Here is a 54450-nt window from a genome sequence, read left to right as displayed (position 1 = left end):
GCCAGAATGGGGTCTTTCCGTCCGGCATCTTTGCCGTTTCGAGAGGACCCGATGAAGACATTTCGCCTTGCCCTCGTTTCCTTCCTGTTCGGCCTGAACCTGGTGCTGGGCGGCTGCGCCGCACCCGGCGGACAGGTCAGCCTGCAGGAGGTGCGCGAATTCGCGGACGCCTCGGCCAAGCTCGGCGGCTATGGCGAGCTGTCGCGCCGCTACCGCGACACCTATGACCGCGAACAGCCCTATCTCCCTGCCTCGGCCGACAGGCTGGCACGCGAGAACGACGCCAAGCGCCGCGCCGTGTATGAAGACTTCGTCAGCGTGCAAAAGGCCGTCGTGCTCTACATGCAGACGCTGAGCCTGCTGGCCGGGGACACGCGCTACGACTTGACGGAGCGCATCGACGACCTCGGAAACGGCCTCAAAGCCAATGCCGAATCGGGCTTGCAGCAGCGCCATATCGCCGCCTATACCGGCCTGACCCGCCTGCTGACCCGGGTGATCGCCTCGGGATACCAGAACCGCAGCGTCGAGACCATGGTGCGCGACGGCGACGCCGACGTGCAGGTGCTGTTGGAAGCGATGATCTCGCTCACCCGCCTCTACTACAAGACCAACGAGAATGAGAAGAAGACCGTCCTCGGCATCTTCGACGTCGAGCTGCCTTTCGCCAAGGGCCGCGACGACCGCATGCTGGTGACCCTGGCCAAGGTCCATTACCTGAACAAGGCCAGCGAGTACAAGCTGATCGACCGCCGCTACGACCTGGCCCTGCAAGGCCTGACCAAGGTGGCGCTCGGGCACCAGAAGCTGCGCGAAAACCTGCACAAGCTGACGCAGGAAGACGTCAAGCGCATGCTCGGCAATTACGGACGCGACCTGCGGATGATCCGCGAAGGCCTCGCAAGCGAATGAACTTTTCAAGGGGGCAGCATGGCGAACGAAGCGAAGAATAAGGTCGATCCGCTGGATGCGGCAACCGACGTGGTGGCCGGCGCCCTGGCCGGTGCGGTCGTGACGACGGACGAGCAAACCCCGGCGCCGGCCGCCGCCGCCGCGGGCGCCGCATCCAAGGCATCTGCCGCCAAGGGTGGCCTGGCGAGCGTGCCGCAGATCGTCGAGCTGGCCGACCAGCTTTCGGCCTGCGCCGACCAGCTGCACGAGCGCATCATGCGCGACATCAAGGCCTACGATGGCCGCGCCGTGCCGGCCCATGTGCAGGCCACGGCCAGGGCCCTGCTGGAAGACGAGCTGTTGCTGCGCCAGCGCGCCAACGGCCTGTATGCCGACGCCGCGACCTTCATCGTCAAGTCGCTCGGCAAGTCGCAGCAGAACGTGGTGGCGCTGACGAGCGCGGCGGCCGAAAAGATCCGCAAGATCGCCCTGATCGGCGACATCACCGGCCTGGTCGCCGGCCTGCTCGGACTGGCGGGCGCGGCCGCCACCGGACAGGCGGCGCCGATCATCCTGGCGCTCGAGAAGATCCAGACCCATGTGAAGGACATCAAGACGCATCAGGCCCCCGCAAGCAAGCCTGCTTAAGCATTTGTGCGCCCATGTTCAATGGGCGAGCATCGCGCTACACTGGTCCCACACCAGTTCATGTGGGAGCAAGCAATGAACGGCTTTTCTTCGCTCCGGGCCTGCGCGCGGCTTGCCGCCGCGCGGCCCCGGCACACGCACCTCTTCCCATGAACGCGCTCGATCAAGGCCAGCTGGCCCAGTTGCGCGCCGCGCTCGAGGCGCAGCTGGCTGCGCTCAGCCGCACGGACGAGCCGCAGACGGTGGGCGGCGCGCGCGACCTGCCCGTCTCCGAAGTCGAAACCTCGCCCGCCGACAAGGCCACCGTGCGCCTCCTGAACGATCTTGCGCTGGAAGCGGCGGGCCACCACGCGGCCCGGATGCAGGTGCTGCGCCAGGCGCTGGCGAAATTCGAGGATGGCAGTTACGGGCTGTGCGAGGAATGCGGCGCGGACATCGGCTTTTCGCGCCTGCAGGCACGGCCCGAAGCGCGCCTGTGCATTGCCTGCCAGACGCGCTACGAGAAGCAGCGCTAGCGCCCGCCGCGTGAGCTGTCTTTAGTGAACGATCTCGGGAGGAATCGAGGGATCGAAATCGGCCCAGTCGCCGTCCACGATATTCCCGCGGGCGCGTTCGATCTGAACCGCGCCCAGACGGCGAAATACATCCACGGCGCGCGACTCGTCACCCGCATCGTCGAAGGCAACGGCCACCAGCATGCCGGCCACCCGCTGCTCGATCGGGGCGCGGCCGCCCTCCTCGCCTTCGCCCGCCTCCTTCATCTTGCTGAAGCTGAACAGCGAGCCGACGTGGGCGCCGACCAGGCCGCCGACGATGGGTCCGGCCGGTCCGGTGACCGGGGCCGTGGCCGCACCAAGGACGGCGCCGACCGCGCCGCCGGTGGCGCCGCCCTGGACCACGCCCTTCGGCGTTTCCTTGGCGCCCGGGGAATGAAGGTTGTCGCCGCCGATCGGGGTCATGTCATGCTGGCCCGCCTGGCTCAGGTAGAAGGTGCTGAGGCGCTCTTGGGTGAAGCCGGCCTGGGCCAGCGCCGCCGACGCTGCGGCGGCCTCGTCCTGGGTCTGGAAATGCCCTGCAATAATGGTGGACATGGAAGTCTCCTGCATTGTTGGTTAGCCGAAGCATGCTCCTGCTGGGCTAAGGCCTCTGTACGCAAACGCACACGGTTTATCGCCACTGTCCATAGGCAAATTCATCAAACTGGGGTTCCGGCGGCGCGGCCTGCCACTGCCGCGGGTCGACGCGGTAATACTTGAGGAATTCCTCGTACAAGGCGGGGTGGCGGGAAGCCAGGCGATGCGGCTGCTCGAAGAAGGCTTCGGTGGCGACCGCGAAGAACTCGGCCGGATTGGTCGCGCCGTAATGGTCGAGCACATCCTCGTGGCCGAACCAAGCGTCGTGGCGCAGGGCGGCGAAGTCGCGCGACAGCACTTCCGACCAGCTGCGGTAACGCTCCGCGCTGCCGAGATAAGGCGCGCCATTGGTCGTGCCGGATTCGCTGTCGAGCTGGTGGGCGAACTCGTGCAATACCACGTTGTGCGAAGGCGGCGCCTCCATGCTTGGGCGGCGCACGTGGTCCCAGGACAGGATCACCCGGCCGTCGCCCCAGGATTCGCCCAGCAAGTCCTGGCGTTCCTCGGTGACCACGCCCGCCGCGTCGACCTGGCGCCGCGGCACCAAGAAGGCGCCCGGATAGACCAGCACCGCATTCAGGGTCGGGTACACGGCCTCCCCGCGCGCGCCCAGCAGCAAGAGGCAGGCCTGGCCGGCGATCGTCAGGCGCATCTCTTCGGTGATCTCGAGGCCGGCGCAACCCACGAAGGTCTTTTCATGCAGGAAGCGCCGCACCAGGCGTTCGAGCCGGGTACGCTGCGCCGCGTCCATCGCCCGGTAGGGTTCGACATTGCGTTCGAGGATGGCAAGCTCGCCGCCCGAGAGCGGTCGGGCCAGGGCGCGGCGCAGGCGCCAGCGTGGCACTGCCCAGGCCAGCAAGCCAATTGCCACCAGGATCGATATCGTCAACAAGGCTTCCATCAGAGCACCTTCGTCCAGCTTGTGCCGTTCATGCGCCCGCCAGGTGCGCGTCGAGCTCGTCGGCCCCGCCGATCAGGCGCCCGCCGATGAATACTTGCGGCCAGGTCATGCGGCCGGTAATGGCGCGCAGCACCCCGCTGGTGATTTTCTGGTCTTGCGAAATATCGGTATACCGCAGGCGCCGCTCCTTCAGCGCCGCCTTGGCGCGCGCGCAGAACGGGCAGCCGGGGCGCGAGAACATGACGATCGGCTCCGGAGCGCGCGCCTCGGGATTGATATAACGGAGCATGGTATCGGCATCCGAGACCTTGAACGGGTCGTCCTCGCCCTCTTCCTCGATGAACATTTTTTCGATGACGCCGTCGCGCACCAGCATCGAGTAGCGCCAGGAGCGCATGCCGAAGCCGAGATCGCGTTTGTCGACCAGCATGCCCATGCCGCGCGCAAAGTCGCCGTTGCCGTCGGGGACGAAGGTGATGCCCTCCGCTTCCTGGCCCGTTTTCCACTCGTTCATCACGAAGGCATCGTTCACCGACAAGCACAGGATGTCGTCGACGCCGTTCTCGCGCAAGACCTGCGCCAGTTCGTTATAACGCGGCAAATGAGTCGAGGAACAGGTGGGCGTGTAGGCGCCCGGCAGGGAAAACACGACGACGGTCTTGCCCTTGAACAGCTCGTCGCTCGTCAGGTCGCGCCACTGGTTGTCGGGGCGCGCCTTGAACGTGACCTGGGGTACGGGTTTTCCTTCCAGCGATTCGGCGCTTGGCAGCATGGAGCCTCCTTGTGGGTGAGTGATGCGGCATGGTGACCGCTTCGCCCGCAGGTGGGGCTTGTTGCCGGGTTTTCAATGTTGTGGGTGTAAACGACAAACGCCGCGCAAAATGCGCGGCGTTTGCATGACGACAGCGATCGTCGGTTACGGAAGCGGGCCCCGGGTCTCCACCGTGGACCGTTCCGGCAGGGTGACTTACTTGCCGATCTGGCTAGGTGCCGGACCGAACAGGGCGGCGACGAGCGGATCGCGGGTGACCGGGCTGCGGTTCACGCGGATCGCGTAGTGGGTGTCGTCGGCCAGGATGTGGAAGTGGCGGCCGCTGCCGGCCATGCTCTGCTCGCGCAGGCCAGGACGCTCCTTGCGCGGGGCGGCGCCTTCGCGCTTCGGCTGGCAGATGGCGGCGAGGAAGGCCTTGACACGCTCCTGGTCGGGGCAGATCTGGTAGACGGCCTTGCCCAGGTAGGTGGCGGTGCCTTCGATGTAGCGCGCCAGTTCGATCACGCCGGCTTCGCGCAGGTCGCGGATGTACTTGCGGGCGCCCGACGGCGAGAATTTCAGGAACCAGGCGATCTCGTCGGCCAGCATTTCGTGGGTCGACAGTTCGTTGATCAGCTTTTGCATGTTCTCGATCCGACGCTGCGTGGCAGAAGTCGACCGCACACGCTCGATCGGCGCCAGGGAGATAGGGGCGCGTTCGGTCGGCTGTGGCGGGACGCGTTCGATCAGCGCTGAATTGCTGGAAGTGTGCACTGCGCCTACGTCGCCTTGCACCGCGTTGTGATGGGTCGTTGCATGCATGTTGGTGTACTCCAATAGAGAGAGAGACTGGGAGGTCCGGGTCGCTGTGTGTGGTCTGACACTCTGACAACACCTCGGGTTCCGCTTAACTGGCCTCAAGATTGCCTGCGTCAGCCCGGCCGGTCTGTGCGCCAGCCCACATTGGCAAAATTCCTCCAAGCATTTTTGAAATTTCTTCTTTGCACAGAATCAACACCGCTGTGCGCACGCTTGCTTGTCGCAAAAATACAACGCTTTTAAGAAATTTTTTCTTTTTGAAATCTTTAATAAATTTACATCAAAATCGACATGCCTTCTATATAGAGGCCGATTTTTCGGCGGCGACATAGATGTTGCAGATCTGCCACTCATCAGTATGAGTAGGTGCGCTAGCGCACCGAGGTTCCGGAACCCCAGCCCTTATTATTCGTCCAACATCACTGTTTCAAGCACGCGATGTCACCCTACCTTTCAACTTATGGGAGTTTCCTGTGAACAATACGAAGAAGATCGCCCTGGCCGTGGCCATGCTCTGCGCCGCTGGCTCCGCGCTGGCCCAAGAAATCAATCCGTCCTGGTACATCCAGCCGAGCGTCGTCGGCATGAAGCCGGACGCCGATTTTGGCACCAATAGCGAAAAAGACTGGGGCGGTGGCCTGAAGTTCGGTAAGCCGGTGAACCAGTACTGGGACGTCCAGATCGGCGGTTCGCACGTTCGCACCGAAAATGGTCCGGCTCGTTACAACCAGACCCTGCTGGGTGTGGACGGGCTGCTGATGCTGTCGCGTAACCGTATTCGCCCATACGTCCTGCTCGGCCTCGGCGTCGAGCGCGACAAGGTGCAGAACCCGCTGCGTAACGTGAGCCACAACTCCCCATACTGGACCGGCGGTATCGGTGTCCAGGCAACCCTGACTCCGCAGTGGTCGCTGCAGGCCGACATCCGTTCGGTCAAGAGCAACCTGCGCCACGACGAGGAGTTCGGCTTTAACAAGCCTAACAACAAGTACATCACCGTCGGCCTGAACTACGCCTTCAACCCGCCGCCAGCACCACCGGCACCGGCTCCAGCCCCGGTCGTCGAGGCACCGGCTCCAGCACCGGCACCAGCACCGGCACCGGTCGCTCCGCCGCCGGCACGCTTCGAGAAGGTCACCCTGTCGGCAACCGAACTGTTCGCGTTCGACAGCGCCAACCTGAACATGCCGCAGCCTAAGCTGGACGAGATCGCCGCCGCCCTGCAAGCCGACCCGAGCATCACCGACGTCGACATCAGCGGCTACGCCGACCGCCTGGGTTCGGAAAAGTACAACCTGAAGCTGTCGCAGCGCCGTGCCGACGCCGTGCGTGAATACCTGGTCGGCAAGGGTGTCGACGGTGGCCGCCTGAAGGCCTACGGCAAGGGTGAAGCCAACCCGGTCGTGACCTGCACCGAGAAGAACCGTGCAGCCCTGATCAAGTGCCTGGAACCGAACCGCCGCGTCGAAGTCGAGCAGATCACGATCGAAAAGCGCGTTCAGTAATCGGCATCTCAGCCGCCGCTCCGCCCATGAGGCGGAGTCGTGCGACGCCGCGCCGGAATGCGCGGCCTGAGGGGTACTGGTCCGGTCAACCAACGTCTCGCGACGACAGGTTGAACAGGGGTCCGGTACCCCTTTTCCATTTCACGGAGAATCGGTATGGACAAGGACGACAAAGACAAAAAGCAGTGGATTCCCTCCCCGCGCCAGGTGTTCCATATCATGAAGTGCGCGGTGACCGAGTGGCTGGCCCACCGCGCCGCCAGCAAGGGTGCCGCCCTGGCGTTCTATACGCTGTTCTCGATGGCGCCGATCCTGGTGCTGGTGATCGCGGTCGCCGGCTTCTTCTACGGCGCCGAAGCCGCGCAGGGTCAGCTGCTCAACGAATTGCGCGGACTGGTCGGCAAGGAAGGCGCGGAAACCATCCAGGCGATCCTGGCGGGTGCCCGTGACAAGGAAAGCGGCATGATGGCAACCATCATCGCCGGTGTGCTGCTGCTGGTTGGCGCCACCAGCATGTTCGCCGAGCTGAAGGACAGCTTGGACGAGATCTGGGACGTGCCGGCACCGAAGGACGCCGGCATGTGGGACACGATCCGCACCCGCGTGCTGTCCTTCGGCCTGATCCTGGTGCTGGGCTTCCTGCTGCTGGTGTCGCTGGTGATCAGCGCGGCGATGGCCGTGGTCGAAAACTATATCGGCGGCATGTGGAAGGATTCCGCCGTGATCCTCGGCTGGATCTCCTCCTGCATCGGCTTCCTGGTGATCTCGACCATGTTCGGCGTGATCTACAAGCTGCTGCCGCGCATCAAGCTGTCCTGGCACGACGTGATCGTCGGGGCGCTGGGTACCGCGGCCATGTTCACGCTGGGCAAATTCGCGATCGGCCTGTACATCGGCAACAGCGGCGCTGCGAGCAGCTTCGGGGCCGCCGGCTCGCTGATCGCCCTGCTGCTCTGGGTGTATTACTCGGCACAGATCTTTTTCCTCGGCGCCGAGTTCGCCCGCCAGTACGCGCTGCAGCTGGGCAGCCTGAAGCACAAGCCGGACCACGAGACCGGTGGCAAGAACGTCAAGCGAATGACTTGGCCGGAGCGTAATTAAGCGTAGTCAAGCGAAAACGGCGCGGATCCGGTTGGGTCCGCGCCGTTTTTTTAACGTACGAATGATCGAAGGTCCGACAGCGTGCGCATGAATGCGCACCCTTCGGTAGGGTGCGCATTCATGCGCACGCGTTTTTACGTGTCCTTGAGCACCCGGCCACTACTCGCCCAGCAGCTCCGCCACGAACTCCATCCCTTCGACCCGCTCGGCCACCGTCTTGAGGATCATGACGACCGGCACACCGAGCAACAAGCCCCACATACCCCACAGCCAGCCCCAGAACAGCAGGCTGACGAACACGGCCGCCGGGTTCATCTTGGCGATCTTGCCCGTCATCCAGGTAGCGACCACCATGCCGACCAAGGTGGCGATGCCCATCGAGGCGCCGGCCACGAGGATCACCATGCGCAGGGATTCGAACTGCAGGAAGGCGACTAGGCCGGTGGCGGTGGTGATCAGGAGCGGCCCGAAGTACGGCATGATGTGGGTCACCCCGGCGAAGATGGCCCAGGCGCCCGCGTTTTCCAGGCCGATCGCGCGCAACGCCACCCACATCATCAGCGCCAGCAGGATGTTCGTCACCAGCAGCATGAACATGTAGTTCTGGACCGTGGTGTTGATGTCGTCCAGGATGTGGACCGTCACTTTCTTGCGTGTCAGCGAAGGGCCGGTCAGCTTGACCAGTTTGCGCTTGAAGGTATCCCCCGCCAGCAGCAGGAAGAACACGAGAAACAGGACCATAGTGGCCTGGGTGATGAAGGAGGCCAGCCCGACGGAGCCCGCGAGCAGCCAGTCGGTGATGCGAAACGCCGACGAATGCGGTTGCGACAGCGTCGGACGGCGTTGGATCAGGCGCGCGTCCTTGTTCTGGCCGACGTTGGCCGTGGCCTGTTCGATCTCGGCGGCGGCCTTTTGCACCTGCTGGAAAGTCGAGCCGCCGCTGGCCGCGCTGGTGAGCAGCTTGGTCACCTTGTGGGTGAGCGTCGGCAGCTCGTCGATGATGTTGAAGAATTCGTCCTGCAGCCGATACAGGGTCGCACCCAGTCCGCCGATCAGGATGGCGGTGACGAGGGTGGCGCCGATGACGCGCTTGATGTGGATACGTTCGAGCCAGCGCACGAGGGGGCTGAGCGTATAGGCGATGAAGATGCCGAGCAGGAGCGGCACGAAGAATTTCTGGGCCCATTGCAGGGCGAACACGAAGGCCACGGTGGCCAGGATGCCGAGCGAGAGTCCGCGGGCATTGACATGGATGGGCAGGCGCAGGCCGCCGGAATGCAGGGTCAGGTCATCGCCCGGGCCGGAGTGGATCTCCGGCTGGACGATGTCGGCCGTAGCAAGTGTAGCGGCCGAGGGTGCCTCTGGGGCGGCGGGCTTGTTCGGCTCGGCTTGAGCCGAACCTGGACTGGCGAGATGCATGTGTTTGCCGATTAAAAGTTGCCGGACCGCCGCCCAGCGGCTGGGATTACTTCACGCGGATGTCGTTCTTGACCGATGTTACACCCTTCACGCCACGTGCAACCTCGACGGCTTTCTGTGCGTCGGCAGGCTGGGCCACGAAGCCCGACAGCTGGACGTCGCCCTTGAAGGTTTCGACGTTGATCTCGGTTGCCTTGACTTGTGGGTCGGCGGCGAAGGCGGCCTTCACCTTGGCGGTGATGACGCTGTCGTCGACGAACTCACCGGCGCTTTCCTTCTGTGGGCCCGAAGCGCAGCCGACCATGGTGAAGGCGAGCGCGCCGGTGAAGATGGCGGTAGCAAGGCGTTGGGTGATTTTCATGATGTATCCCTTTCTGTCTATGGTCAAAGTCAATGCTCAGGTGAGCGATTCCGGTACGTCACTTGCCGTACGCGGTTTTTGCGGCGTCGACGCACTGGTCTTTCGCCGCGCCGGCAAACGCGTCGCACTTTTCGAGTGCGACCCGGTATTCCGCCGTCAGTTTGTCTTCACGCGCATTGCTGCGCGCTTCGATCATCTTGCGATCCGCCGTGGCATCGGCCTGGGCGGCAATCAAGGTCGCCTTGGCCTGCTTGATGCACACGTCGCGGTCATTGCCCGTCACCGCGCCGCAGCGCGCCTTGTCGCGGTCGTAGTTCGCGTCGGCGATGCGCATGCGCGCCTGGGTATAGGCCTTCAGGGTGTTCTTGTAGGCGGCGCCCGCCTCTTCCTCGACGCGCACGCGCTCGGCCTTGGCCTCGGCCAGGCAGACGTCGCGCGGATTGCCGGTGACCAGCTCGCAGCGGGCACGGGCCGCCTTGTAGTTGGTGGCCGCCGTGTCGCGCGCCGTGTTGTAGGCGGTCTTGGCGTCCGGAACAGTCTGGGCGCGGCCGTGGGTGGACCACAGCAAAGCGGCGCCGATAATCAACAGTGCGTGGACGTTTTTCAGTTTGGTGGTCATGTTCTTGTTCTCCTTGTTCTGTGCAGTGCGTGGACCTTGGATGATGTTTTACGCCCATCCAGCCGCGTTCTCTGTTCGCTGTCGAACACAACAGAACATGTTGTTTAGCCAATATTAATTTAGCAATTGATCGTGCGTGAGCGCACAGACCTTGGGCAAGTGGATTCGTATTCTTGACTCACACTTTTTGCCAGGAGAACAATATGAAAGCACCACGCACCCTCGCCGCCGCTGCCGTCGCCGCCGTCGCCCTGCTTTCGGGCTGCGCCAGCTCGCCTTCGTATAGCAACGGTGGTTATGCCAACAACGGCTACGACCGCGGCTATGCCAACCCTTCATCGATGGGCTACGGCGTGATCGAATCGATCCAGGTGACCCAGGCCGAGAACCGCACGAGCGGCGGCGGCGCCGTCGTCGGCGCCCTGGTCGGCGCGCTGGCCGGCAACCAGATCGGCAGCGGCAGCGGCCGTACCGCGGCGACCGTGGCCGGCGGTGTCGGCGGCGCCATGGTCGGCAACAACATCGAAAAGAACCGCAACGCAGGCGGCGGCCAGGAGATGTACCAGGTCAACGTGCGCATGGACAACGGCGAATACCGCACCGTGGTCCAGGACAGCGTCTACGACCTGCGCGTGGGTAACCGCGTGCGCCTGGTCGACGGCCGCGTCTACCGCTACTGATCCCGGCGTGGGCACTGCGGCCGTACGCATGGACAGGCTGGAGGTCCTGGCATATTGCCGGGAATCGGCCGGCACGTCCTGCCGCAGCGCCTGACAGACCCGACGGGCCGGCATTGCCGGCCCGTTGTTTTTTTCGGAGGTGAAGAATGAATGCACAGACCCTGACGCGGCGCCTGCTGCTGGCCTGCCTGCTGGCAGGTACGGGCGGCATGGCAGGCGCCCAGAGCAGCAACGACGCCATGGTCGCGCCGGCGGCCGCCAGCAAGCAGGCCCAGGAAATTGCTCGTGGTGATCCGGCGCGCTGGTACCGCGAGGACGCGACCGCCCAGCAGCAGTGGCACACGCACCAGAAGGAAATCGGCGCGGCGCTGGACGAAGCCAAGCGCGCCTGCGCCCAGGGCCCGGCGGCGGAGCGTGTCGGATGCCTGAAGGCGGCACAGGAGACCTACAAGCAAGAAATGGCTGCGGCACGGGCCGAAGCCGGGACGCAGACGCGCTGAGAGCACGCACCGCGTTTGCTGCCGGCAAAAAAAGACGGCGTCCAATCAATGATTGCGACGCCGCTCAAGCCCCACCATATTCTGTGTCCGTCAAAAACATTCGGCAGCGGAAGCCTTGAAGCCACCGCTACCGGTATTCGCCCAATGGCGGCCGGATGACGGCCGGAGCCGCCATGCCGGCTCCGTTAATATCCCTGCTGCGCGCGACGCTTCTTCATGTACCAGCCGGCAACGCCTGCCAGCACGGCGCCTGCCAGGGCCTGCTTGCCCATGCGGCGCTGGCGCACGAAATTGAAGGCGGTCATCGCGTACGGCAGCAGCACCGAGACGCTGGTGCCCGTGGGTTTCAGCAGAGCATCAGCCCGTGCCCGCAAAGCCCACGTCGCGTGGTCTAGAGCAGAATGTAACATGACTTCGGGCCGCGCGCCGTGCTTTACCTGCGCTTTAGCGTAGGCAACACCGGCACGGTAGAACTCGCCTTCGCGCAGCAGCTCGGCCTTGCGCGTGACCGGATCGCGGCTGTGCTTGTGGCCCGCCAGTCCGGTCGGCTCGTCCTTTTTGAGATCGTGCTTGTGATTGTGGTTGTCGTGCTTGTCCATGTTCCCTCCCCTGTTGGTGGCTGCTCAGAGCAGCGCGTCGCGGTCGTGACGAAGTTCGTTCATCGTTTCCGGGAAGGCGAGCTTGCCTTGCTTGAGCATGGCCAATCCCTTCATCACGAGTACGACCGTGATCACCAAAAACACCAGGAACATCACCAGCAGAATCTTCCAGCCCCAGCTGTCCCAGGCCAGCATCACGATCGTCGCGGTGCCGTAGGCCAGCGCGAACCACACGGCGAGCACGGCGCCGGCGAAAATCGCCAGCAGCTCGATCACGTGGTTCCGCACTTCCGACATCTCGAGCGCCGCCAACTCCACGCGGGACACGATGAGGCCGAACAGGTTCTTTGCCAGGCCGGAGATGCCGCCCATGAGTCCGGGACCATGCACGACGGTTTCGGTCTTTTCCATGGCGTTCTCCGGCGTGAATTATTTACGACCCAGGAAGATGCCGACCAGCAGGCCGACGCTTGCTGCTGCGACGACGGTACGCCATGGATTGTCCTTAACGTAGACATCGGCGCTCTCTGCCAGTTCCTTGCTCTTGATGACGGCTTGACCCTGGTACTGGCTGGCCTTGCCCATGGCGCGGTCCAGCATTTCCATGCCGCGTGCGCGCAGCTCGTCGGCCTTCACGCCGGTGAGCGAAGCGGCTGCGTTGAGCAGGGACTGCGCATCCTTGACCAGGCCTTTCATGTCGGCGTTCGCGTTGTCGATCGAGCGGTTGATGTCTTGCATGGTGAACTCCTGTTATCGGTTATTGATGGTGGTGGTAAAAATCAGCGCACAAGGAAATCGTGCATGTCGTCGGCGTGTTCCTCCTCGACGGCCAGGATTTCGATGAGCATCTGCTTGGTGGTGGGGTCCTTGTCGCCGATCGCCTGGATCATCTGGCGATACGATTCGATGGCGACGCGCTCGGCGATCAGGTCGGCGCGCACCATCGCCTGCGTGTCTTCCGAATCGTCGTACTCGGCGTGCGAGCGGGCGGTCAGCGTGGCCGGGTTGAAGTTCGGCGAGCCGTTCAGCTGCACGATGCGCTCGGCGATGCGGTCGGCGTGCTCCTGCTCCTGCTGGGCGTGCTCGAGGAACTCCGCTTTCAGCGCGCCGTTGTTCGGTCCCTGCACCGTGTAGTAATGGCGCTTGTAGCGCAGTACGCACAGCAGTTCGGTGGCGAGCGCGTCGTTCAGCATCGCGATGACCGCCTCGCGGTCGGCCGCGTAACCCTCGGTGACGGCGCCGTCGTCGAGGTTGGCGGCGGCGCGGCGGATGGCCTCGATGTCGAAGCCATGCGCCAGGGAGGTCTTGCCTTGTTCCATGATGTTTCCTCAGCTATTCAAATCATTCTCAACGGCTGGCCGCGCGCGGCGGAATCGGCGCGTTCTCGTTCGACAGCACGATCTCGACGCGGCGGTTCAGCTGGCGGTTCGACGCGTTGTCGTTGGCGGCGACCGGGAAGGCTTCGCCATAGGCCTTCATGGCGATGCGCTCGCGCGGCACGCCCATGCTGGACAGGGCCGTGGCGACCGCGTTCGCGCGGCGCTGCGACAAGTCCATGTTGTAGCTCGAGCTGCCGGTGCTGTCGGTAAACCCTTCGACCAGCACAGTGCGCTCCGGGTTCTGCGCCATGACGTCGGCGAGCTTGCGCAGGGTCGACATTCCGTTCGGTGTCAGGTTCGCCTGGTTGGTGGCGAACAGGACGTCGCCGATGGTGACGACCATGCCGCGCTCGGTCTTGGTGGCATGCAGTTCGACCAGCAGCGCTTCGAGCTTGGCGGCGCGCTCGGCGATCATGCGGGTCTGGTCCTGGGCCATGGCGGCCTGCTGCTGGGCGGTGGCCGCCTGCTGCTGGGCGGCGGCGGCGGCGGCCTGGGCTTCGGCCGCTTCGCGCTTGGCGCGCTCGGCTTCGGCGGTGCGCGCTTCCAGGGTGAGTTCGGTGCGCTGGCGCCCGGCGTCGGCGATGTTCGCCTCGGCGGCCTTGGCGCGCGCCACTTCCTGGGCGGTGGAGATCTTCTGCTTGGCGATATAGGCCAGGCGGTCGATGTCGTTCAGGCTTTCCTTCTTCGCCGCTGCGGCATTGGCGCGGTCGAGCGCGTCGCTGGCTTCCTTGAACTGCAGCGGCGCATAGCTCGAGACCTGCGGGTTGTTATTTGCGGCAACGAAATCGGCGCGCGCCTGGTCCAGGGTCGGCGTGGTGGTCGGCGTGGTGCTGCAGGCGGCCAGCAGGATGGCGCTGGCGAAGACGGCCGGCTTCAGGAAACGTGGTGTCATGTTCTTCTCCCTCATTGCGAGTTGGCGCGGTCGACTTCCTGGCGCAGCACGCGCAGGTCTTCGTTGAGCGCGTTCGAGGCGGCGGTCGCCTTGGCCGACGCGGCCTTGCTCTGGGCCAGCTGGGCATCGGCCTGGGCCTGGGTCGCCAGTTCGCGCGCCAGCTTGTAGTCCTTGGCGGCCAGCGCTTCGTTGGCGCGCATCATCTTGGCGCGTGCTGCCGTGATTTCTTCCGGCGCCAGGTCGGCGGCGCCGGCCTGCACCGCATTCGCGACGGCATTGCGCGACACCGCGACATCGGCCGTGGCCGGCGCCTTCTGGCTGGCGCAGGCGCTCAGCGCCAGCACGGCGGCAAGGGCTGCCGCGCAACCCATCGAACGATTCATGTCCATGACTTTCTCCCGTGGATGTAAGCAAGTTGTTAACGTTATAAGCCTGTTATCGGTCGAGTTCGGTTCGATACCGCACACACCCCGCACATCGGCCCGGATTGGCACCTTCATCGCGGCGCACGGGCAAACTCAGGCACTGCTCATCCGCCGCACCGTGCGACACCGCACATTGATGACCATGCCCTTTGCGCTAAGCTGGCCGCAAGATCGATACCCAATAAAGGATCGTCATGCCTGATACCACCGCCCAGCACGACGCCGGCCGCAAGCACGGCGGCAAGAAGAAGAAAATCCTCCTCAGCCTGCTTGCCGTCCTGATCGCGATCCCGGTCATCGCCATCATTTTTATCCTTACCTTCGATTGGAACAAGGCGCGTCCCTGGTTGAACGCCAAGGTCAGCGAAGCCATCGAGCGGCCGTTCGCGATCCGCGGCAACCTGGCCGTGCAGTGGGAAATCCCGGCAAAACGCATGGCCAAGTCCGACCGCCACCTGCGCGACTGGCTGCCCTGGCCGCACCTGATCGCCAATGACGTGCACGTCGGCAATCCGGCTAACATGAAGCAGATGGACATGGCACGCGTACGCCAATTTTCATTTTCGTTGAATCCCTTTGGCTTGCTGCACCGGACCATCGGGATTCCCGTACTGCGCTTCGACGCCCCCTATCTCGAGCTGCAGCGCACCGATGCCACCCACTACAACTGGGTGTACAAGAAGAAGCAGGAGAAATCGAAGTGGGAGCTCGACCTCGAGCGCGTGGTGCTGACCGACGGCGTGGTCAAGGTGGTCGATGCCGTCACCAAGGCCGACATCACGGCCAAGGTGCGCACGCTGGACAAGGATGCGAAGTACGGCGTCGGCTTCGATGTGACCGGTACCTATAACGGCGCCGAGGTGACGGGCGGCGGCAAGGTCGGCCAGGTGCTGTCGCTGAAGGACCAGAACACGCCCTACCCGGTGCAGGCCGACCTGCGCAGCGGCCCGAGCCGCATTGCCGTGGAGGGCACGGTCACCAGTCCCGCCAAATTGAAGGCGGTCGACCTGCAGCTGACCCTGGCCGGACGCAGCATGGCGCGCCTGTACAACTTCACCGGCATCACGCTGCCGGAAACGGGCGCCTTCTCGACCTCGGGCCACCTGGTTGGCGAGCTCGACCGCGAACACGGGCGCTGGACCTACGAGAATTTCAAGGGCAAGGTCGGCTCGAGCGACATCGGCGGCAAGCTCGTCTACGAAGGCGGCAAGCCACGGCCCAAGCTGACCGGCAATGTCTCTACCCGCAAGCTGGTGTTCGCGGATCTTGCCCCGCTGATCGGCGGCGACTCGAATGCGAGCAAGAAGGCGCGCGGCGTGGACGCGGTGCAGCCGGGCGGCAAGGTGTTGCCGGTCGAGGAATTCCGCACCGAACGCTGGAAGGCGATCGATGCCGACGTGCGCTATGCGGCCGACCAGATCATCCGCGACAAGACGCTGCCGATCAGCAAGCTGTCGACCCACCTGATCATGAAGGACGGCGTCATCACGCTCGACCCGCTCGACTTCGGCGTGGCCGGCGGCACGCTGCGTTCGAACATCCGCCTCGACGGCAGCGGCGCCAAGGGCAATACGATCGCGGCCACGGCCAAGATCAGCGCGCGCCACATCCAGATCAAGCAGCTCTTCCCGACCATCGAGAAGATGCAGGCGACGGTGGGCCAGATCAACGGCGACGCCCAGCTGTCGGCTACCGGCACCTCGGTCGCCGCCCTGCTCGGCTCGTCGAACGGCGAGGTCAAGGCCCTGGTCAGCGAAGGCACGATCAGCAAGATGCTGCTCGAAATGGCGGGCCTGAACGTGGGCAACATCATCGTCACCAAGCTGTTCGGCGACAAGACGGTGCAGCTGAACTGCCTGGCGGCCGACTTCGACGTCAACAAGGGCGTGGCGCAGTCGCAGGTGTTCGTCGTCGACACCGAGGAAGCCATCATCCGCGTGGACGGCAGCATCAGCCTGGCGAACGAACAGATGGACCTGACCATCCACCCTGAAACCAAGGCGCTGCGCCTGTTCACGCTGCGTTCCCCGCTGTACGTGCGTGGTCCGTTCAGCAAGCCCGACGTCTCGGTCGACAAGGGCGTGCTGGCCCTGAAGGCCGGCGGCGCCGCCGTGCTGGCAACGGTCGCCGCGCCGGTCGCCGCGCTGCTTCCGCTGATCAATACCGGACCGGGCGAAGACAGCCCTTGCGGCCGCCTGGTGGCGCTGGCCAAGGAAAAGCCGACGGCACCGCCGCCGGGCAAGACGAAGAAGCGCTAAAGCATGAATGGATGAGTAAATGAACCCATGTGTGTGTTGCCGAACAGACCATTCGGATGGGCAGCTTTACTCTCTATCTAACGCTGAAACAGGAATACCGCATCAAGGATACGCATGAGGCATTTGAAACCGGCCCTGGCCCTGCTGGCGGCCCTGATGGGCGCCAGTCATCTGGCAGCCTGCGGCAGCCTCGGCAGCCTGCAGGCGGAAAGCCCGGTGGTGGACGATTCGACCATCACCGCGGGCGTGAAGGCAGCCATCGGCCGGAGCACCGAACTGAATGCGGCGGACATCGATGTCGCGACCCGTGAAGGTATTGTCCAGCTGAGCGGCTATGTCGGCTCGGCGGAAAACGTGGCAACCGCAGCATCGGTTGCGCGCACAGTGAAGGGCGTGAAATCGGTCAGGAATGACCTGCGCCTGAAGTGAAGAAGTAAACCCACCAAGGAGATTATTATGAAAAACATCAAACACCTGGCAGTGAGCGCTACCCTGGCTACCCTGGCACTGGCCCTGACCGGCTGCTCCGGCATGTCGCGCCAAGACAAGAACACCGCGATCGGCGCCGGCGCCGGCGCAGTGATCGGTGGCGCCCTGACCGGCGGCAGCGCTGTGGGCACGGTCGGCGGCGCAGCCGTCGGCGGCGTCATCGGCAACCAGACCGGCAAGACCAACTGATTTACACACCCCTGTAGCACCCAAGGCAAACACACACGAAACGCCCCGCTTGCGTCCTGCGCAAGCGGGGCGTGACGTTTGTTGGTTCGCTTTTTGTCAGGCGCGTTCGGTCGCGCGCAGCATGCAGTGGGAGAGGCGGTCGAAATGCTGCAGCGCCGCTTGGGTCAGCTCGATGCGCTTGCGGCGCGTGTCCTCGGTATCGGCCAGCATGATCCAGCCCTTCTGGCGCATCGACTTCAGGCGGTTGTGGACCGTCGCGGGTGCGCCCAGCTCGCCATTGCTCATCACGTCGCGCACCGACAGGCGCTCGTCGGTCTGGCCGGCGCGGGCCACCAGGGCGAGGATGCGTTCCTCGAGCGGATCGAGTGCGGGCAGCGAGGGCAAGCCGCGCAAGGCGTCGCTCAGTTGCAGGAAACGCAGGTAAATGTCGGCCGGGCGGGTAGTCTTCATGAATAACTCAGGTTCCGGCCGCCGGCGCACCGATTTGGTGCATTTTTTATACCAGTTGGCCTGTAGATATTGTACTGTACGGGGATGACCTGGCTCAAACTCAACGCGCTGATGATCGCCGCGACCATCGTAATGTTTCTGGCCGCACTGGCGATCAACGAATTGTTCCTCCTGCGCTTCGAGTTCGGGCCAGGCATCAACTGGATCTACCTGCCCGCAGGCGTCCGCTTGTTATCCACCCTGCTCTTCGCGGAAGCCGGTGCGATCGGCCTGCTGCTCGTGTCCTGGGGTGTCAGCTTCTTCCTGTTCTTCCCGAACGACCCGGTGCGCGCTTTCGCCGGCGGCATCCTCGCCACCATCAGCCCCTATCTCGTCTACCTCGGCATGCGGCGCTACGGCGGCCTGGACGCCGGGCTGACCCGCCTCACGAGCGGGCGCCTGCTGTTCGCCGCCCTGGCCTATTCGATCGCCAGTCCCCTGCTGCACCACCTCTGGTTCGCCTTCTACGAAGGCCAGGAAAACCTGCTCCACAGTTTCCTGGCGATGGCGACCGGGGACTTTTTCGGTACGATCACGGTACTCTACACGGCCAAACTCCTGCTGGCGCTGCTGGCGCCCGCGCGCCGCTGAGTTTGCGGCCCTGCGCCTGCACGGCATCGCGCATCTCTTCAGCCTGGTAGCACAAGGCAAGCACGACCGGGTCAAACGGCCTCGGCCAGGCATGGGCCAGCACCGCGGCCAGGGATGCGTCGAGCGCATGCAGCGAGGCCGGATCGGCATCGCGCCAGAGGCGCTCCAGGTCGAGTTCGACGCCGTTGCACCGGGCCGATGCCAGGTTGGCGGCGTCCATCAGGTGCAATGCCGTATCGGTGAGAGGCCACATCGTGTTTGGTATCGACAACCGCTCTGAAATTTATAACGTTCAAGTGCTGCGACAATGCGCCGGCGCAGCGGCCGGCGCGCGTTTTCTTTCCTTGTCTAGACGAAAGCGCTCGACAGCGCCCCGGCTCCGGCATCCTTGACGATTTCGTAGCAGGTGCAGGCGGCCGCCGCCAGGCCTTCCGGATCGAGGATCTCGATGTTGCCGCGGCTGTAGATGATCAGGCCCTGCTGCTGCAGGGCGCTGGCCGCCTTGGTGACGCCGACGCGGCGCACGCCCAGGGCGTGGGCCAGGAATTCGTGGGTGAGGTGGAATTTGTCGGACTGCAGACGGTCGCGCGTGATCAGCAGCGAGCGCGCCAGGCGCGCCTCCAGCACGTGAAAGCGGCTGCAGACGGCAATCTGGATCGCCTGCGCGAGCAGCGAATCGGTGTAGCGGTACAGCACCCGCTGCAGCGCCCCATTGCGCGCGAATTCGGCACGAAAGGCGGCGCTGTCCATGCGGCTGGCGCTCCCCGGACGCTGGACCACGGCGCGCACCTGGGCGATCTCGTGGCCGAGGGCGACGGTAGCGCCCAACATGCCCTCGCGTCCGACGAGGCCGACTTCGAGTGTCATGCGTCCGCCGGCCACGCCCAGCAAGGAGATCAGGCAATCGTGCGGAAAATAGATGTACTGGACGGGCGTGCCCGCTTCGCCCAGCACTTCGCCGGCCTCGACGTGCACCTGGTCGAGCATCGGCAGCACCTGGGCGAGCTCCTGCGGCGGGAGCGCGGCCAGCAGCAAATTGGCGTTGTGCTCGGCGACGTCGGGAGAAGCAGCAAAGTTCATCGAAATCTCGCGTTAAAGGGGAAGATCCGTGGCGCGAACATGCCAGCCCGGCAGGACGAACAGGGCACCACGGATACATTTGCAAACAATTTCGATCAGGTTAAATGCTCTGATAGGGGGTGTATGTTCGGTGACGCACGGAATACCTTGTTGTTCCTAGGGACAATCCTCCCCATCGGCCGGCCCCGCCTGCCGCCGCGGAAAAAGCACCTGCAATCCGCAATCTATGGAGCACATGCCATGAACAATATTCCTACTCCTCCGACCCGCCGCCAGCACCATCCGATGATGCTGCTTGCCGCCCTCGCCGTCCTGCTCTTTTGCCTGATCGGTACCGCCGCCATCCTGGGCTGGATTCCGTCCTCGATCGGCAGCAACGCAAACCGTCAGCTGAGCGAAGCCGACCGCGCCGCACTGGCCGCGAGCCTGCCGCCGGCCGGCCAGACGGCTCCGCTCGCACCGGCAGCGGCCGTGGCCCAGCTGGCGCCGCAAGGCCCGGCTGCCCCGGCTGCAAGCGCGCCAGCCTATCCATCCCAGCAGCTGGCCCAGGGCTATGGACCTGCTCCGGCGCCGGCATATGCTCCGGAACCGGCGCCAGAGCCGGCTCCGGCCCCGCGCACGGCGACCAAGTCGAAACCGGTACAGGTCGCGGCCGCCGAGCCGAAATGGTGCGGCAATTGCGGTAACGTCGAATCGGTGCGCGCGATCAAGCAGCGCGCCCAGGGCAGCGGCCTGGGCGCGGCTGGCGGCGCCGTCCTCGGCGGCCTGCTGGGCAACCAGATCGGCGGCGGCCACGGACGCCAGCTGGCCACCGTCGCCGGTGCGGTCGGCGGCGCGGTAGTCGGCAACCAGGTCGAAGGCAACATGAAGGCCACGACCAGCTATGAAATCCGGGTCCGCCTGGACGACGGCACCCTGCGCACCTTCCACCAGTCGAGCGAGCCGCAATGGCGCAGCGGCGACCGTGTGCGCATCGTCAAAGGACGCCTGCGCGCCGCGTGATAGCGCCCTCCCCTCTCAGCAAGGCCGGCCATCTTCGGATCGCCGGCCTTGATTTTTTCCTCTGTGCAATGTGCGCCACCGCACGGAAATACTGCTGAGCTGCCCCGAGAATGGCTGAGCGTCATCGAAACGCCGCCTGAGAGCGCCTAACAAAACTGGCAGGGCAAGGCGCAGCGCCGAAGACAGTACGGGGGTACGGCGAGGCGCTGCAACGCAGCCATGACAGTTTTGTTAGGCGCTTTAAATCAACTTCGCATAAGGGGAGCACCATGAATAGCCTTGCATGGATCGGCATCATCGTCTGGGGCCTGGTCGTCACCGGATTCGGACTCGTCTCTGCCACGCCGCCACTCGAGCAGGCGGGCGAGCTCGCGGCGCACGACGTCTTCTTCCTCGTCAGCGGCGGCCTGCTGACCTGCCTGATCGGCATCGTGGGCCTGCTCGGCTTCATGGGCTGGATTCCTGGCCTGGGAAGCACGGGCCTGGCCAGCGCAAGCTTGCGAAATGAACAAAAATCTTCCGCATAATGTACGCCAACGAACGGTGGTGCTGAGCTGAGAGCGCGATACTGGATTCACGGCGTCATTCGGACGCAAACCCCAGTGAGGAGACTCATCATGCTCTATACAATCGCCATCGTTCTCATCGTCTTGTGGCTGCTCGGCCTGGTCACCTCGTACACCATCGGCGGCTTCATCCACATCCTGCTCGTGGTCGCCGTGATCATGATCCTGGTGCGCCTGATCAGCGGTCGAGGCATATAGAACGACGCATGCAGTACCATATCGGTTGTGCAAGGAGTGCGCCGCTGTGCTTCGCAGCTCCAGGTACGACCGCAGCACCACCCGAAGTAGGTTGATTAATCCGTTTCGCGGTCGTGCCCCCTGGGCGCGCCTACGAAACGGATTTTTTCTTTAAGGAGAAAATTATGATGTATTCCAAACTGACCAAATCCGCAGCAGCCGCCACCATCCTCGCCCTCGGCATCAGCGGTTGCGCCGACATGAGCGCGACCCAGCGCGGCACCGCGACCGGCGCCGGCGCCGGCGCAGCCCTCGGCGCGCTGATCGGCGGCACCACCCACGGCGGTGGCGGCAGCCGTGCCGCCAAGGGCGCCGTGATCGGCGGCGCAGCCGGCGCCGTGATCGGCAACATCTGGTCCAAGCGCATGGAACAGCAGAAGCAGGCAATGGAACAGGCTACTCGCGGCACCGGCGTGCAGGTCAGCCAGACCGCCGACAACCGCCTGAAGCTCGACATCCCGAGCGACGTTTCCTTCGACAGCGGCCGTGCCGACATCAAGCCGAATTTCCAGCCGGTGCTCGAGCGCTTCGCCACCACCCTGCAGGAAAATCCGAACACCAACGTCGTCATCATCGGCCACACCGACAACACCGGCGGCCCGGCCATCAACCAGCCGCTGTCGGTCGACCGCGCCGCGCGCACCCGCGACTACCTGGCTGGCCGCGGCGTGAATCCGAGCCGCATCACGATCGAAGGCCGCGGCGAACGCGAACCGATCGCCTCGAACACCGACAACGCCGGCCGCGCACGCAACCGCCGCGTCGAGATCTACGTCGCCGAACCTGGCCGCGGCTGATCAAGTCCACAGCCCTTACGAAGCCGCCCCGCGCAAGCCGGGCGGCTTTTTTGCATCCGCATCCCCGAGACTGTCGCATTAGCGCAAAAACGGCTGCTGCAGTTCATGAACGAGGACCCAGCGCAAGGACAGCGGGCCGCAGTGGCAGGATAGTGTTGCTTCCACTCGGCAACATTTTCCCCCTCATTTTTTTGCCATGCCTGACACCCATGCCGCGTTCAAGCCCGATTTCTCGCAAGACGCCCCTGCCCTGTGGCGGCCCTCGGCCGTCGCCGCCTGGAGCCTGCTGTTCACCCCGGTCTTCGGTTCCTGGCTACTGATGCACAACTGGCGCGTGCTGGGCCAGGCGCAGGCCGCCCGCACCGCCCGCCACTGGCTGCTGGCCAGCGTGCTGGTGCTGGCACTGGAGGGGCTGGCGGGCGCCGTCACAGCGCGCGTCAACGGCACCGCGCCTTTTGCCCAGTGGCTGACCCTGGCCTGGCTCGGCCTCTGGCTGCTGGGCGCGGCGGCGCCACAGTGGCAGGCGGTGCGGCGCCGCTTCGGCCGGCGTTACGCGCGGCGCGGCTGGAATGGCGCGCTGGGCGTGGCAGTGGCCTGGGGTCTCGCGTGCTGGGCCGCAGGGGCTATGCTGACCGCATTGCTGCTGGCCTTCACTTGAGCGCGCGCTGAACGCGTCCACCTACAACATCCGCTTCCTCATCGACTGACAGTGTACGCTGCCGTACCAAGCTCGTGCGGCCTCAACGCGTACACTGTCGTCTATGAGGAAACGGATTTTGTATGCTTGACATTCTTGAGCGCATCGACCCACGTAGCGACCGCATCGACCTGCTCATCGAGCTGGTCGACTGCCTGCGACCGCGCCGGCGTCACCTGGGCCATGCGCGCGCCTCCGTGCGCACACTGACACAACTCTTGAGGGGCAACCCGGCACAGGCCTGGGCGCTGCGCAGCTATATCGTCACCCTGCTCGAAAAACGCCGCCACACGAGCCTGTACAGCGACATCGGCATCCTCTCGAACGACGGCTTCTTCACCGAACTCAAGCGCCGCATCGCCTGGCGCCTGCTGCCACCCGCGCTCGACGACCTGTACCTGTCCGACTCGCTCGACCAGGTGCTGTACGCCGAGGCCGATTACTACTGGATCCGCTCGGTGCCGGACGAGGACTGGCTGGCCCTGTTCGACGTCGTGTCCGAAGCACCGCCGCCGCAGGACGCCGCGCCCGACCGCGCGCGCCTGGTCACGACCATGGGCATGCTGGACGCGATCCGCACCCTGTCCTGCCGCGTCTGCGCGCTCGGGCTGGAGCCGCGCCTGGTGCACAGCTACAGCGAGATCGAGGATTTCGATTCGCCCTTCCTGATGCAGAACATCGAGGTCAACCACTACCTCGACGAATACGGGCGCTTCCTGGAGGGATCGATCGATCGCCCGGACGATCCGCGCCACCTGCTGGTGATGCTCGACCAGTGCGACGAGGTGGTGGCCAAGATCCGCCGCAGTTCATTGTCCGTCGGCACCAGCGTGGCGCTGACCTATGTGCTTGTCGCCATTTCGCAGAGCATCGAGCGGCTGCGCAAGCTGCTGTTCCTGGTCGACGTCAGCGAAGCCGCCAAGGAGGCGCCGCTGCTGCAGGACGCAAGCGCGGAGGTGATCGACGCCGAGCCGTCGAGCAGCCGTGCGCTGGCGACGATCCCCCCGCATTCTCCGCCGCCGCGCCCGGTCAGCCCGCAGCGTGCGGCCGCGCTCGCCCTGGCCCAGGAACTGGTCGAGGCGCACAACACGAAATACCAGGTGCGCGGCCTATTCCGCGACAACATCCACCTGCTGGCGCGCAATGTCACGGAGAACGCCAGCCGCACCGGCGAACACTACATCGCCGAAAGCCGGGCCCAGCTGCGCGACATGTTCAAGGCCGCGGCCGGCGCCGGCTTCATCGTCGGCTTCATGGCGACCTTCAAAATCCTGCTGTCCTACCTGCGCGCCGCGCCCCTGGTCGAAGCCTTTCTGTTCAGCATGAATTACTCGCTCGGCTTCATGCTCGTGCACATGCTGCACTGGACCATCGCCACGAAGCAGCCGGCCATGACCGCCCAGCGCATCGCCGCCGGCCTGCACAGCCGCGACGGACGCAGCATCGATTTCGACAGCATGGCCGAGCTGGTGAACAAGGTCTTCCGCACCCAGATCGTCTCGGTGCTCGGCAACGTGGTGGTCGCCTTCCCGACCGCGCTCGTCATCGCAATCGCCTACCAGCAGATGACGGGCCACCACCTCGTCACGCCCGAGAAGGCCCGGCACCTGTTGCACGACATCGATCCGATCCACACGCCGGCCCTGTTCTACGCAGCCATCGCCGGGGTCTGGCTGTTCGTCGCCGGCCTGATCTCCGGTTACTACGACAACAAGGCCCTCTACACGCGCATGGGCCAGCGCGTGCGCCAGCTGCGCTGGCTGGGCAGCCTGTTCGGCGTCGAACGGCGCGACCGCTTGTCGCGCTACGTCGAGAACAATCTTGGCGGCCTGATGGGTAACTTCTTCTTCGGCATCCTGCTCGGCACCACCGGCACCGTCGGCTACCTGCTCGGCCTGCCGCTCGACATCCGCCATGTGACCTTCTCGACGGCGAATTTCGCCACCGCCCTCGTCGGGCTCGATTACCGGATGAGCTGGGAGATGGTGGCGAATGCCTCGGCTGGTGTCGCACTGATCGGCGCCGTCAACCTGCTGGTAAGCTTCAGCCTGGCGCTGTGGGTGGCCCTGCGCGCCCGCAAGATCCAGTTCAAGCGCAGCATCCTGCTGCTGCGCGCACTCGGCCGGCGCTTCCTGCATGCGCCGCTCGACTTTTTCATCGGGCCCAGGGATGTCGACACGATCGACATCCACGTCGCCACAAGGGGAAACAAATGAACAAGAAACGCCTGAGCTGGTGGCTCGCCGCCCTCGCCTTCGTCGGCGCGATCGCTTCCTGCCGCACCCTGCCCGATGCCGACAAGCTGCCCGACACGCCGCACAAGAACAATCCGACGGTGGCGACCGCGAAGGGCACGCTGCAGAAGCAGCAGGCGGCGCAACTGCTGCAGCGGCGCTGGGCGAATGCGACGAGCGACCTGAAGCAGCTGGCAGTGCTGGAGGAACAGGCGACCGGCCTGCCGCTGATCGCGGGGAACCAGGTGCAGCTGCTGTTCGACGGTCCGGCGACGATGCGCGAAATGATGGCCGCGGTGCGCAGCGCCACCACGTCGATCAACCTGGAAACCTATATCTTCGACCAGGACCCGATCGGCCTGCAGTTCGCCGAACTGCTGATGGAGAAGCAGCGCCAGGGCGTGACGGTCAACGTCATGTACGACAGTGTCGGCACCATCGGCACGCCCCAGGAATTCTTCGACCGCATGCGCGCGGCCGGCATCAGGATGGTCGCCTTCAATCCCGTGAATCCGGCCAAGGCCAAGGGCAACTGGTCGATCAACAACCGCGACCACCGCAAGCTGATGGTCGTCGACGGCAAGGTCGCCTTTACGGGCGGCATCAACATCAGCGCCGACTATGCCAACAGCTCGCTGTTTCGCTCGCGCAGGAAGCCCGACAACGTCGACAAGAACAAGGTCGGCTGGCGCGACACCCACGTCAAGATCGAAGGCCCGGCGGTGGCGACCCTGCAATGGGCTTTTGTCAACGCCTGGGTGCGCCAGGAAGGCGGCGAACTCCAGCCCCCCCGCGACTACTTCCCGCGCCTGGCCCCGGCCGGCGACAAGTTCGTGCGCGTGCTGGCCACCGAGCCGGGCAGCCACTCGGAAATCTACAAGTCGCTGATGGTGGCGATCAACGAAGCCAAGAAATCAGTCCATATCACCTCGGCCTATTTCGTGCCCGACCAGCAGGTGGTCGACGCCCTGATCGCCGCTGCCAAACGCGGCGTGGACGTGAAACTGGTGTTGCCGGGGGTGTCCGACCACGGCCTCGTGATGTATGCGGGCCAGGCCTTCTACGAGCAGCTGCTGGCCGGCGGCGTACGCATCTTCCAGCTCCAGGTGGCCGTGCTGCACGCCAAGACGGCCGTGATCGACGGCGCCTGGTCGACCATCGGCTCGGCGAACATCGACCGCCGCAGCTTCATCCACAACTACGAACTGAACGTCGTGGTCATTGACCCGGCCTTCGGGCGCGACATGGAAAGCGCGTTCAACGAGGACCTGCGCGATTCGAAGGAAGTGACGCTGGAACAGTGGCGCGACCGGCCCTGGGCCGACCGCATCAAGGAATGGGCCGCGCGGCTGACCGAGTATTGGATCTGAACACCCTACGAACGCGGCACATCGGCGGCGTCGCATAACGACGCCGCGAATCGTCAAATCCCCGCCGCCAGCATCCCTTCCGCCGCCGGCGCCCACACATTCCCGCTTCTCAGGAACTTTTCGGTCAGGATCACCCGGAAGGTATTCGTCAGCGCATCCCAGCCATAGCGGTCGATCTCGACCCGCTCGTGTTCGACCCGCAGCAGGTTGAAGGAATTGACTTCGCCCCTGCCCCGCGTCGAGGTCGCCGTGCCCGCCTGCACCACCAGCGCCGCGTAGGCGTCGATCTGGTAGCGCGAGGCGGTGCTGGCCGCATGGCTGACGTGCATGTGGCCGGCCAGCAGCACATCGACGCCGCACTGGGCGAACACTTCCATCGCCATCGGCGCGCGGTTGACCAGGTCCTGCTCCTCGAACGTGGTCGGCAGGTCGAAGGGGTGATGCGTGACGACAATGCGCGTGATCTTCGGATCGAGCCCGGCCAGCTCCTGTTGGATCTTCGTCACCTGCTCCTTGTTCACGCGGCCGTCCTTGATCGTCAGCGAGCGCGCCGTGTTCACGCCGACCACGGCAATCTCGTCGTCGACATACATCGGATCGAGGTCGTCGGTGATGTAGCGCTTGTAGCGCGCCAAGGGTTTGACGAAGCGGCGGAACACGTTGTACAGGGAAATGTCGTGGTTGCCCGGCACCACGATCTGCGGTCCCGGCAAGCTGTCCAGGAAGGCGCGCGCCTCCTCGAACTGCTCGGGTTTCGCACGTTGGGTCAGGTCGCCGGAGATGACGACGACATCGGGCGCGATCGAATGGACCAGCTCGCGCAGCGGGCCCAGCAGGGCCTGGTCGACGCGCCCGAAATGCAGGTCGGACAGGTGGATGAGTGTACGCATCGGAATTCCTCGTTGATCAGTGTTCGCTCAGTGTTCGGATGCCGCGCCACGGCCTGCGCGTGCGGCCTGGCGCCGGCGCAGCGTGGACACGCCGGTGACGCAGATCGCCAGCCAAGCGCAGCCTTCCAGCATGCCGGCCAGCACGTCGGACAGGTAATGGGCGCCGAGATACAGGCGCGAGCCCGCCACCAGCAGCACCATCGCGCAGGCCGCCAGCACGATCGCGGCGCGCGCGGCCCAGCTGTGCGCATGGCGCGTCAGGTAGCAGGCCAGCACGCCGTAGAACAGGGTCGCCGCCACCGTGTGGCCGCTCGGGAAGCTGTAGGTGCTCAGGGTCAGGATCGGCTCGTCGAAATGCGGGCGCGCCCGCTCGAAGGTGTGCTTCATGGCCACGTTAAGGAGCATCCCGCCCGGCACCGCGGCCACCAGCGTCAGCATCCAGTGGCGCGCATCGACCCGCACCAGCCACCAGCCGGCCAGCGCCGTCAGGGCCAACATGCCCGGCGTGCTGTGCAGCTCGGTCACGACCAGCAGGAAGTTGCGCAGCGCCGTGCTGGCGTGGGCGTGGATATGCAGCCAGTTCGCCAAGCGCAGGTCGAGCGCGGTGATCGGCGCGCCATTCACGACCTCGTCGGCGAGTCGCGCAAAGCCCGCCATCGCCAGCAGCAGGGCCAGCACGCCCAGCGTCAGGTGCAGGCCGAACTGCTCCTGGGGCGAAAAACGCGCGACGGCGAAGCGGTGCAGGCGGGTCGTCAAGGATTCATTCATGCGGCGGGGAAGACATGGCAAAAAAACTACACTTGAAATTTTTTACTGGTGTTATGTACAGTAACTGTAGATTTATACAGTAGTTGTGTTATCCTGTTTTCACTGATCAACATAATTCAAACAAGGGAAACGTCAATGACCACTCTGAACAACACCTTCGGCCTGGAATACGCTCCTGCACCTTTTCTTATGCGCATCGGACGCCGTGAAATCCTGATTACCCGTGACTTCCGCAAACGCTTCTACCCGATCAACCCGATTATCGAATGCGATACGGGCGTTGAGGCGGGCCATGTCGAAGTGCTGCTGTTCGGCCGCTGGCTCCTCATCCTGTCGAAGGCCCACTAAGGCGTTCATGGCCTGAGCATGCGGCACCTTCGTCCTGCCGGGCAAGCATTAAAAATCGCATAACCATAGCTGAAATCATTCGTTTTCTTCGGGTGAGCGGAGCAATACCCTAGTGGTAACCGTCTCCTAACTCATCTGAAAGAAACGTATGTTCAAGAAAATCGTTCAATCCCTGGTCGCAGTCGCAGTGCTGGCCCAGGCGCCTGCTTTCGCTGCCGACGTATCGCTGCTGAACGTGTCCTACGATCCGACGCGCGAGCTCTACCAGGATTACGACGCAGCCTTCGCCAAGTACTGGAAGACCAAGACCGGCGACAACGTCACGGTGAAGCAGTCGCACGGCGGCTCGGGCAAGCAGGCGCGCGCCGTGATCGATGGCCTCTCGGCCGACGTTGTCACACTGGCACTGGCCTATGACATCGATGCTATCAGTGAACGCGGCCTTATCGCGCACAACTGGCAGGATCGCCTGAAGTACCGCAGTTCGCCCTACACCTCGACCATCGTGTTCCTGGTGCGCAAGGGCAACCCGAAGGCTATCCGCGACTGGGGCGACCTCGTGAAGCCGGGCGTGTCCGTCATCACCCCGAATCCGAAGACCTCGGGCGGCGCCCGCTGGAACCACCTCGCGGCCTGGGGCTATGCCCTGCGCCAGCCGGGCGGTAACGAAGCCAGCGCACGCGACTTCATCAGCAAGCTGTACAAGAACGTGCCGGTGCTCGATTCGGGCGCGCGCGGCGCCACCACCACCTTTGTCGAACGCGGCATCGGCGACGTGCTGCTGGCCTGGGAAAACGAAGCCCTGCTGGCCCTGCGCGAACTCGGTCCGGGCAAGTTCGAGATCGTGGCGCCATCGGTGAGTATCCTGGCCGAACCGCCGGTCGCCGTGGTCGACAAGGTCGCCGACAAGCGCGGCACGCGCCAGGTGGCCCAGGCCTACCTGGAATACCTGTACAGCGACGAAGGCCAGGACATCATCGCCAAGAATTACTACCGTCCGGCGGTCGAGAAATTCTCGCGCAAGTACGCTTCGCAGTTCCCGAACATCAAGCTGTTCACGCTCGACCAGGTGGCCGGTAACTGGACCAATGCACAGAAGGCCCACTTCGCCGACGGCGGCGTGTTTGACCAGATTTACCAGCCCGGCAAAAAATGACTTGAAATCCGGCGCACGACCACGACTGTGTTGATTTGCTAATCGTGGTCTGTCGCCGGGGATGCTGTTGAGTATCCATCGAGACAGTCCTTCCTGCACTACCCCTAGGAAAGGAAGACGACATGTCAGCAACTCTTCGCAAGATCAACGAACAAGTCATCGTCATTACCGGCGCCAGCAGCGGTATCGGTCTTACCACCGCCCGCATGGCCGCCGAACAGGGCGCAAAACTCGTGCTGGCTTCGCGCAACGGCGAGGCGCTCGACCAGCTGGCCAGCGAACTGCGGCGCCAGGGCTGCCAGGTCGCTACCGTCGCAGCCGACGTCGGCAATGTGCAGGACGTCGAGCGCATCGGCCAGACCGCGATGGAGCGCTTCGGCCGCATCGATACATGGATTAACAATGCCGGCGTCGGCACTTTCGGCCGCCTCGAAGAGGTGACGCTGGAAGACCACCAGCGCCTGTTCCAGACCAATTTCTGGGGCGTCGTGCATGGCTCGCTGGAAGCCGTCAAGCGCCTGAAGCAGCGCGGTGGCGGTGCGCTGATCAATGTCGGCAGCGAAGTGTCGGACACGCCGGTGCCCCTGCAAGGCATGTACTCGGCCTCCAAGCATGCGGTCAAAGCGTTTACGGACTCGCTGCGCATGGAATTGCAGAAGGAAGACGCGCCGATCTCCGTTACCCTGATCAAGCCGGCGGCCATCGATACCCTGTTCGCGGTGCACGCGAAGAACTACATGGACAAGGAAGCGACCCTGCCGCCGCCGGTGTACGCGCCGGAAATCGTTGCCAATGCCATCCTGCATTGTGCTTCCCATCCGAAACGGGAAGTGTTCGTGGGCGGCGCATCGAAGTTCATCTCCGCCAGCCGCGCCCGCATGCCATTCCTGACCGATCGTTTCAGCCAGGCGACCATGTTCAGCCAGCAAAAGTCGAAACAGGACAAAATGCCGGGCCGCCCCGACGCCCTCCACGCGCCCGACCCGACCCACGCGCTGCGCGAACGCCAGGGCATGCCTGAGCGCAGCGTCAAGGAAACCTCGGCCTACACGACCCTGGCCCTGAACAAGAAGCCCTTGATGACGGCGCTGCTGAGCGGCGGCGCCCTGTTTGCGGCCTGGAAGCTGGCGCAGCCAGGGATGGCACGGCGCAGGCTGGGGCGGATTTAAGCGCCCTGCAGAAACAAAAAGACGCGCAGCTAGCGCGTCTTTTTTTGCCGATGGCCGTGGCTAGCCGTAGGGTGGGCACTCTGTGCCCACGCGGTCGTGCCTATGCATACCGCACCGTCGTTAGGCACGTCCACAGCCGAGGTGCGACGTTTCGGATTAGCTTGGGCAGTACCCCGTGGGCACCGAGTGCCCACCCTACAAACCTGAACTACCTCCCCGCGTCTTTATCGATCGGCGGCCGGCTCGACAGGAACTCGGTATCGTCTTCCGTCAGCGGCAGATCGGGAATCGACTCGATCCGGTCGGTATCGATGTCGGCGCCATCCTTGGCCACTGTGTCGCGTCCGGCGGCCGCGCGCTCGCCGGTGCCGCCCATATCGCTGTCACCGGAAAAGTCCGCGTCGCCGACGTCGGGACCCGCGGTGTCGCCCGCGTGGCTTGCTTCCAGGTCGGAAGTCGTGCCCTCGTCCAGGTGCAGCACCTGGTCGTCGTCGAGGTTGGCCGAAAAGCCGGGACCGCCGACCACGTCGCTGCCGGTATCGGAGATATCGCTCGGTCCCAGTGCGTCGGTGCCATGGCCCTTGCCAAGGCTGCGGTCTGGGCGTTCCGGGAAGTTGTCCGGATCAAGTGTGCTAATGCCAGTCATGATGCCTCCGTGAAGATGGTTGTCGGATAGTTCAGGATAATGTCAGGCTACAGCCATTCGGCACTGCATGGCGCAGCGCAGGGCGCTAGAAAGCGTGGCGCATGCCGACGTTGATGGCCGCATTGCCGTTGCCGCGCGCACTGGCATTGCCGACGGTATAACCCGCGCCATTGCGGTTCTGGATGCGCGAATACGCCGCATAGAAATCGGTACGGCGTGACAGCGCGTGGCTGGCGCCGAACGCGACCTGCCGGGCGTCCTGGTTGGCCGGATCGCGGTCGTCCTTCTGGATCCAGGATGCAAGCAGGGTCGTGCGCTGGCCGACCGGCACCGCCATGCCGAACAGCACGTCACGGCTGTTGGTCGACGCGGTGCGCGCCAGGCCCGCGCCATAGGGATTGTCGGGATTGAAGAGCGGCGAACTGGCCCAGCCGCGGCTCAGGCTGTAGGCCGTGTAGGCCGTGCCCCAACCGAGACGCAGGTTGGCCGCCAGGATCGAGTTGCGCGAAACGGTGTCGTTGCTGGTTTTGCTGTTGAGCTGGACGCGCACGGCGCTCAGGTTCTGGTGCGCCGCGCGCACGGTCAGCGGTCCGGCCTCGAGGCCGACCGTCATGCCCCAGGCGCGTCCGGCCGGCGAGGTGTCGACCTTTTCCTTGTAGGCATAGGAGGCGCCGGCCGAGATGCCACGTGCCAACGCGCCGAAGTACTGGATGCTGTTGTCGACCCGGCGCCCGCCGCCGATCAGGTTCCCCGCGTTGCCGGACATTCCGCCCTTGAAGGGGTCCGCCACGTCCGTCAGCGCCAGGTATTGCAGGTTGTACTGGCGGCCGATGGTGATCGCGCCGAACTCGCCGGCAAGGCCGACGAAGGCCTGGCGTCCGAACAGGCGCTCGTGCTGGTCGCTGCGGCCGGTATCGACCCGGACGCCGCTCTCGAGGGTGAAGATGGCCGAGGTGTTGTTGCCGACCGCTTCCCTGCCCTGGATGCCGATATGGGACTCCGAGGCCAGGCCACTCCCTACCTGGGTCGTACACGCGTTGCCGCATCCGCCCTGCCCGACCACCCCGGCATCGATCACGCCATACGTCGTGACGCCGTTCTGCGCGCAGGCAAGCGCGGCACTTCCACCCAGTACTGCACACGTAACAAACGACTTGAGCATCGGCGTATCCTCTCTACGCCTCTACATTACGCCTCTAAAGCAGCGTCATCTGTCGAATGTCGCACATACCGCTGACCACTTAAGCTCGTCTTCATGTAGGCGGACTCCGACGTACATACGTCAAGCCTCAAGCAGCTAGCGCCACCGCGTTCTTGCCGCCGCGTTTTGCAGCATACATGGCGTTATCGGCGCGGGCCAGCCAGGCGTCGAGATCGTGCGCTTCGCCCGGCCGGTGCAGGGCGACACCGATGCTGGCGCCGACCGTCACGCTGGCGCGGCGCAAGGCATAAGGCTGGCGCAGCACCTCCAGCAAGCTGTTTGCTTTCTCATGGGCATCTTGCGCATCCGCCAGGCCTTCCAGTACGACCACGAATTCGTCGCCGGCCAGGCGCGCCACGAGATCGGTCTTGCGCACCGCTTCAAACAGCCGGGCGCCGAACTGGCGCAGCAATTCGTCGCCTTCCTCATGGCCATGGGTATCGTTGACGCCCTTGAAACCGTCCATGTCGAGGAACAGCAAGGCGCAGGGTTTGCCGGCGCGCACGGCGCGGTGCATGGCATCGGGCAGGGTCTGCATCAGCGCGCGCCGGTTCGGCAGGCCCGTCAGGGCATCGTGCAGCAGCAGCGCCTGCAGCTCGGCGGTACGCGCGGCGACCGTGCTTTCCAGCTGCTGGTTCATCGTTTCCAGCGCACTGCGGTGGGCCTCCTCGCTGCGTACCAGTTCGCGCATCGCGTGCGACAGCACATTGGCCTCGTGGAAGCCGTCCACCACCGGAATGTCTTGCGGACGCCCGCCGGCGCGGGTGGCTGCGGCCGCCTGCTCGATCGCGCCGCTGAGCGCATCCATGGGCCGCGTCAAGCGGCGCGCCAGCAGCGCGGCGCAACCGGCCAGCACCAGGGCCATCAGGACGCTCAGCACGATCATGCGGTCTTCCAGCGCGCGCGCATCGGCCAGCGCCGCATCCTCGGTATGCCGCACGAGCACCGCCCACTGCAAGGTCGCGGGATCGCCCGTCGTACCGGTACGGCTATAACCGGTGAGATAGATTCTGCCGTCCGCCCCCTCCTCGCGCAGCGAACCGGTCGCACCGGTCTGGGCCAGGCGCAGGCTCGGGGTATCGATCTTCTTTTCGATCAGGTGCTCCGGACCGAGGATGACGGTACCGTCGGCCCGCACCACCAGCACTTCGGCGCCGTACTCGCGCAGGGCCGGCGTCAGCAGCTGGCGCGCGCGGTTGCGCGCCCACTGCCAGCTCATGTGCACACCGACCACGCCGCGCACCTGGCCATCCGCCCCAAGCAGCGGGGCCGACATGTCGATGAAACGCCAGGGATCGGCCGCTTTCGGCAAGAGTTTGTTCAGCAGCAGGGCCGGATGATAGTCGGTGGCGTGCGCCCCTTTCAGGCCCGCCTGGAACCAGGGCCGGGCCTCCACCTGCGCGCCTTCCAGCATGCGGCCGGTCGACGCCCTCACCTTGCCCTTGGCATCGACGACGCCGATCCAGGCATAGTCGGGCACTTCGCGCTGGATTGACTCCAGCACGCTGCGGGTGGCCTCGGGCTGGTCGTAGGAACGTATCTGGGGCAGGTCCGCGAGCAGCTTGACGGTGACGATGGCGTTGTTCGTGACGCGATTAAGGGAGTCGCGCATTTGCCAGGACAGCTGCTGCAGGCGCAACTGGGCTTCCTTGCGGGCTTGCTGGTGGGCGAAGTGGCTGACCAGGGCGAGGTGCAGCAGGACCGTCAGGGTGACGGCGATGCTGACCATGAGCATGGTGATCGTTGCCAGGCGCAGGGAGCGGCGCCTTGGAGCGCGGGCCGGGTGGTTCATGTGGACGTGTTGTCAAATGAATCGGACATGATAGCTGTGCGGGAAGGACCGGACAATGAAAACAGTGCTTAAAAGCACAATTTTCGGGATGGCTTGCCTTCCAGCGGCATGCTTGGGCTTACAATGAATAAATCGACAAAACATACCGCAGGTCACGTGCAGACCGTTTCCCACTACGATCAGAACGCAGAGAAGTTCGTTGCCCAGTACGAGTCGCTTACATTTGAACACGTGCACTCTACCCTGCTGGACGTCCTGCCACCGCCCGGCGCGACGATCCTCGACGTCGGCGCCGGCTCCGGAAGGGACGCAGCCTGGTTTGCGGCCAAGGGATACGACGTGGTCGCTGCCGAGCCCTCGGAAGCAATGCGTACGCTTGCACGTCAGCGCCATCCTTCGCCACGCATTCACTGGGTTGCCGACAGCCTGCCAGACCTGGCCCAGGTGCGCAGACTGGGGCTTACGTTTGATTTGATCCTGCTCTCGGCGGTCTGGATGCATGTACCGCCGGCGTCACGCCAGCGTGCCCTGCGCAAGCTGGCAACGCTGCTGTCGCCGAATGGACGTATCGCCATCAGCCTTCGCCTCGGTCCGCCCGATACCGACCGGGCCATGTACGAGGTGACGCTACCCGAGCTGACGGCGATGGCCCATCAGTTCGGACTCAGGCTGGTGCGTACCGACGACAGCCCTGACAAACTCGGGCGGCCGGGCATATCGTGGGCCACCGCGGTTCTTGGCTTACCCGATGATGGATTGGGGGCACTTCCGCTGCTGCGTCACTTGATCCTGACAGACGGGAAGTCATCGACCTACAAGATCGCTCTGCTCCGCATTCTCGCCAGGGTCGCCGATACCGCGGCGGGTGCAGCGCGCCATGAGCCGGATTCGGTCGTCCTGCCAATGGGCCTGGTAGCGCTCTTCTGGCTCCGCATGTACAAGCCGCTGATCGAGGGCGGCCTCCCCCAGATGCCACCTAACCGAGCTGGAAATACTCCCGGCTTCGTGACCAGTAACTTCACTGCCTTGCGTTCCATTCGGCCGGTGGACCTTCGTGCAGGGATGGAGTTCCATGACGACACGGCGCGACACCTTCACGGCAGCCTGTGGGAGATTGCCAGGCTGATCCGCGAAATGCCTGTCAGATACCTGCGTTGGCCAGCGAGCGATGACAACATCTTTCATATCAAGCACCAGCGTCGCACGTCGACACCATCAAGCCTGCGGATCGACGACCCGTTCCTGTGGAGCTTCGGCGAATTCCATGTCCCCCTTCAGATCTGGGATGCGCTGAGCCACTATAACGTGTGGGTCGAACCAGTCCTTATCGGGGAGTGGGTGCGCCTGATGGAATCCTATTCAGGACAACTTGGCCCGACTATTGGTCAGACTGCGTATTCCCTCCTTGCGTGGGCGGATCCCGAGCGCGACACCAGATTGGCGCGGACTGCAGTCGAACGGCTGCGGAGCCAGGGCAAGCCCGTCTACTGTGTCTGGTCGGGCCAGCGTCTGCGGGATGACTACGATATCGACCATTGTTTTCCGTTCGCTGCCTGGCCTTGCGGGGACGCCTGGAATCTGATGCCTGCGTCGAAGCGCATCAACAACGAGAAGTCGAATCGTTTGGTGACGCAAGCCGCGCTGGAGCGGGCCAGCGAGCGGATCGGGGAGTGGTGGGAGGATGCGTTTCTGTCGGCCGGCGCCGGGGAGCGTCGGCGGTTTTTTCTTGAGGCGGAGCAAACCTTGCCGATGTTGCAGAATGCGGGGTCGTCGCTGGATCTCATCGATGCGATGAAGGTGCAGCGGATTCGGTTGGCGAAGGATCAGGGGTTGCGGGGGTGGGAGCCTTCCATTGGCCGAGCTTTATGATCAGAGGTACAGCGCGCGCCCTCGGCGCGCGGCGCTGCCCGCCTTGCGGGCAGCAGTCGGCCGGATTCGAAGAGGGCTGGGCAAGTATGCCCAGCCCTTCGAATCTCACACGGGAGGCGCGCAGGCGCCTCCCTCGCTTCCGCCAGGAAATAAAAAACCGCCTTTCGGCGGTTTCTTTATTTCCTGGCGGAAGCGGTGAGATTCGAACTCACGAACGGGTTCCCCCGTCGGCAGTTTTCAAGACTGCTGCCTTCAACCACTCGGCCACGCTTCCTGTGAGTCCGGCATTATACATAAATCATTGTGCTGACGGCAGGCAATTAGCATCACTGCTTGAGTATCACCGCGTGGCGGGGGACCCGCCCACCCTACAAAACCGACCGAGTCCCTACCCCACTAACAGCCAGTTCTCTCGCAGCCCTTGCTCGAACCGCGCCGCCGGCAACGGCGCCGCATACAGGTAACCCTGCACCTCGTCACAGCCCGAATCGCGCAGGAACGACAGCTGATCCAGCGTCTCGACACCTTCCGCGATCACCCGGTGCCCCAGCTGGCGCCCGATACTGATGATGGTGCTCGCAATCGCGCAGTCGCTCGTATCCGAAGGGATGCCGGTCGTAAACGACCGATCGATCTTCAGCGTATGAATCGGAAAGCGCTTCAGGTAAGACAGGCTCGAGTAACCGGTGCCGAAGTCGTCCAGCGAGAGCGCGACGCCCAAGTCATTGATACGGTCCATGATGCCGATGACGCGGTCGATGTCGTGCATCAGGGTGCTCTCGGTGATTTCCAGCTCCAACCAGCACGGGTCGAGCGCATAGCGTTCGAGGGTTGCGGCGACGCGGGTCGGCAGCGACTCGGTGAATTCGCGGGCCGAGACGTTCACCGCGAGGCGGAACGGCCGCAGACCGGCGCGCTGCCAGACCGCCGCCTGGGCGCAGGCCTGTTCCAGCACCCACTCTCCGACCTGCACGATCAGGCCCGTGGTTTCGGCCAGCGGAATGAATTCGGACGGCGGCACCAGGCCGCGCTCGGGATGCGACCAGCGCACCAGCGCTTCGGCGCCGACGATGCGGTCGCTGCCGATCTCGAACTTCGGCTGGTAGTACAGCAGCAGTTCGCCGTGGCCGAGCGCGTGGCGCAGGCCGGATTCGATGCGCATGCGCTCATGCATGCCCTGGTTCATGTCCATGCTGTAGAAGGCGACGCTGTGGTCCGGATCCGCATGGCCCTCTTTCGCGCGCGCCATCGCGATGTCGGCGTTGCGCAGCAGGGTCTCGGCTTCCACGCCGTCCTGCGGGAAGACGCTGATGCCGACACTGGCGCCGACGCGCAGGTCGTGGCCTTCGATCAGGAAGGGCGCGTCGAGCGCGGCCTGCAGTTTCTGCGCGACCGTCGTCGCTTCGAAATGCTGGCGGATGTCGAACAGGCCGACCGCGAATTCGTCGCCGGCCAGGTGCGCGACCACGTCTTCCTCGCGCAGGGTGGCGCGGAAACGCGCCGCGACCTGGCGCAGCAGCTCGTCGCCCAGGCGTCGGCCGAGAGTGTCGTTGACCAGCTTGAAGCGATTCAGGTCGATGAACAGCACGCAGCCGGTGGCGACGTTGCGCTGGGCGACCATCAGCGCCTGGTCGACCAGGCGCGCGAACAGGGTGCGGTTCGGCAGGCCGGTCAGTTCGTTGTAATAGGCCAGGTGATGCAGGCGTTCCTCGACCAGCTTGCGTTCGGTGATGTCGGTCAGATACGCGATCAGGCCGACCGGACGCTCCTCGAGGTCGCGCAAGGGGGTGAGCGAGAGGCTGGCCCAAAAGACCTCACCCGATTTCTTCCGGCGCCGCACTTCCATCATGCGCCCGCCGCCCTCGGCAAAGGCGTCCGGAATGCTCTCGTCCTCGTCCACATACAGGAACAGGATGTTCTTGCCCACCGCTTCCAGCGCGGAGTAGCCGAACAGGCGCTCGGCGCCGCCGTTCCAGCTGGTGATGTAGCCCATCAGGTCGAGGGTCAGCACCGACTCGTGGATCTGGTCGAGGATCTGCGACTGGTGCGCCAGCTGGGCTTCGATGCCGGCGTAGGCGTGGGTGGCGCGGCGCGCCAGCGAATGCACCTGCAGCAGCGTGCCGGTGAGCGACGCGAGACCCGCCAGGTGACGCCGGTCCTGCTCGTCGAAATCGAAGCGGCCCGCGACTTCATAGCAGCCATGATAGGTGCCCTCGGCATGCACCTCGTGCAGCAGCACGCCGGGCGGCGCGCAGCGCGGCTCGGGAAATGCCGGGGCCAGCGGATCGACCGCGAGGAAGCGCCCTTCCGCACAGCCCAGCAGCGTGCGTGCGATGCGGCCGAGTTCTTCGGCCAGCGCTTCGCCGCGCAGGCGCATCACCGCGTCGCTCAGCGCGGCGCTGCAGGCGACGAAATCATGGCTGCCCACTACCAGCGTCTCACACATTGCGGCCCACCTGAATCGCCCAGTGATGCGCGTGCAGCTGGCTTTGCCACCAGGTGGCGGCATCGATCCCGGCGGCGTCGAGCAGGGCCGCGTCCGGACCGCGCTCGGCCAGTAGCAGGCGCCGTCCCAGCACGCCTTCGCGATGCAGCAGCGCGGCTGCGACGTGGTCGGGCAGCGGCAGGTCGGCCAGGATGTCCGCCATCGGCATGCCGAGCAGGCGGTCCAGCAGGGAAAAGGCACCGGTCATGAATGCCAGGTCCTGCTCGTCGCGCTCGGCGCCGTCGCGCTTGCACAGCATCTCGAGCTGGCCGGCGCGCAGGGCCGCAAGTGGCAGCAGCAGATTCGGCAAGCCGTCGGCGTTGCCGCGCGCGTACAGCAGCAGCTGCAGCCAGCGCTGCAGCTGGCGCCGGCCGAGCACGGCGATGGCCTGGGCGTAACCGGTGATCGCGGTGTTGACGGCGAAGGCGGCCGAATTCACCAGTTTCAGGAGGTGGAAGGAGAGCGCCGGATCCTGCTTGAGCAGCAGTTCGATGTCGCGCGAGTCGGCGTCGCTGGCCAGCAGGGCCAGCAGGCTGAGGATGCGGCGGCGCGAGCTGCCGTCCTGGCCGGGTCCGCCGCTTTGCTGCGCCAGCGGATAGTCGCCGCTGAACCAGGTGAAGCCGGCACGCTCGCATTCCTCGAAGCGCGCGGCGCTGTCGACCTCGCGCGCCAGGTGCGGGCCGAACACGGCCAGCAGGCTGGCGGCGGGTGGCGCACCGTCACGGCAGCGCAGCGTCACCGCGCGCAGTTTGGCCGGACGCGCCACACCCGGCGGCAAAGGGCCGTCGAGCATCACGCGGTAGCCGGCATCGGCCAGGGCGGCCAGTTGCTGCGCCGCCCCCTCCTGGGCCAGCGCGGCGGCAGCGACGCCGAACACGATCCGGTTCGGCGGCAGCAGCTTCAGCAGTGGGGGCGTGAGCTGGGCCGGATCGGACAAGAGCAGCACGCAGTCGAGCGGCGCGATCGCTGCCAGCAGGTCGGGTGCGCCGAACAGCGCGGGGATCAGTTCCGGGACCTGCCCGGCCCTGAGATCCATTCCAAGCGCCACCCACTCGTTCCTGCCATTGGCGATGGGGTGCAGTCGCACCGTTGGAAAGGAAACAAGGTCCGGCAAGGCCATTGGGGTCTTTGGAGTAGGTAGTCAAGCAATAGTAGTCGAGCATATGCGCAAAAGCAATGGAAATGTTTCTCTGTGGATACATTTTGGCCGTATTTACCACGCAGCGACTACGTACTATTACGTAGTCGAATCGACATCCCCGACAGTTAGAATCATGCGCTTGCCATTTCCAACCTAGTGCAAGATATGGGTCGGATCCTCACCCGCCCCCGCTGGCGGTCTCGACAGCAGGGCCGGTGTGCCGCACCCTCATGAGAAAAACTAACAGGAGCCACCATGAAAAGTCTCGGAAATCGACTCGGCTGGGCGGCGCTCTCACTCCTCGGCGCCGGTGCGCTCGCTTACGTTGCCTTGCGCCGTGGCGAGTCCATCAATGCCGTCTGGGTGGTTGCGGCCGCCGTCTGCGTCTACCTGATCGCCTACCGTTTTTACAGCCTCTACATCGCCACCAAGGTGATGGGCCTCGACCCGGGCCGCCAGACCCCCGCCTATAAATACAACGACGGTCTCGACTACGTCCCCACGAACAAGTACGTGCTGTTCGGCCACCATTTCGCCGCGATTGCCGGCGCAGGTCCCCTGGTCGGTCCCGTGCTGGCGGCCCAGATGGGCTATTTGCCGGGCATGATGTGGATCCTTGCCGGCGTCGTCTTCGCCGGCGCGGTGCAGGACTTCATCGTCCTGTTCATGTCGATGCGCCGCGACGGCCGCTCGCTGGGCGACCTGATCAAGTCCGAAATGGGCGAGATCCCGGGCGTGATCGCCCTCTTCGGCACCTTCATGATCATGGTCATCATCCTCGCGGTGCTGGCGCTGATCGTCGTAAAGGCCCTGACCGGCTCTCCATGGGGTACCTTCACCGTGATGGCGACGATCCCGATCGCGCTCTTCATGGGCATCTACTCGCGCTACGTCCGCGTCGGCCGCATCGGCGAGATTTCCTTCATCGGCTTCATCCTGCTGATGCTGGCGATCGTCGGCGGCCAGTGGGTGCACGATTCGCCCACCCTCGGCCCGATGTTCACCTTCACCGGCACCGAACTGACCTGGATGCTGATCGGCTACGGCTTCGTCGCCTCCGTGATTCCGGTCTGGCTGCTGCTGGCGCCGCGCGATTACCTGTCGACCTTCCTCAAAATCGGCACCATCGTCGCGCTGGCCATCGGCATCCTGATCGTTGCGCCGCACATGCAGATGCCGGCCGTGACCCGCTTCGTCGACGGCACCGGCCCGGTCTGGTCGGGCAACCTGTTCCCCTTCCTGTTCATTACCATCGCCTGCGGCGCCGTCTCCGGCTTCCACGCGCTGATCTCCTCGGGCACCTCGCCGAAGATGATCGAGAACGAAACCCACGCCCGCTTCATCGGCTACGGCGCGATGCTGATGGAATCCTTCGTCGCCATCATGGCGCTGGTGGCGGCATCGACCATCGATCCGGGCATCTATTTTGCGATGAACGCGCCGGCCGCCGTGCTCGGCACCACCGCGCAGAGCGCAGCGGCCGCCGTCTCGAACTGGGGCTTCGTCATCACGCCCGAGATGCTCACCCAGACCGCCAAGGACGTCGGCGAGCACACCATCATCTCGCGCGCCGGCGGCGCCCCGACCCTGGCCGTCGGCATGGCCAACATCCTGGCCAACGTCGTGGGCGGCAAGGCGATGATGGCCTTCTGGTACCACTTCGCGATCCTGTTCGAAGCCCTGTTCATCCTGACCGCGGTGGACGCCGGCACCCGCGCCGGCCGCTTCATGCTGCAGGACCTGCTGGGCGCCTTCGTGCCATCGCTCAAGCGCACCGAGTCGCTGCCGGCCAACCTGCTGGCCACCGGCCTGTGCGTCGCGGCCTGGGGCTACTTCCTGTACCAGGGCGTGGTCGATCCGCTGGGCGGCATCAACACCCTGTGGCCGCTGTTCGGCATCGCCAACCAGATGCTGGCCGGTATCGCGCTGACGCTGGGCACCGTGGTGCTGTTCAAGATGAAGCGCGGCCAGTACGCCTGGGTCACGATCGTGCCGACCATCTGGCTGCTGATCTGCACGCTGACCGCCGGCTGGCAGAAGATCTTCCACGAAAACGTGAAGGTCGGCTTCGTCGCCCATGCGCAGAAGTTCCAGGCCGCGCTCGACGCCGGCGAGGTGCTGGCGCCGGCCAAGTCGCTCGACCAGATGCGCAGGATCATCTTCAACGACTACGTCGACGCGACCCTGTGCGGCTTCTTCATGGTCGTCGTCGTGGCGGTGCTGGTCTACGGCATCCGCACCGTGATCAACGCCCGCAACAGCGGCAACCCGACGGTGAAGGAATCGCCGTTCGTGGCCGCGCCGGCCGCACAGGTGCAGTGATGTTTGCCACCCTCGCCCAGGCCGGCAAGTACCTCGGGCAAAGCATGCGCCTGATGGTCGGCCTGCCGGAGTACGACACCTACCTCGCGCACATGGAGCGCGAGCATCCGGACAAGACGCCGATGACCTACGAGGAGTTTTTCCGCGAGCGTCAGGAGGCGCGGTATGGTTCGGGCCGCAGCGGGGGCTGCTGCTAATTGTTGTACCGGTGGACGGCGCTGCCGTCCACCTCCCCCTTCCCTTCTGCTTTGCGCCATCGCAAAGCCACACCTCTCCCTCCCACGTAATATTTTTTCCTGCAGGAATTTGCATTTCTGCAAGGAGGGCATGCGCACGCACATCGCGCCGGCCCGCTCAACGATGCCGCTCCTGCCCATCTTCCATGCCGACCTTCGCGCGCTCCAGCCTGTACCGCACCCTGACGACGATGTCGCTGCTGTCGACCGGCGTCGCACTGGTCTGCGTGTTCGTCGCCTTTACCGTCGCCTCGGTACTGAACGGCCGCGCCAACGAAGGGCGGCAGCTCTCTTCGCTGGCCGGCGTGGTCGCCGCCAACAGCGCCGACGCCCTCGTGTTCAACGACCGCAGCCTGGGGCGCACCTTGCTCGCCTCGCTCGAAGCGAAAGGAGAAATCTCGCGCGCGGCCCTGTACGACCGCAAGGGCAAGCTGTTTGCCGCCTACAGCGCGCCCGGCCACGCGGGCGAGGAGCCGGCCGCGCTGCTCGCTGCGATCGACGAGGCAGCCCTGGCGCGGGCCAACCTCGAGACCGCGCGCCTGTGGTCGCCGCGCATGCGCCTGTACCGCCAGGTCGCGGGCGACCGGGCCCAGGTCGGCGTGCTGGTGATCGAGGTCGACCTGCTGCCGATGTGGCGCGACATCCTGCGCAGCAGCGCCGTGCTGGCGGCGGCCATGTGCGCCTCGCTGCTGGTCTCGCTGGTGCTGGCGCGGCGCTTCACGCGCAGCATCGCGGCGCCGGTGACGCGCCTGATCCAGACCGCGCAGGAAGTCTCGAGCAGCCAGAACTACACCTTGCGCGTGCCGCACGAACGGCGCGACGAACTCGGCATCCTGATCGACAGTTTCAACGACATGCTGGCCCAGATCGAAGGCCGCGGCGCTGCCCTCACTCTGCACCGCGACGAACTCGAACGCCAGGTGTCGGTGCGCACCGAGCAGCTGGAGCGCGCCAAGAACGCGGCCGAGGCGGCCAGCCGCGCGAAGAGCGCCTTCCTCGCCACCATGAGCCACGAGATCCGCACCCCGATGAACGGCGTGCTGGGCATGACCGAGATGCTGCTCGGGACGCATCTCACCGAGGCCCAGCGCAACTACACGCGCCTGGTCAAGCGCTCGGGCGAGCACCTGCTGGTGATCATCAACGACATCCTCGACTTCTCGAAGATCGAGGCCGGCAAGCTCACCATCGAGTACATCAACTTCAACCTCTGGGACCTGCTGGAAGACATCCACACGGTCTACACGCCGCAGGCCCAGAACAAGGGCATCGCGCTCGACTTCGACATCGCCAACGACATCCCGGTGGCGATCTGCGGCGATCCGAACCGGCTGCGCCAGATCATGGCCAACCTGCTCGGCAACGCAATCAAGTTCACCGAGCAGGGCCGCATCGTGGCCCGGGTGCGCGTCGCCAGCGAGGACAGCCAGGCCGTGATGCTGCGCTTCGAGGTGCATGACACCGGCATCGGTATCTCGCGCGAGGCGCGCGGACGCCTGTTCGAGGCCTTCTCGCAGGCCGACGATTCGACCACCCGCAAGTTCGGCGGCACCGGCCTGGGCCTGGCGATCTCGAAGCAGCTGGTCGAGCTGATGGGCGGCGCGATCGGGGTCGACAACGGGGCCAAGCAGGGCTCCGTGTTCTGGTTCACGGTCAGCTTCGACAAGCGCCGCGTCGACCCTGACGCCCCTGGCGGCCAGCAGCACACGCTCGACGGCATGCGCGTGCTGGTGGTGGACGAGGACGAAACCACGCGCATCGCCCTGGAACGCCACCTGGCCGCCTGGGACCTCGCCTGCGAAGGCGCCGCCGGCGTGCGCGCCGCGCTCGACCGCCTGGCCACCAACGCGCGTGCCGGCCAAGCCTTCGACGCCGCCGTGATCAACATGGAGCTGACCCAGTCGAGCGGCCTGCTGCTGGCCGCGACGATCAAGGCCGATCCCCTGACGCGCCCGACCCGCATCGTCCTTCTCAGCCCCGAGCACCTGGCGGCCGATCCGGTCCAGCGGCGCGAAGCGGGCGTGGCTTACCAGCTGATCGAACCGGCGCGGGCGGCCGACCTGTTCGCCTGCCTGGGCACGCGCCCGCGCGGCATCACCGCTCCGGCGCCGCAGTTCCTGCCGCCGCCTCAGGCACCACGCAGCGATGGCGGCGCACCGAACTTGCGTGTCCGGCGCGTGCTGCTGGCCGAGGACAACCCCGTGAACGTCGAAGTGGCGAAGGCCATGCTCGAGAGCCTGGGCCTGCAGGCGCAGGTGGCGCGCAACGGCCAGGAAGCACTGGAGGCCACGCGCAGCACGGCCTTCGAAGCGGTGCTGATGGACTGCCAGATGCCCGTGATGGACGGCTTCGCGGCGACCGCCGCGATCCGGCGCGAAGAGCAGGAAGCGGGCCGCCCGCGCACCCTGCCGGTGATCGCGATCACGGCGAATGCCCTGCAGGGCGACCGCGAAGCCTGCCTGGCCGCCGGCATGGACGACTACCTGTCGAAACCCTTCACCCAGGCCGAGCTGGCCGGCGTGATCGGTCGCTGGATCGCCCTGCCCCTGAGCGCCAGCGTGCACCACGAGGAAGCTGCGCCGACCCTGCCCCTGGAGGCGCGCGAAGTGATCCAGCGCGACGTCATCAACGCCAAGGCGCTGGACAACATCCGCGCGCTCAGCCAGCAAGGCGGCGACGCCCTGGTGCAGAAGGTGGTCGCGGCCTACGTCGGCGACACACCCCAGCACCTGCGCACGCTGCGCGAAGCCGTCGGCGGACAGGACGCCGCGACCATCCGCCGCGTCGCGCACAGCCTGAAGTCGGCCAGCGCCAACGTCGGCGCCGACACGCTGGCGCGCCTGTGCAAGGACCTCGAACAGATGGGCCGCAATGCCAGCGTGGCCGGCGCGGCGCCCCTGCTCATCGACATGGAAGAGGAATTCCAGGCAGTGCGGGCTTCATTGAACGGCTTGTTAGAGAAGGAAACATGATGCGAGTCTCCCCTTCCCCACAACGCGGTGCTCAGCGCGGTATCGTGCTGATCGCAGACGACGATCCGGTGATGCGCCTTCTGATGCTCGAGATGCTGCAACAGGTCGGGTTGGAGGGCATCGAAGCGGCGGACGGACGCGAAGCCGTGGCGCTGGCCGCGGCACGCCGCCCCGACCTCATCCTGATGGACGTCGAGATGCCGCACCAGGACGGCTTCGCGGCCTGCCGCGCGATCCGCCGTAGCGAGGGTCCAGGCGCCTCGGTGCCGATCGTGATGGTCACCGGCGGCGACGACATCGAAGCCGTCACGAGCGCCTACGAAGCCGGCGCCACCGACTTCGTCTCGAAACCGATCAACTGGCCCATCCTCGGCCACCGCGTGCTCTACGTGCTGCGCGCCAGCGACGCCATCGCGCGCCTGCGGATTGCCGATGCCCAGAACCGCGCGGTGCTGGCCGCGATTCCGGACACCTTCTTCCGCATGAACGGCGACGGCTTCTACCTCGACTACGAGCCGGGCCGCGGCTTCCCCAGCCGCGAGCGCGACGGCGCGGTGCCGTTTACCAGCGAGCGCTGCGTCGGCCGCCACATCACCGAGGTGCTGCCCAAGGACATTGCGGCGCGGGTCATGGCGCAGCTGGGCGAAGTGCTGCGCAGTCAGCAGATCCGCTCGATCGAATACGAGCTGCTGCGCTTCGGCGCGACCCAGCATTTCGAGGCGCGCCTGGTGGCCACCGGCCCGTCCGAGGTGCTCGGCCTGGTGCGCGACATCAGCGAACGCAAGCGCAGCGAGGAACAGATCCGGCGCCTGGCCTATTGCGACAGCCTGACCGGCATCCCGAACCGCCAGGCCTTCCTCGAAACCCTGGAACGCGAGCTGCAGCGCTCGAAAGTAGGCAACAAGAAGTTCGCGGTGCTGTTCATGGACCTCGACGCCTTCAAGCGCATCAACGACACGCTCGGACACAATGTCGGCGACCACCTCCTTAAAATCGTCTCCGAACGCCTGCGCGAGACGATCCGCCCCAGCGACCTGGTGTCGCGCGGCGAAGCGGCGCCCGACGGCGTACCCGATAACGATTCTTCAAGCACCAAGTTCGCGCGCCTGGGCGGCGACGAATTCACGATCCTGATTCCCGACCTCGAGCGGGTCGAGCATGCGCTGAATGTCGCGCACCGCGTGAAGGAAGCAATGCGCCGGCCCTTCCTCATCGACGGCAACGAGATCTTCGTCACCGCCAGCATTGGCATCTCATTGTTCCCGGAAGACGGCGATGATTGTAATTCACTACTCAAATTCGCCGACACGGCGATGTATCACGCCAAGAACTGCGGCAAGAACAACGCCAAGCTGTACAGCTCTTCACTGACCATGCAGATCATGAGCCACGTGAAGCTCGAGGTCGGCCTGCGCAAGGCCCTGCAGAACGACGAGCTGTACCTGCTCTACCAGCCCCAGCTGGATGTGCGCTCGCTCGAGATCGTCGGCGTCGAGGCCCTGGTGCGCTGGCGCCATCCGGAGCGCGGCATCATCTCGCCGACCGAATTCATTCCGCTGGCCGAGGAGACTGGCCTGATCGTGCCGATCGGCGAATGGGTGCTGCGCACCGCCTGCAACCAGGCGCGCGCCTGGCAGCATGCCCTGCGCCGCTCGGTGCGCATGGCGGTGAACCTCTCGGCCAAGCAGTTCAAGGACGAGAACCTGTCGCAGATCGTACTGTCGGCGCTGGACGAGACGGGACTCGACCCGAAGCTGCTCGAACTCGAGCTGACCGAGGGCACGCTGATGGACGACGCCAAGGCCACGCTGGCCACGCTGGAACAGCTGCGCGGAATCGGCGTCTACCTGTCGATCGACGATTTCGGCACCGGCTACTCGTCGATGAATTATCTAAAACGTTTCGACGTGCGCGCCCTGAAGATCGACCGCAGTTTCATCTGCGGCCTGCCCCAGGATTCGGAAAACGCGGCCATCACGCGCGCCATCATCGCCATGGCCCACGGCCTGAAAATGGCGGTGGTGGCCGAGGGCGTCGAGACCGACGAGCAGCTGGTGCTGCTCGAGCAGTTCGGCTGCGACCTGGTGCAAGGCTACTTCCTCGGCCACCCGTCGAGTGCGGACGCTATCACGCAGATGCTGCGGCAGCTGCCTGCCGTACTGCCGGCGCCACCCGTGCTGCCTGCCCTGCCTGCACCCTGACGAGCACCACGGTCAAGGCGCCGGGGCCAGCGTCAGCGTATGGCGCGCCGGCCCCGGCAGCAGCGGCTGCGGCCGGCCCTGCACCCAGTCGGCGTGCCCGTACAGGAACCAGGGCGACAGGGGATGGCCGCTCTGCCCGCCCGGCATGTTGTACAGCCCGCGCTCCTCGTGTCCCGGCGAGACCGTCATCCGTTCCGATTGCCCGAACTTGGGGCCGGCCACGCGCGGCATGTGGGAATCGCCCGCCAGCTGGTCGGGCGGCACCCCGAGCCAGCTGCCCAGGGCCGGCACGGCCAGCGCGATCGGATGGGCGAAGGCCGCGGTATTGCGCGCGCCCCAGGTTGCCGACGCCAAAGGCACGCCATCGCGTTCCAGCTCCGCCAGCACGCGGTCGATCGCGGCCAATTGCAGGTCGCGCCAGCTGCGCTGTCCGGGCGGCAGCCAGCCGGCCGGCTGTTCGTCCAGCAGGCGCGCCACCAGCGCCGGCCAGCGCGGATTGGCCAGCGCCATCGTCGCCTTCGGATCGAGCTGTTTGAGCTGCGCGTCGACGCCCGCGAACAGGATGTCGTGCAGCGCCCACATGAAGTTGCGCGCCAGGCGGTAGCCGACCGAATCGACACCGGCGCGGCCGTTCCAGCTGGCCTCCAGCAGGCGCCGGAATTCGGCGCGGCGCGGCTGTCCCGCCAGCGCCGCATCGTCCAGCACATTCAGCGCGCGCTGGCGCCACAACGCGATGAACAGCGCACGGTCGTCGAGCGCGACGGCAAAGGCGCCATGTTCGTCTGTGCGCGGCCCGAGCTCGTGCAGGCGCTGGCGCAGCTGGCTGCTGCGCGCGCCCAGGTCGAAGCCGCCATCGCCCAGCAGCGTACCCGCGCCGCCCAGCAGCTGGCGGCTGTTGGCGGTCGAGAGCTGGCCGTCCGCCGGGTTGAGCACGCGCGGATACGCTTCGGCCGGGAGCAGGCCGTCCCAGGTCGCCACGCCTTCGCCTGCGAGCATGGGAAAGCTGGCACCGTCGATACCGGCCGGGCGGTGCGGCAGGCGGCCGGCGATGGTCCAGCCGATGTTCCCGGCAGCGTCGCCGGCGATGAAATTCTGGGCCGGGATGCCGTCGATCGCGGCCACCGCCAGCGCCGCGTCGAGCGTGTCCGCGCTTTCCAGGCGCAGGTGGTTCAGGTTGACGGCGCCCGGCGCGTGCGCGACCCAATGCAGCGCGTAGGTCTTGCCGCCGGCTTCGCGCAGCGGTCCGAAGCGCGTCTCGCGCACGGTCAGGCGTTCGGCCGGCGCGCCTTTTACGGCGATCGTCTCGACGTGCACCTCGGGCTTTTCCCAGCCTTGCGGCGTGCGCACCATCCCGGGCTGTTCCGGCGCGACGCCGACTTCGACCAGGTCGAGATAGTCGCCATAGCTGTTGGTGAACCCCCAGGCCACCTTGCCGTTGCTGCCGGCGATGATCAAGGGCGGCGCGCCCGGCAGCGTCACCCCGACCAGGCGCCGCTGTCCACCCTGCCCGCTTGGCCAGACCAGCGCCAGCCGGTACCAGATGTTGGGCAGCTGCAGGCCCAGGTGCATGTCGTCGGCGACGATCGCCGCGCCGGTCGCGCTGCGGCTGCCGGCGATCGCATAGTTATTGCTGCCGACCATGTCGCCGCGCCCGAGCAAGGCCAGCGACGCCGGACGCTCCCCTGCCATGCCCCACCAGGCAGGCGCGCTGTCAGGGGCCGGTGCCTCTTTCGGCGCGGCGGCGCCATCGAGCGGCGCGTCCCAGCGGCTCGCCTGCGGCAGCAGGAAGGCCAGCTGGGCCGGATCGCTGTGCGCGCGCAGCCAGCCGCGCGCCAGTTCGCGCGGTTCCTGGTTGCCCTGCAAGTCGATGTACATGGCCCACACGGCCAGCAGCGAATCCTCGGCGCGCCACGGCCTCGGCTGCGTACCGGTCAACAGGTATTCGAAGGGCCGCGCGCCGAGCGCGTTCAAACCATCGTTGACGCCGGCGACGTAGCGTTCGACGAAGGCGCGTTCGCCCGGCGTCAAAGCCGCCAGTGCGCGCACGGCGCGGGCGCGGAAGCGGTGCAGGCGGCGCGCGCGATCGAGCGGCAAGGCGCGCGGCCCGAACAGCTCGGCAAGCTCGCCGCCGGCCGTGCGGCGCAGCAGATCCATCTGGAAGAAGCGCTCCTGGGCATGCACGAAACCGGTCGCATAGGCCAGGTCGAGGCGGTTGCCGCCCTGGATCAGCGGCACGCCGGCCGCATCGCGCGCGACCGTCACCGGGGCCGCCAGGCCACGCACATCGCGCGTCCCGTCGGCTTGCGCCAGGCTGGCGCGCAGCAACAGCCAGGCGCCGAGGCAGGCCAGCAGCACCAGTCCAAGCAGGATGAGCGCCAGGCGCCCCGTCCAGGTTTTCCAGCGGCGTGCTCGCATGTGGTCTCCTTGTTATTTTTTTGGACGAATGATCTTGCCAGAAAAACCATAGTCGAGGAGGCCGCCACACGCACTCATGTGCGGTGCATGGCTGCGGCCGGCTGTCCGATTGGACCGAATCGAGCACTGTTCTGATTCTTGCGCTAAGCTCGAAACCAGGAAAGTTCACCGCAAAAGGAGCTCGCAATGCGTACCTTCATCATCCTATCGGCAGCGCTGCTGCTGGGCGCCTGCACCACTCCTCAGGAACGCGCGGCACGCAAACAGGCGGAAATGACCGAGATGATCGCCGTGTATGGACCGGCCTGCGAACGGCTCGGCTTTGCCGTGCAATCCGACCCATGGCGCAACTGCATCATCAACCTCAGCACGAAAGACGACGTGCAGCGTTATGGCAGCTATCCGGCCTACGGCCCGGGCTGGGGCGGACGCTATTGGGGCGGCGGGTTCTGGGGGCGCGGCTGGTAAGAGGCGCTTCCGGCGTCTGGCCGCGGATTACAGGACCGTTCCGGACGCAAGATTGCGCGCCACCAGCCGCCGCGCACACTCGGCTTTCGTGACCGCCTCGCGCGTGGCGAGCATGCGCTCGACCAGGCGCTGGGCATGCGCGACCAGTTGCGGGTGACGCACATCGGGCGGATGCAGGGACAGGCGCATCAGCGGCGACTGCACCATGCAGCGGGCGGCCGCGCTGGCCGCCAGCGGCGACAAGGCGCGCCCGAGGGCGTTCCTGGCCGTGTACACGAGCGAGGGCGCGAACACCGACCGGCCCTGGCGCAGCAGGTGAAAGCGGGTGAAGGTCGTCGTGTACGAGAATGCGAATTCGGGCAGCACGCGCCAGGAGGCGTCGCCCAGCAGCCAGGCCGGCGGCACGAAGCCGTCCACCGGCCAGTCGCGCTGGCGGAACCATTCCAGGCCCAGCGCGATCCGCTCGCGCGCTTCTTCCGCGGCCAGGGCCGCGAACTCGCCTTCGCGCTGGGTGTAGACGCCGCGCAGGAAACGCTGGCGCAAGCCGCTCGCCGTGCGCGCCGTATCGAGATGGGTATAGCCGTGCAGCGCCAGCTCGTCGCCGTGCGCCAGCGCGGCATCCAGGCCGCGCCGCATGGGGCCTTCGTCATCGAGGCGCTCGTGGTAGCGCGGCACGACCAGCCAGGTCAGGCGGATCTGGGCCACCTGGCGCATGGCCCGCGCCAGGCGCGCGCATTCGTCCCAGGTGCCGGGCGCGACGTCGTGGATCGACACGCACAGCATGGGCTCCTCGGTTTCTTCACGCGCCAGATGCCGCTCAATCGGTGACACAGATGCTCCTCGCTCCGGGTTCGTCCTGGCCGCGCATGCCGAGCACGGCCTGGTAGCGCCGCATCACCTGCGGCAGGATCTGGTTCCAGTCGTAGTACTCGGCCGCCTTGCGGCGCGCGTTGGCGCCCAGCAGGGCCAGATCGCGCTCGTAGATGGCTTCGATGGCGCTGGCCAGGCTGTCGACGCAGTTGGGCCGGGCCAGGATGCCGGTGTCGCCGTCGACCAGCTCGGCCACTCCGCCGCCGCTGGTGGCCACCACCGGCAGGCCGCAGGCCATGGCCTCCAGCACGATCAGGCCGAAGGTTTCGCGGTCGCCCGGATGGACCAGCACGTCGCAGCTGGCCAGCAGGCGCGCCAGGTGGCGCTGGTTGCGCTTGAAGGGCATGTAGGTGATCTGCGGATAGCGCGGCAGGTCGCGCCCGCCGCCGATCATCACCAGGTGATAGGGCCGGCCCAGCTTGCGCACGGCTTCGATCAGGAGCGGCAGGTTCTTCTCGACAGTGAAGCGGCCGGCGTAGACCAGCAGGCGCGCATCGCCTGGCAGGCGCAGGTGGGCGCGCAGGGTCTCGACCCGGCGCGCCGGATGAAAGACACTGCTGTCGATGCCGAGCGGCTGGTGGCAGGCCCCGGGCACGCCCATCGCGTGCAGCTGCTCGACCATGACGCGGCTGGGTGCGAGCACGAGGTCGAACTGGCGGTACAGGTGGGACAGGTATTTGCAGGTGACGCCCTCGGCCGTTTGTCCGAAACGCGGACGCACCAGGCGCGGCAGGTCGGAATGGTAGAAGGCGATCGCCGGCACGTCGAGGCGGCGCCGCAGTTGCAGGGCGGCCCAGGCGCTGTGGCCGGCGTCGCCGACCTCGATCAGGTCGGGCGCGGCCTGGCGCAGCAGGCGTGCGGGCGCACGGACCGAGGTCGGCATGCGAAAGCCGTTGATGCCCGGCAGCGCGAACGCGGGCACGCGCACCAGGGCCGGCGCTTCGCCGCCGCTGTCGACGTTGGGGCTGAGGATGGTATGCCGGACGCGGCTGTTCCGCGCCAGCCAGCGTGCCTTGGCATTCAAATAGGTGCTCACGCCATTGCCTTCGGCGGCGTAGAACATCGTGATGTCGACTAGGTGCATGCTCGCAGGTCCGCTTAAGGTCAACCCCACGATAGCAGCGGACTTTCGATGCCGATTGCGCGCACGCAAACGGCTGCCGCCTCTAGCGGCTACTGAGGTCTTGGCAGAAGATTATGCACTGCGGCGATCGAGCATGGCGCGCGCGATGGTGCCGGCGTCGACGTACTCGAGCTCGCCACCGACGGGCACGCCGCGCGCCAGGCGGCTGACCTTCAGGCCGCGCGCCTTGAGCATTTCGCTGATGTAGTGGGCGGTCGCTTCGCCCTCGTTGGTGAAATTGGTTGCCAGTACGACTTCGCCGACGACGCCGTCGGCCGCGCGCCCGACGAGTTTGTCGAGGTGCAGGTCCTTGGGACCGATGCCGTCCAGCGGCGACAGCCGCCCCATCAGCACGAAGTACAGGCCCTTGTAGGTCATGGTCTGCTCGATCATGATCTGGTCGGCCGGGGTCTCGACGATGCACAGCAGCGAGCGGTCGCGCGCCTCGTCGGCGCACATCTCGCACACTTCGGTGTCGGCGAAGGTATTGCACATGGCGCAGTGGTGCACCGAATCGACCGCCTGGTAGAGCGCGCGCGACAGCATGGCCGCACCTTCGCGGTCATGCTGCAGCAAGTGAAAGGCCATGCGCTGGGCCGACTTGGGGCCGATGCCGGGCAGGCGGCGCAGCGCCTCGGTCAGGAAGTCGAGGGACTTGGACATGTGGGGCGGTGCGCGCTGGTCAGGCTGTGAATCGTGTCGCCGATCAGAACGGCATCTTGAAGCCGGGCGGCAGGCCAGGCATGCCGGCGGTCAGGCTGCTCATCTTCTCGGCGGAGGTGGCTTCGGCCTTGCGCACGGCGTCGTTGAAAGCGGCGGCGACCAGGTCTTCCAGCATGTCCTTGTCGTCGGCCAGCAGCGACGGGTCGATCTGCACGCGCTTGACGTCGTTCTTGCAGGTCATCGTGACCTTCACCAGGCCGGCACCCGACTGGCCTTCGACTTCGATCTGGGCCAGCTGCTCTTGCGCCTTCTTCATGTTGTCCTGCATGGCTTGCGCCTGTTTCATCAAGCCTGCGAGCTGGTTCTTCATCATGGTGTAGTTCTCCAATCAATCGTTTATATAAAGGGTGCTCAGACCGGCGGGCGCACCGAGCCGGGAACGACGAAGGCGCCGAAGGTACGCTCGAGGTCCTGCACGAAAGGATCGCCGGCAACGATGGATTCGGCCAGGCGCTGGCGCTCCTCGCGCGCGGCCTTGGCTTCGGCGCTGGCGGTGTACCAGACCGGCCCGATCTCGGTCTCGACCGTGATGCGCTTGCCGGCAAAGACTTCCTGCAAGGCCGCCTGCAGTTTTTCGCTGTTGCCGCTGGCGCGCAGGGTATCGACCGGCACGCGCAGCTTGAACACGGCCGAGGCCGCGTCGGCGTGGCAATCGATCAGCTCGGTCTGCAGGGCCAGTTGCTGCGACACGCCGCGCAGCGGCAGGCCGGCGGCCAGGGCCGGCCAGTTGCCGTCCCAGTCGAGCGCCGGCACGGGCGTCACGACGTATTCGTGCGGCGGCCTGGCCGGTGCACGTGCGACTGGCGGGGCACTTACCGGGGCGGTAACAGCGGCAGCCTCGGAGGCCACCGCGGTATCGTCGGAAAATTCGGTGACCCAGGACGGCGGCTCGTCGCTGTTGTCTTCCTGTTGCCGGGCCTGCGCCTGCGGACGCGCCATGGCCTGCGGCTGCTGTCCGCCGGACCAGGGTGGCGGCGTGGCGCCGGGACGGGCGCCCTGCGCGGCGGCGGCGGGCGGTGCCGATGGGGCGCCG

General features: G+C 65.6%; 55 protein-coding genes, 1 tRNA gene and 1 pseudogene. 27 read left to right on the top strand and 30 right to left on the bottom strand.

Features of this window, described 5'->3' with window-relative positions:
- Nucleotides 1-51 precede the first annotated feature (51 nt).
- The 3 genes from C2862_RS23130 (at nucleotide 52) to C2862_RS23115 (ending at nucleotide 2054) form a co-directional block, all read left to right on the top strand.
- Complete coding sequence (locus C2862_RS23130) at nucleotides 52-912, top strand: hypothetical protein (protein ID WP_136223092.1); 861 nt, start codon at nucleotides 52-54, stop codon at nucleotides 910-912.
- Between the two features lie 18 nt (nucleotides 913-930).
- Entirely contained in the window at nucleotides 931-1539 is a 609-nt protein-coding gene (locus tag C2862_RS23120) for a hypothetical protein (protein ID WP_229467573.1), read from the top strand.
- Between the two features lie 149 nt (nucleotides 1540-1688).
- A complete protein-coding gene (locus C2862_RS23115; RefSeq protein WP_136223088.1) occupies nucleotides 1689-2054 on the top strand; it encodes a TraR/DksA family transcriptional regulator in 366 nt (121 codons plus the stop codon).
- A 21-nt stretch (nucleotides 2055-2075) separates the two neighbouring features.
- On the opposite strand, the gene C2862_RS23110 is transcribed toward C2862_RS23115, so the two are convergent.
- From C2862_RS23110 to C2862_RS23095, 4 genes are all read right to left on the bottom strand, one after another.
- A complete protein-coding gene (locus C2862_RS23110; RefSeq protein ID WP_136223086.1) occupies nucleotides 2076-2630 on the bottom strand; it encodes a hypothetical protein in 555 nt (184 codons plus the stop codon).
- Nucleotides 2631-2706: 76 nt separating this feature from the next.
- A complete protein-coding gene (locus tag C2862_RS23105) occupies nucleotides 2707-3573 on the bottom strand; it encodes a zinc-dependent peptidase (protein WP_136223084.1) in 867 nt (288 codons plus the stop codon).
- A 28-nt stretch (nucleotides 3574-3601) separates the two neighbouring features.
- A complete protein-coding gene (locus C2862_RS23100; protein ID WP_136223082.1) occupies nucleotides 3602-4345 on the bottom strand; it encodes a glutathione peroxidase in 744 nt (247 codons plus the stop codon).
- Between the two features lie 195 nt (nucleotides 4346-4540).
- A complete protein-coding gene (locus C2862_RS23095; protein WP_136223080.1) occupies nucleotides 4541-5146 on the bottom strand; it encodes a winged helix-turn-helix domain-containing protein in 606 nt (201 codons plus the stop codon).
- A gap of 470 nt (nucleotides 5147-5616) precedes the next feature.
- Here C2862_RS23095 and C2862_RS23090 point away from each other — a divergent pair, with 470 nt between their 5' ends.
- Together C2862_RS23090 and C2862_RS23085 are read left to right on the top strand one after the other, a co-directional pair.
- Nucleotides 5617-6648, top strand: coding sequence for an OmpA family protein (locus C2862_RS23090; RefSeq protein WP_136223078.1), 1032 nt, complete (start codon nucleotides 5617-5619; stop codon nucleotides 6646-6648).
- A gap of 156 nt (nucleotides 6649-6804) precedes the next feature.
- Complete coding sequence (locus tag C2862_RS23085) at nucleotides 6805-7749, top strand: YihY/virulence factor BrkB family protein (protein ID WP_136223076.1); 945 nt, start codon at nucleotides 6805-6807, stop codon at nucleotides 7747-7749.
- Nucleotides 7750-7908: 159 nt separating this feature from the next.
- Here the strand turns inward: C2862_RS23085 and C2862_RS23080 are convergent, their stop codons facing one another.
- From C2862_RS23080 to C2862_RS23070, 3 genes are read right to left on the bottom strand one after another with little or no spacing between them, the layout of a single operon-like run.
- Nucleotides 7909-9168, bottom strand: coding sequence for an AI-2E family transporter (locus C2862_RS23080; RefSeq protein WP_136223074.1), 1260 nt, complete (start codon nucleotides 9166-9168; stop codon nucleotides 7909-7911).
- A gap of 46 nt (nucleotides 9169-9214) precedes the next feature.
- A complete protein-coding gene (locus C2862_RS23075) occupies nucleotides 9215-9529 on the bottom strand; it encodes a BON domain-containing protein (RefSeq protein WP_136223072.1) in 315 nt (104 codons plus the stop codon).
- Nucleotides 9530-9587: 58 nt separating this feature from the next.
- Nucleotides 9588-10148: a hypothetical protein gene (locus tag C2862_RS23070; protein ID WP_229467572.1), complete on the bottom strand. Its 561-nt coding sequence runs from the start codon at nucleotides 10146-10148 to the stop codon at nucleotides 9588-9590.
- A gap of 203 nt (nucleotides 10149-10351) precedes the next feature.
- On the opposite strand from C2862_RS23070, the gene C2862_RS23065 reads away from it, so the two are divergent.
- The gene (locus C2862_RS23065) at nucleotides 10352-10828 is read left to right on the top strand and encodes a glycine zipper 2TM domain-containing protein (protein WP_136223070.1); all 477 of its coding nucleotides are present in this window, start codon (nucleotides 10352-10354) and stop codon (nucleotides 10826-10828) included.
- A gap of 146 nt (nucleotides 10829-10974) precedes the next feature.
- Nucleotides 10975-11328, top strand: coding sequence for a hypothetical protein (locus C2862_RS23060; RefSeq protein ID WP_136223068.1), 354 nt, complete (start codon nucleotides 10975-10977; stop codon nucleotides 11326-11328).
- Nucleotides 11329-11513: 185 nt separating this feature from the next.
- Here C2862_RS23060 and C2862_RS23055 read toward each other — a convergent pair whose 3' ends face one another.
- Genes C2862_RS23055 through C2862_RS23030 form a run of 6 tightly spaced genes read right to left on the bottom strand, consistent with a single transcriptional unit; the run spans nucleotide 11514 to nucleotide 14587 of the window.
- A complete protein-coding gene (locus C2862_RS23055; RefSeq protein ID WP_136223066.1) occupies nucleotides 11514-11927 on the bottom strand; it encodes a hypothetical protein in 414 nt (137 codons plus the stop codon).
- Between the two features lie 24 nt (nucleotides 11928-11951).
- Nucleotides 11952-12338 carry a phage holin family protein gene (locus C2862_RS23050; RefSeq protein ID WP_229467571.1) on the bottom strand — a complete coding sequence of 129 codons (387 nt, stop codon included), beginning with the start codon at nucleotides 12336-12338 and terminating at the stop codon, nucleotides 11952-11954.
- A gap of 18 nt (nucleotides 12339-12356) precedes the next feature.
- Nucleotides 12357-12665, bottom strand: coding sequence for a YqjD family protein (locus tag C2862_RS23045; RefSeq protein ID WP_136223064.1), 309 nt, complete (start codon nucleotides 12663-12665; stop codon nucleotides 12357-12359).
- A 41-nt stretch (nucleotides 12666-12706) separates the two neighbouring features.
- A complete protein-coding gene (locus C2862_RS23040; RefSeq protein ID WP_136223062.1) occupies nucleotides 12707-13246 on the bottom strand; it encodes a bacterioferritin in 540 nt (179 codons plus the stop codon).
- 28 nt (nucleotides 13247-13274) lie between these two features.
- Nucleotides 13275-14198 carry an OmpA family protein gene (locus C2862_RS23035; protein ID WP_136223060.1) on the bottom strand — a complete coding sequence of 308 codons (924 nt, stop codon included), beginning with the start codon at nucleotides 14196-14198 and terminating at the stop codon, nucleotides 13275-13277.
- Nucleotides 14199-14209: 11 nt separating this feature from the next.
- Nucleotides 14210-14587: a DUF4398 domain-containing protein gene (locus tag C2862_RS23030; RefSeq protein WP_136223058.1), complete on the bottom strand. Its 378-nt coding sequence runs from the start codon at nucleotides 14585-14587 to the stop codon at nucleotides 14210-14212.
- Nucleotides 14588-14817: 230 nt separating this feature from the next.
- Here C2862_RS23030 and C2862_RS23025 point away from each other — a divergent pair, with 230 nt between their 5' ends.
- From C2862_RS23025 to C2862_RS23015, 3 genes are all read left to right on the top strand, one after another.
- Entirely contained in the window at nucleotides 14818-16881 is a 2064-nt protein-coding gene (locus C2862_RS23025) for an AsmA family protein (RefSeq protein WP_136223056.1), read from the top strand.
- Between the two features lie 114 nt (nucleotides 16882-16995).
- The gene (locus tag C2862_RS23020; protein WP_136223055.1) at nucleotides 16996-17310 is read left to right on the top strand and encodes a BON domain-containing protein; all 315 of its coding nucleotides are present in this window, start codon (nucleotides 16996-16998) and stop codon (nucleotides 17308-17310) included.
- Nucleotides 17311-17337: 27 nt separating this feature from the next.
- Nucleotides 17338-17559: a glycine zipper 2TM domain-containing protein gene (locus C2862_RS23015; protein ID WP_136223053.1), complete on the top strand. Its 222-nt coding sequence runs from the start codon at nucleotides 17338-17340 to the stop codon at nucleotides 17557-17559.
- Between the two features lie 96 nt (nucleotides 17560-17655).
- Here the strand turns inward: C2862_RS23015 and C2862_RS23010 are convergent, their stop codons facing one another.
- Entirely contained in the window at nucleotides 17656-18009 is a 354-nt protein-coding gene (locus C2862_RS23010) for a winged helix-turn-helix domain-containing protein (protein WP_136223051.1), read from the bottom strand.
- Nucleotides 18010-18093: 84 nt separating this feature from the next.
- Here C2862_RS23010 and C2862_RS23005 point away from each other — a divergent pair, with 84 nt between their 5' ends.
- Complete coding sequence (locus C2862_RS23005; protein ID WP_136223049.1) at nucleotides 18094-18639, top strand: hypothetical protein; 546 nt, start codon at nucleotides 18094-18096, stop codon at nucleotides 18637-18639.
- Here C2862_RS23005 and C2862_RS23000 read toward each other — a convergent pair.
- Together C2862_RS23000 and C2862_RS22995 are read right to left on the bottom strand one after the other, a co-directional pair.
- The gene (locus tag C2862_RS23000) at nucleotides 18581-18892 is read right to left on the bottom strand and encodes a hypothetical protein (RefSeq protein ID WP_136223047.1); all 312 of its coding nucleotides are present in this window, start codon (nucleotides 18890-18892) and stop codon (nucleotides 18581-18583) included. The two genes, C2862_RS23005 and C2862_RS23000, sit on opposite strands and share 59 nt — an antisense overlap.
- A gap of 95 nt (nucleotides 18893-18987) precedes the next feature.
- Nucleotides 18988-19719 carry a Crp/Fnr family transcriptional regulator gene (locus C2862_RS22995; RefSeq protein WP_136223045.1) on the bottom strand — a complete coding sequence of 244 codons (732 nt, stop codon included), beginning with the start codon at nucleotides 19717-19719 and terminating at the stop codon, nucleotides 18988-18990.
- A gap of 240 nt (nucleotides 19720-19959) precedes the next feature.
- On the opposite strand from C2862_RS22995, the gene C2862_RS22990 reads away from it, so the two are divergent.
- The 7 genes from C2862_RS22990 to cls all read left to right on the top strand — a co-directional run bounded on the left by C2862_RS22990 (nucleotide 19960) and on the right by cls (nucleotide 26622).
- Nucleotides 19960-20721 carry a glycine zipper 2TM domain-containing protein gene (locus C2862_RS22990; RefSeq protein ID WP_229467570.1) on the top strand — a complete coding sequence of 254 codons (762 nt, stop codon included), beginning with the start codon at nucleotides 19960-19962 and terminating at the stop codon, nucleotides 20719-20721.
- A gap of 269 nt (nucleotides 20722-20990) precedes the next feature.
- Nucleotides 20991-21248 carry a hypothetical protein gene (locus C2862_RS22985; RefSeq protein ID WP_136223043.1) on the top strand — a complete coding sequence of 86 codons (258 nt, stop codon included), beginning with the start codon at nucleotides 20991-20993 and terminating at the stop codon, nucleotides 21246-21248.
- 90 nt (nucleotides 21249-21338) lie between these two features.
- A complete protein-coding gene (locus tag C2862_RS22980; protein WP_136223041.1) occupies nucleotides 21339-21485 on the top strand; it encodes a lmo0937 family membrane protein in 147 nt (48 codons plus the stop codon).
- A 167-nt stretch (nucleotides 21486-21652) separates the two neighbouring features.
- On the top strand, nucleotides 21653-22321 hold the full coding sequence (locus C2862_RS22975) for an OmpA family protein (protein ID WP_136223101.1): 669 nt from the start codon (nucleotides 21653-21655) through the stop codon (nucleotides 22319-22321).
- Between the two features lie 196 nt (nucleotides 22322-22517).
- On the top strand, nucleotides 22518-22979 hold the full coding sequence (locus C2862_RS22970; RefSeq protein WP_136223039.1) for a hypothetical protein: 462 nt from the start codon (nucleotides 22518-22520) through the stop codon (nucleotides 22977-22979).
- Between the two features lie 122 nt (nucleotides 22980-23101).
- Nucleotides 23102-25234 carry a site-specific recombinase gene (locus C2862_RS22965; RefSeq protein ID WP_136223037.1) on the top strand — a complete coding sequence of 711 codons (2133 nt, stop codon included), beginning with the start codon at nucleotides 23102-23104 and terminating at the stop codon, nucleotides 25232-25234.
- A complete protein-coding gene (cls, locus tag C2862_RS22960; RefSeq protein WP_136223035.1) occupies nucleotides 25231-26622 on the top strand; it encodes a cardiolipin synthase in 1392 nt (463 codons plus the stop codon). The genes C2862_RS22965 and cls overlap by 4 nt, the downstream gene beginning before the upstream one ends.
- A 53-nt stretch (nucleotides 26623-26675) precedes the next feature.
- Here the strand turns inward: cls and C2862_RS22955 are convergent, their stop codons facing one another.
- Complete coding sequence (locus tag C2862_RS22955) at nucleotides 26676-27512, bottom strand: metallophosphoesterase (protein ID WP_136223033.1); 837 nt, start codon at nucleotides 27510-27512, stop codon at nucleotides 26676-26678.
- Between the two features lie 27 nt (nucleotides 27513-27539).
- A complete protein-coding gene (locus C2862_RS22950) occupies nucleotides 27540-28280 on the bottom strand; it encodes a phosphatase PAP2 family protein (RefSeq protein ID WP_136223031.1) in 741 nt (246 codons plus the stop codon).
- Nucleotides 28281-28415: 135 nt separating this feature from the next.
- On the opposite strand from C2862_RS22950, the gene C2862_RS22945 reads away from it, so the two are divergent.
- The 3 genes from C2862_RS22945 to C2862_RS22935 all read left to right on the top strand — a co-directional run bounded on the left by C2862_RS22945 (nucleotide 28416) and on the right by C2862_RS22935 (nucleotide 30953).
- A complete protein-coding gene (locus C2862_RS22945) occupies nucleotides 28416-28628 on the top strand; it encodes a hypothetical protein (RefSeq protein WP_136223029.1) in 213 nt (70 codons plus the stop codon).
- Nucleotides 28629-28776: 148 nt separating this feature from the next.
- The gene (locus C2862_RS22940; protein WP_136223027.1) at nucleotides 28777-29784 is read left to right on the top strand and encodes a sulfate ABC transporter substrate-binding protein; all 1008 of its coding nucleotides are present in this window, start codon (nucleotides 28777-28779) and stop codon (nucleotides 29782-29784) included.
- Between the two features lie 122 nt (nucleotides 29785-29906).
- On the top strand, nucleotides 29907-30953 hold the full coding sequence (locus C2862_RS22935; protein WP_136223025.1) for an SDR family oxidoreductase: 1047 nt from the start codon (nucleotides 29907-29909) through the stop codon (nucleotides 30951-30953).
- Nucleotides 30954-31161: 208 nt separating this feature from the next.
- Here the strand turns inward: C2862_RS22935 and C2862_RS22930 are convergent, their stop codons facing one another.
- The 3 genes from C2862_RS22930 to C2862_RS22920 form a co-directional block, all read right to left on the bottom strand.
- Nucleotides 31162-31599, bottom strand: coding sequence for a hypothetical protein (locus C2862_RS22930; protein WP_136223023.1), 438 nt, complete (start codon nucleotides 31597-31599; stop codon nucleotides 31162-31164).
- A gap of 85 nt (nucleotides 31600-31684) precedes the next feature.
- On the bottom strand, nucleotides 31685-32761 hold the full coding sequence (locus tag C2862_RS22925; RefSeq protein WP_136223021.1) for a porin: 1077 nt from the start codon (nucleotides 32759-32761) through the stop codon (nucleotides 31685-31687).
- A 127-nt stretch (nucleotides 32762-32888) separates the two neighbouring features.
- Nucleotides 32889-34592 (bottom strand): sensor domain-containing diguanylate cyclase, encoded by a 1704-nt coding sequence (locus C2862_RS22920; RefSeq protein WP_136223019.1) that lies wholly within the window; start codon nucleotides 34590-34592, stop codon nucleotides 32889-32891.
- Nucleotides 34593-34715: 123 nt separating this feature from the next.
- Between C2862_RS22920 and C2862_RS22915 the strand changes: the two genes are divergently transcribed.
- Nucleotides 34716-36461 carry a methyltransferase domain-containing protein gene (locus C2862_RS22915; RefSeq protein ID WP_168710150.1) on the top strand — a complete coding sequence of 582 codons (1746 nt, stop codon included), beginning with the start codon at nucleotides 34716-34718 and terminating at the stop codon, nucleotides 36459-36461.
- Nucleotides 36462-36645: 184 nt separating this feature from the next.
- On the opposite strand, the gene C2862_RS22910 is transcribed toward C2862_RS22915, so the two are convergent.
- The 3 genes from C2862_RS22910 to C2862_RS22900 form a co-directional block, all read right to left on the bottom strand.
- A tRNA-Ser gene (locus tag C2862_RS22910) sits at nucleotides 36646-36735 on the bottom strand.
- A gap of 114 nt (nucleotides 36736-36849) precedes the next feature.
- The gene (locus C2862_RS22905; RefSeq protein ID WP_136223015.1) at nucleotides 36850-38907 is read right to left on the bottom strand and encodes a bifunctional diguanylate cyclase/phosphodiesterase; all 2058 of its coding nucleotides are present in this window, start codon (nucleotides 38905-38907) and stop codon (nucleotides 36850-36852) included.
- Nucleotides 38900-39982 (bottom strand): HDOD domain-containing protein, encoded by a 1083-nt coding sequence (locus tag C2862_RS22900; protein ID WP_229467569.1) that lies wholly within the window; start codon nucleotides 39980-39982, stop codon nucleotides 38900-38902. Before C2862_RS22900 ends, C2862_RS22905 begins: the two co-directional genes overlap by 8 nt.
- Nucleotides 39983-40342: 360 nt before the next feature.
- Here C2862_RS22900 and C2862_RS22895 point away from each other — a divergent pair, with 360 nt between their 5' ends.
- The 4 genes from C2862_RS22895 (at nucleotide 40343) to C2862_RS22880 (ending at nucleotide 47818) form a co-directional block, all read left to right on the top strand.
- Entirely contained in the window at nucleotides 40343-42409 is a 2067-nt protein-coding gene (locus tag C2862_RS22895) for a carbon starvation CstA family protein (RefSeq protein WP_136223011.1), read from the top strand.
- The gene (locus C2862_RS22890; protein WP_136223010.1) at nucleotides 42409-42606 is read left to right on the top strand and encodes a YbdD/YjiX family protein; all 198 of its coding nucleotides are present in this window, start codon (nucleotides 42409-42411) and stop codon (nucleotides 42604-42606) included. Before C2862_RS22895 ends, C2862_RS22890 begins: the two co-directional genes overlap by 1 nt.
- A 185-nt stretch (nucleotides 42607-42791) precedes the next feature.
- Nucleotides 42792-45617, top strand: a complete 2826-nt coding sequence (locus tag C2862_RS22885) for a response regulator (protein WP_136223008.1) — start codon at nucleotides 42792-42794, stop codon at nucleotides 45615-45617.
- Entirely contained in the window at nucleotides 45614-47818 is a 2205-nt protein-coding gene (locus tag C2862_RS22880) for a putative bifunctional diguanylate cyclase/phosphodiesterase (protein ID WP_373888276.1), read from the top strand. The genes C2862_RS22885 and C2862_RS22880 overlap by 4 nt, the downstream gene beginning before the upstream one ends.
- Before the next feature lie 12 nt (nucleotides 47819-47830).
- On the opposite strand, the gene C2862_RS22875 is transcribed toward C2862_RS22880, so the two are convergent.
- Nucleotides 47831-50233: a penicillin acylase family protein gene (locus C2862_RS22875; protein ID WP_136223006.1), complete on the bottom strand. Its 2403-nt coding sequence runs from the start codon at nucleotides 50231-50233 to the stop codon at nucleotides 47831-47833.
- 186 nt (nucleotides 50234-50419) lie between these two features.
- Between C2862_RS22875 and C2862_RS22870 the strand changes: the two genes are divergently transcribed.
- A complete protein-coding gene (locus C2862_RS22870; protein WP_136223004.1) occupies nucleotides 50420-50701 on the top strand; it encodes a hypothetical protein in 282 nt (93 codons plus the stop codon).
- Nucleotides 50702-50728: 27 nt separating this feature from the next.
- On the opposite strand, the gene C2862_RS22865 is transcribed toward C2862_RS22870, so the two are convergent.
- The 5 genes and pseudogenes from C2862_RS22865 to C2862_RS22845 form a co-directional block, all read right to left on the bottom strand.
- Complete coding sequence (locus C2862_RS22865) at nucleotides 50729-51532, bottom strand: polysaccharide deacetylase family protein (RefSeq protein WP_229467568.1); 804 nt, start codon at nucleotides 51530-51532, stop codon at nucleotides 50729-50731.
- Entirely contained in the window at nucleotides 51519-52655 is a 1137-nt protein-coding gene (locus C2862_RS22860; protein WP_136223002.1) for a glycosyltransferase family 1 protein, read from the bottom strand. Before C2862_RS22860 ends, C2862_RS22865 begins: the two co-directional genes overlap by 14 nt.
- Nucleotides 52656-52766: 111 nt before the next feature.
- Entirely contained in the window at nucleotides 52767-53357 is a 591-nt protein-coding gene (gene recR / locus C2862_RS22855; protein WP_136223000.1) for a recombination mediator RecR, read from the bottom strand.
- A 43-nt stretch (nucleotides 53358-53400) separates the two neighbouring features.
- Nucleotides 53401-53730 carry a YbaB/EbfC family nucleoid-associated protein gene (locus C2862_RS22850; protein WP_136222998.1) on the bottom strand — a complete coding sequence of 110 codons (330 nt, stop codon included), beginning with the start codon at nucleotides 53728-53730 and terminating at the stop codon, nucleotides 53401-53403.
- 38 nt (nucleotides 53731-53768) lie between these two features.
- A pseudogene (locus C2862_RS22845) lies at nucleotides 53769-54450 on the bottom strand (DNA polymerase III subunit gamma/tau); the annotation flags it as partial.

The sequence above is a fragment of the Massilia sp. Mn16-1_5 genome, from assembly GCF_004798585.1.
In the GTDB taxonomy this organism is placed as follows: Bacteria; Pseudomonadota; Gammaproteobacteria; order Burkholderiales; family Burkholderiaceae_D; genus Telluria.
Note: the sequence above shows the minus strand (reverse complement) of the source record. Positions and strands in the feature narration are given on the sequence as shown.

Bases quoted from the DNA above. Each gene is read 5' to 3' on its own strand.
- C2862_RS23130 (WP_136223092.1), top strand. From the start codon at position 52: ATGAAGACATTTCGCCTTGCCCTCGTTTCCTTCCTGTTCGGCCTGAAC.
- C2862_RS23120 (WP_229467573.1), top strand. From the start codon at position 931: ATGGCGAACGAAGCGAAGAATAAGGTCGATCCGCTGGATGCGGCAACC.
- C2862_RS23115 (WP_136223088.1), top strand. From the start codon at position 1,689: ATGAACGCGCTCGATCAAGGCCAGCTGGCCCAGTTGCGCGCCGCGCTC.
- C2862_RS23110 (WP_136223086.1), bottom strand. From the start codon at position 2,630: ATGTCCACCATTATTGCAGGGCATTTCCAGACCCAGGACGAGGCCGCC.
- C2862_RS23105 (WP_136223084.1), bottom strand. From the start codon at position 3,573: ATGGAAGCCTTGTTGACGATATCGATCCTGGTGGCAATTGGCTTGCTG.
- C2862_RS23100 (WP_136223082.1), bottom strand. From the start codon at position 4,345: ATGCTGCCAAGCGCCGAATCGCTGGAAGGAAAACCCGTACCCCAGGTC.
- C2862_RS23095 (WP_136223080.1), bottom strand. From the start codon at position 5,146: ATGCATGCAACGACCCATCACAACGCGGTGCAAGGCGACGTAGGCGCA.
- C2862_RS23085 (WP_136223076.1), top strand. From the start codon at position 6,805: ATGGACAAGGACGACAAAGACAAAAAGCAGTGGATTCCCTCCCCGCGC.
- C2862_RS23080 (WP_136223074.1), bottom strand. From the start codon at position 9,168: ATGCATCTCGCCAGTCCAGGTTCGGCTCAAGCCGAGCCGAACAAGCCC.
- C2862_RS23075 (WP_136223072.1), bottom strand. From the start codon at position 9,529: ATGAAAATCACCCAACGCCTTGCTACCGCCATCTTCACCGGCGCGCTC.
- C2862_RS23070 (WP_229467572.1), bottom strand. From the start codon at position 10,148: ATGACCACCAAACTGAAAAACGTCCACGCACTGTTGATTATCGGCGCC.
- C2862_RS23065 (WP_136223070.1), top strand. From the start codon at position 10,352: ATGAAAGCACCACGCACCCTCGCCGCCGCTGCCGTCGCCGCCGTCGCC.
- C2862_RS23060 (WP_136223068.1), top strand. From the start codon at position 10,975: ATGAATGCACAGACCCTGACGCGGCGCCTGCTGCTGGCCTGCCTGCTG.
- C2862_RS23055 (WP_136223066.1), bottom strand. From the start codon at position 11,927: ATGGACAAGCACGACAACCACAATCACAAGCACGATCTCAAAAAGGAC.
- C2862_RS23050 (WP_229467571.1), bottom strand. From the start codon at position 12,338: ATGGAAAAGACCGAAACCGTCGTGCATGGTCCCGGACTCATGGGCGGC.
- C2862_RS23045 (WP_136223064.1), bottom strand. From the start codon at position 12,665: ATGCAAGACATCAACCGCTCGATCGACAACGCGAACGCCGACATGAAA.
- C2862_RS23040 (WP_136223062.1), bottom strand. From the start codon at position 13,246: ATGGAACAAGGCAAGACCTCCCTGGCGCATGGCTTCGACATCGAGGCC.
- C2862_RS23035 (WP_136223060.1), bottom strand. From the start codon at position 14,198: ATGACACCACGTTTCCTGAAGCCGGCCGTCTTCGCCAGCGCCATCCTG.
- C2862_RS23030 (WP_136223058.1), bottom strand. From the start codon at position 14,587: ATGGACATGAATCGTTCGATGGGTTGCGCGGCAGCCCTTGCCGCCGTG.
- C2862_RS23025 (WP_136223056.1), top strand. From the start codon at position 14,818: ATGCCTGATACCACCGCCCAGCACGACGCCGGCCGCAAGCACGGCGGC.
- C2862_RS23020 (WP_136223055.1), top strand. From the start codon at position 16,996: ATGAGGCATTTGAAACCGGCCCTGGCCCTGCTGGCGGCCCTGATGGGC.
- C2862_RS23015 (WP_136223053.1), top strand. From the start codon at position 17,338: ATGAAAAACATCAAACACCTGGCAGTGAGCGCTACCCTGGCTACCCTG.
- C2862_RS23010 (WP_136223051.1), bottom strand. From the start codon at position 18,009: ATGAAGACTACCCGCCCGGCCGACATTTACCTGCGTTTCCTGCAACTG.
- C2862_RS23005 (WP_136223049.1), top strand. From the start codon at position 18,094: ATGACCTGGCTCAAACTCAACGCGCTGATGATCGCCGCGACCATCGTA.
- C2862_RS23000 (WP_136223047.1), bottom strand. From the start codon at position 18,892: ATGTGGCCTCTCACCGATACGGCATTGCACCTGATGGACGCCGCCAAC.
- C2862_RS22995 (WP_136223045.1), bottom strand. From the start codon at position 19,719: ATGAACTTTGCTGCTTCTCCCGACGTCGCCGAGCACAACGCCAATTTG.
- C2862_RS22990 (WP_229467570.1), top strand. From the start codon at position 19,960: ATGAACAATATTCCTACTCCTCCGACCCGCCGCCAGCACCATCCGATG.
- C2862_RS22985 (WP_136223043.1), top strand. From the start codon at position 20,991: ATGAATAGCCTTGCATGGATCGGCATCATCGTCTGGGGCCTGGTCGTC.
- C2862_RS22980 (WP_136223041.1), top strand. From the start codon at position 21,339: ATGCTCTATACAATCGCCATCGTTCTCATCGTCTTGTGGCTGCTCGGC.
- C2862_RS22975 (WP_136223101.1), top strand. From the start codon at position 21,653: ATGTATTCCAAACTGACCAAATCCGCAGCAGCCGCCACCATCCTCGCC.
- C2862_RS22970 (WP_136223039.1), top strand. From the start codon at position 22,518: ATGCCTGACACCCATGCCGCGTTCAAGCCCGATTTCTCGCAAGACGCC.
- C2862_RS22965 (WP_136223037.1), top strand. From the start codon at position 23,102: ATGCTTGACATTCTTGAGCGCATCGACCCACGTAGCGACCGCATCGAC.
- cls (WP_136223035.1), top strand. From the start codon at position 25,231: ATGAACAAGAAACGCCTGAGCTGGTGGCTCGCCGCCCTCGCCTTCGTC.
- C2862_RS22955 (WP_136223033.1), bottom strand. From the start codon at position 27,512: ATGCGTACACTCATCCACCTGTCCGACCTGCATTTCGGGCGCGTCGAC.
- C2862_RS22950 (WP_136223031.1), bottom strand. From the start codon at position 28,280: ATGAATGAATCCTTGACGACCCGCCTGCACCGCTTCGCCGTCGCGCGT.
- C2862_RS22945 (WP_136223029.1), top strand. From the start codon at position 28,416: ATGACCACTCTGAACAACACCTTCGGCCTGGAATACGCTCCTGCACCT.
- C2862_RS22940 (WP_136223027.1), top strand. From the start codon at position 28,777: ATGTTCAAGAAAATCGTTCAATCCCTGGTCGCAGTCGCAGTGCTGGCC.
- C2862_RS22935 (WP_136223025.1), top strand. From the start codon at position 29,907: ATGTCAGCAACTCTTCGCAAGATCAACGAACAAGTCATCGTCATTACC.
- C2862_RS22930 (WP_136223023.1), bottom strand. From the start codon at position 31,599: ATGACTGGCATTAGCACACTTGATCCGGACAACTTCCCGGAACGCCCA.
- C2862_RS22925 (WP_136223021.1), bottom strand. From the start codon at position 32,761: ATGCTCAAGTCGTTTGTTACGTGTGCAGTACTGGGTGGAAGTGCCGCG.
- C2862_RS22920 (WP_136223019.1), bottom strand. From the start codon at position 34,592: ATGAACCACCCGGCCCGCGCTCCAAGGCGCCGCTCCCTGCGCCTGGCA.
- C2862_RS22915 (WP_168710150.1), top strand. From the start codon at position 34,716: ATGAATAAATCGACAAAACATACCGCAGGTCACGTGCAGACCGTTTCC.
- C2862_RS22905 (WP_136223015.1), bottom strand. From the start codon at position 38,907: ATGTGTGAGACGCTGGTAGTGGGCAGCCATGATTTCGTCGCCTGCAGC.
- C2862_RS22900 (WP_229467569.1), bottom strand. From the start codon at position 39,982: ATGGATCTCAGGGCCGGGCAGGTCCCGGAACTGATCCCCGCGCTGTTC.
- C2862_RS22895 (WP_136223011.1), top strand. From the start codon at position 40,343: ATGAAAAGTCTCGGAAATCGACTCGGCTGGGCGGCGCTCTCACTCCTC.
- C2862_RS22890 (WP_136223010.1), top strand. From the start codon at position 42,409: ATGTTTGCCACCCTCGCCCAGGCCGGCAAGTACCTCGGGCAAAGCATG.
- C2862_RS22885 (WP_136223008.1), top strand. From the start codon at position 42,792: ATGCCGACCTTCGCGCGCTCCAGCCTGTACCGCACCCTGACGACGATG.
- C2862_RS22880 (WP_373888276.1), top strand. From the start codon at position 45,614: ATGATGCGAGTCTCCCCTTCCCCACAACGCGGTGCTCAGCGCGGTATC.
- C2862_RS22875 (WP_136223006.1), bottom strand. From the start codon at position 50,233: ATGCGAGCACGCCGCTGGAAAACCTGGACGGGGCGCCTGGCGCTCATC.
- C2862_RS22870 (WP_136223004.1), top strand. From the start codon at position 50,420: ATGCGTACCTTCATCATCCTATCGGCAGCGCTGCTGCTGGGCGCCTGC.
- C2862_RS22860 (WP_136223002.1), bottom strand. From the start codon at position 52,655: ATGCACCTAGTCGACATCACGATGTTCTACGCCGCCGAAGGCAATGGC.
- recR (WP_136223000.1), bottom strand. From the start codon at position 53,357: ATGTCCAAGTCCCTCGACTTCCTGACCGAGGCGCTGCGCCGCCTGCCC.
- C2862_RS22850 (WP_136222998.1), bottom strand. From the start codon at position 53,730: ATGATGAAGAACCAGCTCGCAGGCTTGATGAAACAGGCGCAAGCCATG.